The organism is Streptomyces sp. CT34, assembly GCF_000805335.1.
GTDB lineage: Bacteria > Actinomycetota > Actinomycetes > Streptomycetales > Streptomycetaceae > Streptomyces.
Genome location: NZ_KN708638.1, coordinates 2260566 through 2317574 on the forward strand (window position 1 = coordinate 2260566; position 57009 = coordinate 2317574).

The 57009-nt window shown below is 70.4% G+C and carries 52 protein-coding genes, 2 pseudogenes and 1 riboswitch (1 of these 55 cut by a window edge); of the genes and pseudogenes, 33 read left to right on the top strand and 21 right to left on the bottom strand.

Features of this window, described 5'->3' with window-relative positions:
- A partial coding sequence (locus RZ84_RS10055; protein WP_241777641.1) for a hypothetical protein occupies positions 1-1324 on the bottom strand: 1324 nt, incomplete at its 3' end.
- Between the two features lie 217 nt (positions 1325-1541).
- On the opposite strand from RZ84_RS10055, the gene RZ84_RS10060 reads away from it, so the two are divergent.
- The 3 genes from RZ84_RS10060 (at position 1542) to RZ84_RS10070 (ending at position 4595) form a co-directional block, all read left to right on the top strand.
- On the top strand, positions 1542-2060 hold the full coding sequence (locus RZ84_RS10060; RefSeq protein WP_043264034.1) for a DUF4240 domain-containing protein: 519 nt from the start codon (positions 1542-1544) through the stop codon (positions 2058-2060).
- 77 nt (positions 2061-2137) lie between these two features.
- The gene (locus RZ84_RS10065; protein WP_043269504.1) at positions 2138-3031 is read left to right on the top strand and encodes a TIGR01777 family oxidoreductase; all 894 of its coding nucleotides are present in this window, start codon (positions 2138-2140) and stop codon (positions 3029-3031) included.
- A 289-nt stretch (positions 3032-3320) separates the two neighbouring features.
- Positions 3321-4595, top strand: coding sequence for an FAD-dependent oxidoreductase (locus RZ84_RS10070; RefSeq protein ID WP_043264035.1), 1275 nt, complete (start codon positions 3321-3323; stop codon positions 4593-4595).
- 75 nt (positions 4596-4670) lie between these two features.
- Here RZ84_RS10070 and RZ84_RS10075 read toward each other — a convergent pair whose 3' ends face one another.
- Positions 4671-6128, bottom strand: coding sequence for a hypothetical protein (locus tag RZ84_RS10075; protein WP_043264036.1), 1458 nt, complete (start codon positions 6126-6128; stop codon positions 4671-4673).
- 312 nt (positions 6129-6440) lie between these two features.
- Here RZ84_RS10075 and lipB point away from each other — a divergent pair, with 312 nt between their 5' ends.
- The 4 genes from lipB (at position 6441) to RZ84_RS10095 (ending at position 9543) form a co-directional block, all read left to right on the top strand.
- Positions 6441-7265: a lipoyl(octanoyl) transferase LipB gene (gene lipB, locus RZ84_RS10080; RefSeq protein ID WP_052229855.1), complete on the top strand. Its 825-nt coding sequence runs from the start codon at positions 6441-6443 to the stop codon at positions 7263-7265.
- 179 nt (positions 7266-7444) lie between these two features.
- Entirely contained in the window at positions 7445-8389 is a 945-nt protein-coding gene (gene lipA / locus RZ84_RS10085; RefSeq protein ID WP_043264038.1) for a lipoyl synthase, read from the top strand.
- A gap of 223 nt (positions 8390-8612) precedes the next feature.
- A complete protein-coding gene (locus tag RZ84_RS10090; protein ID WP_043264039.1) occupies positions 8613-8828 on the top strand; it encodes an SCO2195 family GlnR-regulated protein in 216 nt (71 codons plus the stop codon).
- A 10-nt stretch (positions 8829-8838) separates the two neighbouring features.
- The gene (locus RZ84_RS10095) at positions 8839-9543 is read left to right on the top strand and encodes a DUF4191 domain-containing protein (protein WP_043264040.1); all 705 of its coding nucleotides are present in this window, start codon (positions 8839-8841) and stop codon (positions 9541-9543) included.
- Positions 9544-10189: 646 nt separating this feature from the next.
- On the opposite strand, the pseudogene RZ84_RS10100 reads toward RZ84_RS10095, so the two are convergent.
- Positions 10190-10393 (bottom strand): annotated as a pseudogene (locus RZ84_RS10100) (hypothetical protein); the annotation flags it as partial.
- A 91-nt stretch (positions 10394-10484) separates the two neighbouring features.
- Between RZ84_RS10100 and RZ84_RS10105 the strand changes: the two are divergent.
- Entirely contained in the window at positions 10485-11255 is a 771-nt protein-coding gene (locus RZ84_RS10105; RefSeq protein ID WP_043264041.1) for a GntR family transcriptional regulator, read from the top strand.
- A gap of 68 nt (positions 11256-11323) precedes the next feature.
- Here RZ84_RS10105 and RZ84_RS10110 read toward each other — a convergent pair whose 3' ends face one another.
- Both RZ84_RS10110 and RZ84_RS34985 read right to left on the bottom strand, forming a co-directional pair.
- Positions 11324-11692 (bottom strand): hypothetical protein, encoded by a 369-nt coding sequence (locus tag RZ84_RS10110; RefSeq protein ID WP_043264042.1) that lies wholly within the window; start codon positions 11690-11692, stop codon positions 11324-11326.
- A gap of 396 nt (positions 11693-12088) precedes the next feature.
- Positions 12089-12457 (bottom strand): STAS domain-containing protein, encoded by a 369-nt coding sequence (locus tag RZ84_RS34985; RefSeq protein ID WP_241778031.1) that lies wholly within the window; start codon positions 12455-12457, stop codon positions 12089-12091.
- A gap of 131 nt (positions 12458-12588) precedes the next feature.
- Positions 12589-12779: riboswitch (cobalamin riboswitch) on the top strand.
- An 823-nt stretch (positions 12780-13602) separates the two neighbouring features.
- Here RZ84_RS34985 and RZ84_RS10120 point away from each other — a divergent pair.
- The 5 genes from RZ84_RS10120 to RZ84_RS10140 all read left to right on the top strand — a co-directional run bounded on the left by RZ84_RS10120 (position 13603) and on the right by RZ84_RS10140 (position 18004).
- Entirely contained in the window at positions 13603-14235 is a 633-nt protein-coding gene (locus RZ84_RS10120; protein WP_043264043.1) for a DUF6230 family protein, read from the top strand.
- Between the two features lie 181 nt (positions 14236-14416).
- Complete coding sequence (locus tag RZ84_RS10125; RefSeq protein WP_052229857.1) at positions 14417-15076, top strand: DUF6230 family protein; 660 nt, start codon at positions 14417-14419, stop codon at positions 15074-15076.
- A gap of 804 nt (positions 15077-15880) precedes the next feature.
- The gene (locus tag RZ84_RS10130; RefSeq protein ID WP_157878793.1) at positions 15881-17251 is read left to right on the top strand and encodes a hypothetical protein; all 1371 of its coding nucleotides are present in this window, start codon (positions 15881-15883) and stop codon (positions 17249-17251) included.
- A 310-nt stretch (positions 17252-17561) separates the two neighbouring features.
- Positions 17562-17795 carry a hypothetical protein gene (locus tag RZ84_RS10135; protein ID WP_043264045.1) on the top strand — a complete coding sequence of 78 codons (234 nt, stop codon included), beginning with the start codon at positions 17562-17564 and terminating at the stop codon, positions 17793-17795.
- On the top strand, positions 17792-18004 hold the full coding sequence (locus RZ84_RS10140; protein WP_043264046.1) for a LexA family protein: 213 nt from the start codon (positions 17792-17794) through the stop codon (positions 18002-18004). The genes RZ84_RS10135 and RZ84_RS10140 overlap by 4 nt, the downstream gene beginning before the upstream one ends.
- A 389-nt stretch (positions 18005-18393) precedes the next feature.
- Here the strand turns inward: RZ84_RS10140 and RZ84_RS10145 are convergent, their stop codons facing one another.
- Positions 18394-18861 (bottom strand): RDD family protein, encoded by a 468-nt coding sequence (locus tag RZ84_RS10145; protein WP_198539965.1) that lies wholly within the window; start codon positions 18859-18861, stop codon positions 18394-18396.
- A 257-nt stretch (positions 18862-19118) separates the two neighbouring features.
- Between RZ84_RS10145 and glnA the strand changes: the two genes are divergently transcribed.
- Positions 19119-20528 (top strand): type I glutamate--ammonia ligase, encoded by a 1410-nt coding sequence (glnA, locus tag RZ84_RS10150; protein ID WP_043264048.1) that lies wholly within the window; start codon positions 19119-19121, stop codon positions 20526-20528.
- An 801-nt stretch (positions 20529-21329) separates the two neighbouring features.
- Here the strand turns inward: glnA and RZ84_RS10155 are convergent.
- From RZ84_RS10155 to RZ84_RS10170, 4 genes are all read right to left on the bottom strand, one after another.
- Positions 21330-23105 carry a P-loop ATPase, Sll1717 family gene (locus tag RZ84_RS10155; protein WP_241777642.1) on the bottom strand — a complete coding sequence of 592 codons (1776 nt, stop codon included), beginning with the start codon at positions 23103-23105 and terminating at the stop codon, positions 21330-21332.
- Positions 23106-23195: 90 nt separating this feature from the next.
- A complete protein-coding gene (locus tag RZ84_RS10160; RefSeq protein ID WP_043264049.1) occupies positions 23196-24038 on the bottom strand; it encodes an IS5 family transposase in 843 nt (280 codons plus the stop codon).
- 101 nt (positions 24039-24139) lie between these two features.
- On the bottom strand, positions 24140-24514 hold the full coding sequence (locus RZ84_RS10165) for a GntR family transcriptional regulator (RefSeq protein ID WP_043264050.1): 375 nt from the start codon (positions 24512-24514) through the stop codon (positions 24140-24142).
- Entirely contained in the window at positions 24511-25290 is a 780-nt protein-coding gene (locus RZ84_RS10170; protein ID WP_043264051.1) for a hypothetical protein, read from the bottom strand. The genes RZ84_RS10165 and RZ84_RS10170 overlap by 4 nt, the downstream gene beginning before the upstream one ends.
- Positions 25291-25851: 561 nt before the next feature.
- Between RZ84_RS10170 and RZ84_RS10175 the strand changes: the two genes are divergently transcribed.
- The gene (locus tag RZ84_RS10175) at positions 25852-27678 is read left to right on the top strand and encodes a hypothetical protein (RefSeq protein WP_043264052.1); all 1827 of its coding nucleotides are present in this window, start codon (positions 25852-25854) and stop codon (positions 27676-27678) included.
- A gap of 1 nt (position 27679) precedes the next feature.
- A complete protein-coding gene (locus RZ84_RS36375; protein WP_277816868.1) occupies positions 27680-28828 on the top strand; it encodes a serine/threonine-protein kinase in 1149 nt (382 codons plus the stop codon).
- 17 nt (positions 28829-28845) lie between these two features.
- On the opposite strand, the gene RZ84_RS10185 is transcribed toward RZ84_RS36375, so the two are convergent.
- Together RZ84_RS10185 and RZ84_RS10190 are read right to left on the bottom strand one after the other, a co-directional pair.
- Complete coding sequence (locus RZ84_RS10185; protein WP_043264054.1) at positions 28846-29379, bottom strand: NUDIX domain-containing protein; 534 nt, start codon at positions 29377-29379, stop codon at positions 28846-28848.
- 1 nt (position 29380) lies between these two features.
- On the bottom strand, positions 29381-30736 hold the full coding sequence (locus RZ84_RS10190; protein ID WP_043264055.1) for a hypothetical protein: 1356 nt from the start codon (positions 30734-30736) through the stop codon (positions 29381-29383).
- 224 nt (positions 30737-30960) lie between these two features.
- Between RZ84_RS10190 and RZ84_RS10195 the strand changes: the two are divergent.
- The 4 genes and pseudogenes from RZ84_RS10195 to RZ84_RS10210 all read left to right on the top strand — a co-directional run bounded on the left by RZ84_RS10195 (position 30961) and on the right by RZ84_RS10210 (position 33986).
- A pseudogene (locus tag RZ84_RS10195) lies at positions 30961-31711 on the top strand (hypothetical protein).
- Positions 31712-31785: 74 nt separating this feature from the next.
- Entirely contained in the window at positions 31786-32697 is a 912-nt protein-coding gene (locus RZ84_RS10200) for a phosphotransferase family protein (protein ID WP_043264056.1), read from the top strand.
- Positions 32698-33390: a class I SAM-dependent methyltransferase gene (locus RZ84_RS10205; protein ID WP_043264057.1), complete on the top strand. Its 693-nt coding sequence runs from the start codon at positions 32698-32700 to the stop codon at positions 33388-33390.
- Positions 33391-33419: 29 nt separating this feature from the next.
- Positions 33420-33986 (top strand): HAD domain-containing protein, encoded by a 567-nt coding sequence (locus RZ84_RS10210; protein WP_052229858.1) that lies wholly within the window; start codon positions 33420-33422, stop codon positions 33984-33986.
- A gap of 385 nt (positions 33987-34371) precedes the next feature.
- On the opposite strand, the gene RZ84_RS10215 is transcribed toward RZ84_RS10210, so the two are convergent.
- Together RZ84_RS10215 and RZ84_RS36380 are read right to left on the bottom strand one after the other, a co-directional pair.
- Positions 34372-35505, bottom strand: a complete 1134-nt coding sequence (locus RZ84_RS10215; RefSeq protein ID WP_241778032.1) for a DUF3631 domain-containing protein — start codon at positions 35503-35505, stop codon at positions 34372-34374.
- Between the two features lie 324 nt (positions 35506-35829).
- Complete coding sequence (locus RZ84_RS36380) at positions 35830-36051, bottom strand: helix-turn-helix transcriptional regulator (protein WP_078893664.1); 222 nt, start codon at positions 36049-36051, stop codon at positions 35830-35832.
- 458 nt (positions 36052-36509) lie between these two features.
- Here RZ84_RS36380 and RZ84_RS10225 point away from each other — a divergent pair, with 458 nt between their 5' ends.
- Positions 36510-36788 (top strand): helix-turn-helix domain-containing protein, encoded by a 279-nt coding sequence (locus RZ84_RS10225; protein WP_043264059.1) that lies wholly within the window; start codon positions 36510-36512, stop codon positions 36786-36788.
- Positions 36781-38058: a tyrosine-type recombinase/integrase gene (locus RZ84_RS10230; protein ID WP_043264060.1), complete on the top strand. Its 1278-nt coding sequence runs from the start codon at positions 36781-36783 to the stop codon at positions 38056-38058. Before RZ84_RS10225 ends, RZ84_RS10230 begins: the two co-directional genes overlap by 8 nt.
- A gap of 88 nt (positions 38059-38146) precedes the next feature.
- Here the strand turns inward: RZ84_RS10230 and RZ84_RS40880 are convergent, their stop codons facing one another.
- Positions 38147-38947 (bottom strand): HNH endonuclease, encoded by an 801-nt coding sequence (locus RZ84_RS40880; protein ID WP_241777643.1) that lies wholly within the window; start codon positions 38945-38947, stop codon positions 38147-38149.
- Positions 38948-39464: 517 nt separating this feature from the next.
- Here RZ84_RS40880 and RZ84_RS38845 point away from each other — a divergent pair.
- Positions 39465-40256, top strand: coding sequence for a hypothetical protein (locus RZ84_RS38845; RefSeq protein ID WP_157878794.1), 792 nt, complete (start codon positions 39465-39467; stop codon positions 40254-40256).
- Between the two features lie 245 nt (positions 40257-40501).
- On the opposite strand, the gene RZ84_RS10240 is transcribed toward RZ84_RS38845, so the two are convergent.
- On the bottom strand, positions 40502-40774 hold the full coding sequence (locus RZ84_RS10240) for a hypothetical protein (RefSeq protein WP_043264061.1): 273 nt from the start codon (positions 40772-40774) through the stop codon (positions 40502-40504).
- Positions 40775-40900: 126 nt separating this feature from the next.
- The gene (locus RZ84_RS10245) at positions 40901-42526 is read right to left on the bottom strand and encodes an AMP-binding protein (protein WP_043264062.1); all 1626 of its coding nucleotides are present in this window, start codon (positions 42524-42526) and stop codon (positions 40901-40903) included.
- Positions 42527-42960: 434 nt separating this feature from the next.
- On the opposite strand from RZ84_RS10245, the gene glnII reads away from it, so the two are divergent.
- From glnII to RZ84_RS39615, 4 genes are all read left to right on the top strand, one after another.
- Positions 42961-43980: a glutamine synthetase gene (glnII, locus tag RZ84_RS10250; protein ID WP_043264063.1), complete on the top strand. Its 1020-nt coding sequence runs from the start codon at positions 42961-42963 to the stop codon at positions 43978-43980.
- 142 nt (positions 43981-44122) lie between these two features.
- Entirely contained in the window at positions 44123-45028 is a 906-nt protein-coding gene (locus RZ84_RS10255) for a DUF6891 domain-containing protein (RefSeq protein WP_043264064.1), read from the top strand.
- A gap of 20 nt (positions 45029-45048) precedes the next feature.
- Entirely contained in the window at positions 45049-45795 is a 747-nt protein-coding gene (locus tag RZ84_RS10260; protein WP_241777644.1) for a rhomboid-like protein, read from the top strand.
- Between the two features lie 247 nt (positions 45796-46042).
- Complete coding sequence (locus RZ84_RS39615) at positions 46043-46672, top strand: winged helix-turn-helix domain-containing protein (protein ID WP_043264065.1); 630 nt, start codon at positions 46043-46045, stop codon at positions 46670-46672.
- Positions 46673-46933: 261 nt separating this feature from the next.
- On the opposite strand, the gene RZ84_RS10270 is transcribed toward RZ84_RS39615, so the two are convergent.
- Genes RZ84_RS10270 through RZ84_RS10280 form a run of 3 tightly spaced genes read right to left on the bottom strand, consistent with a single transcriptional unit; the run spans position 46934 to position 49285 of the window.
- Positions 46934-47608, bottom strand: a complete 675-nt coding sequence (locus tag RZ84_RS10270; protein WP_078894595.1) for a DedA family protein — start codon at positions 47606-47608, stop codon at positions 46934-46936.
- Positions 47601-48488, bottom strand: a complete 888-nt coding sequence (locus RZ84_RS10275) for a lysophospholipid acyltransferase family protein (RefSeq protein ID WP_052229859.1) — start codon at positions 48486-48488, stop codon at positions 47601-47603. Before RZ84_RS10275 ends, RZ84_RS10270 begins: the two co-directional genes overlap by 8 nt.
- Positions 48485-49285, bottom strand: coding sequence for a GNAT family N-acetyltransferase (locus tag RZ84_RS10280; RefSeq protein ID WP_043264066.1), 801 nt, complete (start codon positions 49283-49285; stop codon positions 48485-48487). The genes RZ84_RS10275 and RZ84_RS10280 overlap by 4 nt, the downstream gene beginning before the upstream one ends.
- 363 nt (positions 49286-49648) lie before the next feature.
- Between RZ84_RS10280 and RZ84_RS10285 the strand changes: the two genes are divergently transcribed.
- The 6 genes from RZ84_RS10285 to RZ84_RS10310 all read left to right on the top strand — a co-directional run bounded on the left by RZ84_RS10285 (position 49649) and on the right by RZ84_RS10310 (position 56273).
- Entirely contained in the window at positions 49649-49885 is a 237-nt protein-coding gene (locus RZ84_RS10285) for a DUF397 domain-containing protein (RefSeq protein WP_043269525.1), read from the top strand.
- A 171-nt stretch (positions 49886-50056) separates the two neighbouring features.
- Positions 50057-52051, top strand: a complete 1995-nt coding sequence (locus RZ84_RS10290) for an RNA polymerase sigma factor (RefSeq protein WP_043264067.1) — start codon at positions 50057-50059, stop codon at positions 52049-52051.
- A gap of 89 nt (positions 52052-52140) precedes the next feature.
- Positions 52141-53052 (top strand): metal-dependent hydrolase, encoded by a 912-nt coding sequence (locus RZ84_RS10295; protein ID WP_043264068.1) that lies wholly within the window; start codon positions 52141-52143, stop codon positions 53050-53052.
- A gap of 1 nt (position 53053) precedes the next feature.
- Entirely contained in the window at positions 53054-54361 is a 1308-nt protein-coding gene (locus RZ84_RS10300; protein WP_078893665.1) for a PDR/VanB family oxidoreductase, read from the top strand.
- A 406-nt stretch (positions 54362-54767) separates the two neighbouring features.
- Positions 54768-55463 carry a TetR/AcrR family transcriptional regulator gene (locus RZ84_RS10305; protein ID WP_078893666.1) on the top strand — a complete coding sequence of 232 codons (696 nt, stop codon included), beginning with the start codon at positions 54768-54770 and terminating at the stop codon, positions 55461-55463.
- A 300-nt stretch (positions 55464-55763) separates the two neighbouring features.
- The gene (locus RZ84_RS10310) at positions 55764-56273 is read left to right on the top strand and encodes a GNAT family N-acetyltransferase (RefSeq protein WP_043264070.1); all 510 of its coding nucleotides are present in this window, start codon (positions 55764-55766) and stop codon (positions 56271-56273) included.
- Positions 56274-56383: 110 nt separating this feature from the next.
- Here RZ84_RS10310 and pulA read toward each other — a convergent pair whose 3' ends face one another.
- Positions 56384-57009, bottom strand: the 3' portion of a protein-coding gene (gene pulA / locus RZ84_RS10315; RefSeq protein WP_078893667.1) for a pullulanase-type alpha-1,6-glucosidase. Its footprint extends 2074 nt past the window's final position; 626 of the gene's 2700 nt are visible here — the last part of the coding sequence; its start codon lies beyond the right edge, outside the window; it ends in the stop codon at positions 56384-56386.

Sequence of the window (57009 nt, forward strand, 5' to 3'; positions counted from 1 at the left end):
CCAGGAAGGAGCGGTTGTCGTCGATCCGCGGCGACGAGTGGAACTCGGCCACCGGCCAGTGCCCGCATGTCCCGCCCTCCTCGGGCGGGGTCGGGATGCGGTCGGTGACCCCGTCCGGGGCCAGGTGCAGCCCGTGCGGCGCGGCGTCCGGGGTGAGCAGGTCCCGCGTCGCGACCTCGGAGACCCACGGGGCGATCAGATAGCGCATCCAGCCGTTGCCGCGGCCGATCACCAGCCCGGCGCCGGAGGTGAGATCCGCGTTGTCGACCCGGGCGAAGTGCAGGGTGGGGGTGGCGCCTTCGGGCTCGGCGTAGCGCACCAGCCGCTCGCCGTCGTGGAAGACGACCACCATGACGTTGTCGATCAGCCCCGCGTAGAGCAGCCGCGGCGGCTCGGCGGGCGGCCGGGTGGAGGTGCCGGGGGTCGTGGTGATCCGGGCGTCGGCGGGCGGCGCGGCCCACACCCGCAGCGCCCGCGCCAGCAGTTCCCTGTTGCCCGCCTCGCGGCCCCGCGGCGGCCAGGCGGTGAAGTCCACCCGCGCGGTCCTCGCCCACTGCTCGTTGGGGGTGCGCAGCAGCCGACCGGGGTCCAGGGCCTGCCGGGCGGAGGGCGCGGCCCGGTCTCCCCCGGCGCCGAGGGGGAGCGCCACCGCGACCGTGCCCATCGCCAGGGCGGCCACCATCACGGCCGCCGCGCGCACCCGCTGGCGGCGGCGCAGCAGGTCCGTCGGCCGGGCCTGCACCGTGCAGGGGTCGAACTCCCCGGAGTTCAGCAGCGCCGCGGCCCGCGCCCCGGTCTGCCGGTCCAGTTGCCCGGCCGCCCGCTGCGCCGCGTCCGGGTCCGCGACCCCGGCCCGCTCCAGTACGACGCGCGCCGCCGCCGCGTCCAGCCCCTCCAGATGCCACAGTCCCAGGGCGGCCCGCACGGGCGCCGGGACGGCCGACAGCGCCTGGTCCAGGGCGAGTTCGTCGGCGCCGCCGGCGCGCGGGAAGAGCCGCAGCCCCCAGACGAACGGCACCGGCGGCAGCAGCACGGCGAGCCCCTGGCGGTTCTCGTACGCCAGCGCCAGCTCCAGGGTCCGCCGGCGGACCAGGTCGTAGCCGGACCCGGCGTCGGCGCCGCGCTGGGCGGGCAGCGCACCGGCCGGGCGGCGCAGTCCGGGCCGCGGCAGCGCCCGCTGCACCAGCCCGTGCGCGGTCAGCACCTTGCGGTGGCGGCCCATTGACGGCGGCAGCACGAGATAGGCGAGGCGGACGAGCCGTGGGTAGTGCTCGACGATGGCCGCCTCGGCGCGTTCGACGTCGGCCCGGGTTCGTTCGTCCATGGGCATGGCTGAAAAGCGCCCTTCGCGAAATGGGGAGTGCGGTGGGGGAACTGGAGGATCTGCCGGCGTTGCAAGCCGCACAACGAGGGAAGCTTGGCACGGTCACCCGGCCGATCCCCGCTCCCGACACCACGGTTCACCGGACCGGGCAACGCCCCGCAGCATCCGGGGGACTCCGCGTGCGGGCCGGGTCGGCAGGGCGGATCCTGGAGCGGTGATGGACGAGACGGAGTTCTGGGAACTGGTCGACGGTTCCCGCGAGGTCGCCGGGGGCGACCCCGAGGACCAGGCCGACGCCCTGGTCGACAAGCTGCTCGGGCTCGGCCCGGACGACGTCGTGGACTTCGCCCGCCACTTCGAGGCCCGCTACAACCGGGCGTACGCCTGGGACCTGTGGGCCGCCGCCGCGCTGCTGCTGGACGGCGCGAGCGACGACGCCTTCGACTCCTTCCGCTGCTGGCTGATCGGCCAGGGCCGGCACGTCTTCGAGGGCGCGCTGCACGACCCGGACCAGCTCGCCGGTCTGCTGGACGACTTCGACGAGGAGGTGGACGGCGACGCCGAGGATCTGGGCTATGCGGCCGACGAGGCGTACGAGCAGCTGACCGGCGCCGAGATGCCCGATCTGGGCCTGCCCCCGGCGCCGCCCGAACCCCTCGGCACCTACGTGGACTTCGAGGACGACGCGGCGCTGGCCGAGCGCTTCCCCCGCCTCTGGGAACGCTTCCGGGAGTAGGGACCGTCCGCCGGGCCGTGGCCCGGTCGGCCATCTCACCGCGCGCGTCGGCCGCCGACTGCGGGCAGTATGGCCCCATGCGCATCGCGATCACCGGCTCGACCGGTCTCATCGGCACGGCCCTCGTACGGTCCCTGCGCACGGACGGCCACGACGTCGTCCGGCTCGTCCGCCGGGCGCCGCGGGCGGCCGGCGAGGTGCGCTGGGACCCCGAGGGGCAGCAGGTCGACACCGCCGGGCTGGCCGGCTGCGAGGCGGTGGTCCACCTCGCCGGCGCGGGCGTCGCCGACCACCGCTGGACCGCCGCGTACAAGCAGCGGATCCGCGACAGCCGGGTGCACGGCACCCGCACCCTGGCCACCGCGCTGGCCTCGATGGACACCCCGCCGCGGGTCTTCGTCTCCGGCAGCGCGATCGGCTACTACGGCGACACCGGCGACCGGCGCACGGACGAGAGCGGGCCGGCCGGCCACGGCTTCCTGCCGGAGGTCTGCGTGGACTGGGAGGAAGCCGCCCGGCCCGCCCCGGACGCCGGCATCCGGACGGTCTTCGCCCGTACCGGACTCGTCGTGGCGCGCTCGGGCGGGGCCTGGGGGCGGCTGTTCCCGATCTTCCGGATGGGGCTGGGCGGCCGGCTCGGCGACGGCAGCCAGTACTGGAGCTTCATCTCCCTCCAGGACCACATCGCGGCACTGCGCCACCTCGTCACCACCGAGGAGCTGTCCGGCCCGGTCAACCTCACCGCGCCGGAGCCGGTCACCAACCGCGAGGTGACGGCGGTGATGGGCCATGTCCTGCACCGCCCCACGCTCTTCACCGTCCCGGCGCCGGTGCTGCGGCTGGTACTGGGCGAGTTCGCCGAGGACGTGCTGGGCAGTCAGCGGATCGTCCCGCGGCGGCTGCTGGACTCCGGTTTCGGCTTCGCGCACCCGCGGATCATCGACGCCGTGCGGGCCGCACAGCAGTCGTAGGCCCTGTCGTCAAACTCCCGTCGTCCGCCCGAAGGGCGGGCCGGGCGGCGTCCGGTGCGTGCTCTCGGCGTGCCGGGCGTCGGCGGGCAGGCGGGAGTTCGACGACAGGACCCAGCAGCGCCCGTACGGACCTCGTGGCGCAGGGCGCGCCGGTGCGCCCCCGGGGCGCCCCTGTCGGCCGCGCCGCCGGCTCCCTACGGTCCTCGGACAGACCGCTCGGCATCCCCGGCGGCAGTACCGGGCAGGAAAACGGGTGCGCCGCCGCTGGGACCGACATCGGGAGGGGCATGTGCTGCGCACCGCATCGGCCGTGGACGTCGTCATCGTGGGAGCCGGCCCGGCCGGTCTCGCCGCGGCCCGCCATCTGACCGGGGCCGGAGTCTCGGTCACCGTCCTGGAGGCCGGGCCGCGGATCGGCGGCCGGTCCGCCACCGACGAGCTCGACGGCTTCCGGCTGGACCGCTGCGGCCGTCCACTGGCCGTCTCCCCGGCGGCGCTGCGCCGTACGCCGGGACTGGGCGAGCTGTCGCTGCGCCCGTTCGCGTCCGGGCTGACCCTCCACAACGGCCAGCGGTCGCAGCGGATCAGCCCGCTGCGGTGCACAAGGGGCGCACTGTCCGCAGCACGCGCCCTCTCGCGCGCCGACCGCCGTACGGACCGGGCCGCCGCCGCTGCCCCGTCCGCCGACCGCTCCGTCTGCGACGCGCTGGCCGGCCGCCCGGCCTTCCCGCCGCGCACCCACGACACGTTCCTGCGACCGCTGCTGGGCGCGCTGCTCTGCGATCCGCGGCTGCGGGTCTCCAGCCGGGGCGCCGCCCAGGTGCTGCGCGCCTTCGCGGAGGGGCGGCTCGCGCTGCCCGCCGGCGGCGCCTCGGCCATCCCGGAGCTGCTGGCGGCCGGTCTGCCGCCCGGTACGGTCCGGACGTCGGTCCAGGTCACCTCCGTCGCCACCAACGGCGTCAGCACCCGCGAGCACGGCCGGATACCCTGCCGGGCGGTGCTGGTGGCGACCGGCGCACGCGACGCCGCCGAACTGCTGCCGGGGCTGCGGCTGCCCGCCTTCCACCCGGTGACCGTGCTGCACCACACCGCGGGTGTCCCCGCCGGGACCCGCGGCGCGCCCTGCCGGGACACCGCGCTGATCCTGCCGGCGGACGGCCCCGTCGGCTTCAGCTACCTCGCCGGCGCCATCGACCCGTCCCGTACGCCGCCGGGCCGGACGCTGATCACCACCGCCGTGCTGGGCCCCGCCGCCGGGCTGCCGGTCTCCGTCCTCGACAAGACCGTACGGCCGCAGCTCGACCGGATCCACGGCGCGCGGACCGACGACTGGCAACTACTGACGGCCCATCACAATCCGTACGCGGTACCGGCGATGCCCGCACCGCACGATCCGCAGCGCACCGTGCGGCTGCTCGCCGGACTCTACGTCTGCGGCGACCACCGCGACACCAGCACCCTCCAGGGCGCCCTCCGCTCCGGCCGTCGGGCCGCCCGCGCACTGCTCCAGGACCTCGGCCTCCCCGCCCACCCGGCACCGGACCCCGTCCGGGCGGCGGCGTAGGGCCCCGCGCCCCGGTCCGCCGTCCCGGCCCGCGCCCGGCCGTTCGCGACGGCGTGGTCAGCCTGTCAGCGTGGTTCAGCCCAGTGCCGCCACCCGGTCCCGGTACCCGCGCACCGCCGCCGCGTCCCGGTACGGCTCCAAGCGGCGCTCGAAGTCCCGCACGTACTCATGGGCCCGCACGGAGCGCATCTCGGACGCCTGGAGGGCCGCCTCGGCACCCAGGGTGCACGCCTGCTCCAGCTCGCCCAGGCCCAGCCGCGCGGTGGCCAGCACCACCCGGCAGAAGAGCCGGCTGCGGGCGAAGCCGGCGGCGCGCAGCTGGAGGGAGCGCTCGGCGTGCTGGGAGGCGGCGCGGTACTGCTGGAGATCGCGGTGGCAGTGCGCCAGCTCGTCGGCGAGCTGGGCCTCGTCGAAGAACCGCGCCCAGTACGGGGTCTCGTCGCCGGGGCGGGCGCTCTCCAGCGCGCGTTCGGCGCGGGCCAGCGCGGCGGTGCAGGCCCGGACCTCGTTCAGGATGCCGTGGCCGCGCGCCTCGGCGGCGTGCAGCAGCGCCTGGACGGTGGGCGGGGCACTGCCGCCGATACCCTGCTGGGCGACCCGCGCCAGCTGGACGGCCTCCCTGCCGTGGCCCAGATAGACGGCCTGCCGGCTCATCGTCACCAGGACGTAGGATCCGTACGCCCGGTCGCCGGCGGCCTGGGAGAGCCGCAGGGCCTGGACGAAGTACCGCTGCGCCAGCCCGTGCGCGGCGATGTCGTACGAGGTCCAGCCGGCCAGCCGGGTCAGATCGGCGGCGGCGGCGAACAGCCGCCGGCCGGTGGCCTCCCCGTACGTGCCGCGGAGCATCGGCTCGGCCTCGTGCTCCAGATACCGCACCAGGGCCTGCCGGGCGTGGCCGCCGCCGTAGGCGTGGTCGAGGGCGCGGAACAGTTCGCCGACCGAGCGCAGCGCCGCGATGTCCCCGGAGGAGACCCGGCCGCCCTGGGCGCGGTCGACGCGGTCGGTCCCCCGCTGCCGGGGCACCGAGATCCGGCCGCCCTGGAGGGGCACCCGCTCCACGGCGTCGGCGGCCGGCTCCCCATGCGCGACGCGCTCGTCGGGGCGGCCGATCAGCCAGTCCCGGCTGGGCACCACCAGCCCGGCCGGGGTGAAGGCGATCTTGCGGAGCTCGGCGTGGCTGCCGGAGTCCTTGCGCCACAGCCCGCTGACGATGTCCACCGCCTCGCTGGGGGTCGAGGCGAATTCGAGCCCGGCGTACACCGGCGCGCAGGCGTCCAGGCCGAGGTCCTGCGCGGACAGCCGGCGCCCCAGCCGGCGGGTGAACACCTCCGCGATCAGTGCCGGGGTGGTTCCTCTCGGCTGCTGGCCGCGCAGCCAGCGGGTCACCGAGGTCTTGTCGTAGCGCAGGTCGAGGCCGTGCTCGATACCGAGCTGATCAACCCGTCTGGCCAGCCCTGCGTTGGAGAAGCCCGCCTCGGCGATGAGCGCGGCCAGCTGGCGGTTGGGCGTGTGGTGCGGGGGTCGTTCCGTCATCAGCTTTACCGGTCTCCTGCCTTCCGGGCCGGGCCGCCGGGCTCGACTGACCCTGTCCGGCATGCTCTTCGCCCTTGTGGAACGGCGTGAATGTAACGGCCTTCGGCGCCGTTCTCGCGGCCTGCGCCCCGCGTTCATCCGATCGTGTGAGCAGGGCACGGGCGCGTCGAGGGACCGGGCGGCGCACCGGCCGCCTGCGGGGGGCGCATACGGCGGCCGTACAGTGGCAGGGGCGCGGGAGACACCGGAAGTGCATCAGAAGTGGCATCAACGTCGCAGTGAACTGCGACAGAGGTTCGAAGAGGAGCTGCCGTGACTGCGATCTCTCGGGGGGAGACCCCCGCACCCGAGGGGCTGCGCTTTGTGCACCTGGGCTTCGGGGCGGACGCCGTCGAGTACGAGTCGGCGTGGCAGGAGCAGCGGCGGATCCACGCCGCCCGGTTCGCCGACGAGGTCCCCGACACCTGTCTCCTCCTGGAGCACCAGGCCGTCTACACGGCGGGCCGGCGCACCTCCGACGACGAGCGCCCGTTGGACGGCACCCCGGTCGTCGACGTGGACCGCGGCGGGAAGATCACCTGGCACGGCCCCGGCCAGCTGGTGGGCTACCCCATCCAGAAGCTGCCGCGCCCGGTCGACGTGGTCGCACACGTCCGCCGCCTGGAGGAGGCGCTGATCCGGGTCTGCGCCGAGTTCGGCGTCGAGGCCACCCGGGTCGAGGGGCGCAGCGGGGTATGGGTCCTGGGCGACGCCATCGCCGCGGCCGGGGAGCGGGCCGCGCCGGGCGGCCTCCAGCTGGACTTCGCCCCGCGCACCGCCGACGAGCTCTTCGACCCGCGGCTGAACGGCCCCGAGTACGCGCCGTCCAACGCCGGCCAGCGCCGCGAGGACCGCAAGCTCGCCGCGATCGGCATCCGCGTCGCCAAGGGCGTCACCATGCACGGCTTCGCGCTGAACGTGAACCCGGACAACACCTCGTTCGACAAGATCGTGCCGTGCGGCATCCGGGACGCCGGGGTCGCCTCGCTCGCCGGCGAGCTGGGCCGCCAGATCACCATCGCCGAGGTCCTGCCGGTCGCCGAGAAGCACCTGCGGGACGTCCTGGAGAACGCCGAGCTCCTCCCCCGCGCGGTCTGAGCCCGCCGCCCTCACCCCGCGGTCACCACCGCGGGAATGCCGTCCTCCCGTCCGAGGTTGGCCCTGCACCACCCGCACGTGGATTTGCGTGCGAATTGACGGGCGTACCCTGGTGTACGCCGAAGAATCGAAGTTGTTAGGGAGCCGACGTGTCCGCAGTCGCACCCGACGGTCAGTCAATGCCGAAGCCCGACGGCCGGCGATTGCTGCGCCTTGAGGTCCGCAACAGCCAGACCCCCATCGAGCGCAAGCCCGAGTGGATCAAGACCCGGGCGAAGATGGGTCCCGAGTACAACCACCTCCAGGGCCTGGTCAAGAGCGAGGGGCTGCACACGGTCTGCCAGGAGGCGGGCTGTCCCAACATCTTCGAGTGCTGGGAGGACCGCGAGGCGACCTTCCTCATCGGTGGTGACCAGTGCACCCGCCGCTGCGACTTCTGCCAGATCGACACCGGCAAGCCGCAGGCACTGGACCGCGACGAGCCCCGCCGGGTCGCCGAGTCCGTGCAGACCATGGGCCTGAAGTACGCCACGATCACCGGCGTCGCCCGCGACGACCTGGAGGACGGCGGCGCCTGGCTCTACGCCGAGACCGTCCGGCAGATCCACGCCGCGATGCCCGACACCGGCGTCGAGCTGCTGATCCCCGACTTCAACGCGGTCCCCGAGCAGCTCGCCGAGGTCTTCTCCTCCCGCCCGGAGGTGCTGGCCCACAACGTCGAGACGGTCCCGCGGATCTTCAAGCGGATCCGCCCCGGCTTCCGCTACGAGCGGTCGCTGGAGGTCATCACCAAGTCCCGCGAGGCCGGCCTGGTCACCAAGTCCAACCTGATCCTGGGCATGGGCGAGACCCGCGAGGAGATCAGCCAGGCGCTCCAGGACCTCCACGACGCGGGCTGCGAGCTGATCACGATCACCCAGTACCTCCGCCCGTCGGTGCGCCACCACCCCATCGAGCGCTGGGTCAAGCCCGCCGAGTTCGTGGAGCTCAAGGAGGAGGCCGAGGAGATCGGCTACGCCGGTGTCATGTCCGGCCCGCTGGTCCGCTCCTCGTACCGCGCCGGCCGCCTTTACCAGCAGGCCATCGAGCGGCGCGAGGTCGAGGCGTCCAGTCAGGCGGTTTGAGGCGCTCAGCGCGCCATCTTGTGAATCGTGGCACATGCTGAGAGGACGCGGCCCGCACTCCCCCAGGCTGGAGGGCGTGGGGGCCGCGTCAACGTTTCATAGGTGTTTGACCGGCAGGTCATCCGTTGGTAACACCCTTCGGTGACGATGGATGCACGCACCGCTAGACACCTCCCACGCGTACCGCCCCTGCCTGTCCGATCGTCAGAGGGAGACCATCACCATGGAGGCCGCGCAGCTCCGCGCCACCGCCCGCCCCATCCCCTCCGTCACCGGTGCACTGCGTGCCGTCGAGGCCGTCCTGCTGGCCGGCGGCCAGCGGACCGCCCGCCGCAACGCCTGGACGTCGGTCCTGGAGGACCGCCGCCGCGCCAAGGACCGGAACGACGCCCAGTACGTACTGGAGGCCGCGGCGACCAGCCGTCCGCACGCCACGTAAACTTCGCTGTATGGCGAGGAAGGCAAACTCAGACGGCGCTGCCGGCGCTGAGAACCCCGGGCGACTGAAGCAGATCGCCCTGACCTACAAGATGACCCGTCGGGTCGACTCCAAGGTCGGTCTAATCGTCGCTGGCGTGGGCATCGTCGTATTCGGCGTTCTCCTCGCCATCGGCTTCGCGATCGGCCACCCCATCTACGCGGGCGTCCTGGGCTTCGTCCTGGCCTTCCTCGCGATGGCGATCGTCTTCGGGCGGCGCGCCGAGCGGGCGGCCTTCGGGCAGATGGAAGGCCAGCCCGGCGCGGCGGCGGCGGTCCTGGAGAACGTCGGCCGCGGCTGGACGATCACCCCGGCGGTCGCGATGAACCGCAGCCAGGACGTGGTCCACCGGGCCGTCGGCAAGGCCGGCATCGTGCTGGTCGGCGAGGGCAACCCGAACCGGCTGCGCGGCCTGCTGGCCGCCGAGAAGAAGCGGATGGCGCGCACCGTCGCCGACGCCCCGGTGCACGACGTCATCGTCGGCGACGGCGAGGGCCAGGTCCCGCTCAAGAAGCTGCGGACCCACCTGCTGAAGCTGCCGCGCGTGCTGCCCGGCGCCCAGGTGACCGCGGTCAACGACCGGCTGCGCGCGCTGGGCGACCTGATGAGCAACATGCCGGTGCCGAAGGGCCCGATTCCCGGACGTGGCCTTCGCGGTCGCTCGCCGCGAGGATGACGCCCGGCCTCACCTCCCCGCTCACCTCCATGGGCGGCGGGGGGTGAGGCTCATCCGGAGGGATGCCCTCGCATCCCTTCAAGGCCTCCATCAGCTCTTCCCAGAGACCCGACGCAGTCCAGCGCCGCCTGTGCCCGCGCAGCCCCGTAGAGCCGTACTTCACGTCGAGCTCGGGCCAGCGGGCACCGGTCCGCGCTTTCTCCAGGAACGCCTCCAGCACGGCGCGCGGCGCGCGCCCACCTTTCTGGCGAGGTGTGAGACTTCCGCCCGGAAAGCGCCCCGTCCGCACGACCCGATCCCAGGCCGCGTCCGTGAGGTCCAGGACCAGGCGTTCGTTCTTCCGGAACCACTCCGCCACCGAGCAGACAAGCCCCTTACGCATCGGCGGAGGGGGACCGGTCACCTCGATGCGGATGTTGCGGAGTTCCATGAACTCCTGCTGCTGTTCGTCGGACAGCTCCTCCAGGCGGTGGTGTGCCATCTCCGCGAGGGCCTGAAGGTTCTTAGCACGCTCTTCCCCCATGGCCACCTCAGCCTGCCGAGCGGCGACCTCTCCGCGCGTCTTCTCCAGTTGCGCGGCTCATTGCCGAGACCAGCAACCAGATCACCAGCGCGAGAACGCAGGTGAACAGGAGCATCATCCCCATCAGGCACCGCAGCCCCTACCGGCAGTCGGAGCAGGCGCGGCGGGTACGGGCGTGATGGCGGCGGCGCGGAAGCTGATCCCGTGCCGGTCACCCATCGCCCACGCGAACGCTTCCAGCCCGATCACCCGTACTTCCGCGCCTTCCACGACGCCCTTGGGCTCGCCGGGAACGGCGATCTCGATGACCGAGCCCCGCCGCCCTTCGTGGGGCTCCGTCACACCGACGATGGCTCATGCTTACGAGTGACGTCATGTAACGTCATGACTGTCGACGACAGGTGATGAGGAGCCCCCCATGGGAGACATCCAGCGCCCCGGCGCGCTCTACCAGCAGATTGCCGCCGAGATCCGCAACGGCATCGCCCAAGGCCGGTACAAACCCGGGAGCCCCCTCCCCTCGGAGGCCGACCTCATCGAGCAGTACGGCGTCAGCCGCCCCACCGTGCGCAAGGCCATCGCCGCACTCCGCGCCGAAGGACTCATCGAGGTCACCCACGGCAAGCGCAGCTACGTCCGCGCCCTCCCCGCCCCCGCAGTGATCATCGAGCGGACCGTCACCCGCACCGGCAACACCTTCCGCATCGGTCACCACGACTGGCAGCAGGTCGAAGACCCCACCGTCTACCGCACCACGACCACGGCGACCACGGCCCCGCTACTCGAACTCGCCGAAGGAGAAGCGCTGTTCGCCGTCGACCGGCTGCTGTCCGACCCGCACACCGACACCCGCGCCCTGCACCGCGTACTCATCCCGTTCGTCACCGCCGACCAGACCGAGCGGCTCGCCGAAGCCCCGGACACCGAACCCGAGGAGATCTACGCCCTGCTGACCGCCGCCGGGCACCAGCTGACCTGGGACGAGACCGTCAGCGCCCGCATGCCCCTGCCCGACGAGCGCGCCGCCCTCCAGGTCCCCGACGCAACGCCGATCCTGCACGCCTCACGCCTGACCCTCAACGCCGACCAACACCCCCTGATCCTCGAAGAGGTACGCACCGGCGCGGACCGCGCCCAACTCGCCTACCGCATCACCGCCGACAGCCCCCGCACACCCCACGCCGTCTGACCCACGCTCCGGCGAAACCGCCATACGGGGCCGGGGCGTTGTGGCCGGGACCGGCGGTCGCGGAGACGTTAGGCAGCCACCACGGGGCGAACCTCCAAGAACAGGGGGCCGATCGGGCCATTGCGGGCAGGCCAGGAGCCAGCCCGATCACGGCCAGCGTCAGGCCCCCTCGACATGGCGGGCTTGATCCCGAACTTCTCCGCGATCTCGTCATGCGTCATGCCGTCGGCACGCAGCCGTTCGAACTCCGCCACCGCCTCACCCGACGCCGAGTTACGGCGCGCTGTGCCCCGCAGCGGAACACGATGACGCCCCAGCAGGCCGTAGAGCGCCCACGCCGAGATCTCGAACCGCTCCCGCAACCGCTCCACAGACAGACCTTCTGTGTACAGCGCGATGTTTTCCGCCGCCCGCTCCTCGAACTTGTCAGCAGCCATCAACGAGGCCCCTCTACGAGCGAAGCCCGGAAGAACGTGGTGACCACGCACCGGAAGCCGGTGTGCCCCGTACGCCCCGCATGCCGCAGGCACCACACGTCCGGCCACCCAGGCCATCAACCTCGCCCGCGCCGCCATCGAGGGCGCCAAGGGCACGCGCCCCCGCGCGCGATCAACCGGCACACGCCCATGGGTGACCAATCCGACGCCGCCGGACACGACAACGACCGTATCGGGGGAAGCCTGCTGAGAACGAGGGGATGTGTGGCTCAAGAGCAGTCGGAGAGCGGCGACAGCAACGCATCACGAACTCAGGACACCAGGGCAGGGGGTGTCCGAGTCCGCGGATGCCCGGCCCAAACCACCCGGCAGGCGCGAGCTCCCTCGATCAGGGATTCACCCCCGCCTGTAAAGCGAAGGTCGTCGGTTCGAATCCGACAGGGGGCTCCGTGTGCTCGGCTGCTCGATCGTGAAGGCGCTCCGGGTGCGGGAGAGCCGCAGCACCCGGGCCAAGGTGTGCGGGACCGCGCACAGCCGCAGCTCTGCCCCGGCGGCGTCCGCTGCGCGGGCGGCGGCCAGCAGCACGCCGAGGCCGTAGCAGTCGCAGAAGCAGAGCTGCCCGCAGTCCACATCCACCCGCTGGTGAGAGCTCACTGCGTCACGGAGGGTGTCACGGACGGCGGGGGCGGTGCACACGTCCAGGTCCCCCACCAGGGTCACCCGGCAGTTGCCGGGCCCTGTGGCCTGGAGATCGACCTGCATCATGTCGTACACCGACGCCCCTGTGACCTGCAATGTCGCATCGCGAAACGGCCGTACCTTCACCGTACGCCCGCCCCGCCGAGAAGGACATCAGCGCATCAGCGCGGCCCAGCAACGGATCGTGGACTTCACCGACCTTCCCGTCGGGGGCTGGTTGGCTACGGTGGCCGCCGACGATCGCGACGGGAACCAGGAAGCCGGTGAGCATCCGGCAGGTCCCGCCACCGTGACCGGGGAGCACGGAGGGCCATGGCCGCAAGGCTGGAAGGTCGGGGTGAATGACAATCCGGGAGTCAGGACACTGACCTGTCGCGGACACCGTCCACGGGGCATGGCCGCCAGGAGGCGTGGCTGCGGCCTGCCACAGCGGTAGGTGCGCGGACTCGTTCGGGTGCTTGGCGTGCGCTGCTCGTGCCGCAGCGGGTCGCGGCCGGAGTGCGCCGTCCCGGCTGTCGTGCCCCGGCGGCCCGTTACCCGGATGCGAGAGGGGACCCGCAAGCCGGTGCGCGCCGTGCCGTGCCCGGAGAAACGCCCTGAGAGGCAGGAGCGCCCGGACGCTTCGTGTCGTCGGCTCGTTGGCGGCGTGCTGGCCGCGGTCGCCCTGCCCGTCCTCGGTACGGCCTGTGGGTCGGCCGAGCGCGCAGGCGGTACCGGCAGGAGCCTGGTTGTCACGGACCTGACCGGACGGAGGATCGAACGGCCGTACGTGGCCCACAAGGCCGTGACGATCTTGATGCCGGGATCAGCAATGATGCGTCGGCGGGCACCGTTGAGGTCACGGGGCGTCGAGAACTCCATGATCTCGAAAGCCCGTGCCGGCGGCGTCCCAGGGCGCCGAAGCCTGGGCTGATCAACCAATGCCGTGAACCGGACACCGCGCTGCTTTGTCGAAGCCGCCCCGCAAACGGTCCGCCCGGGGCGACATTTGCGTCGTGTCCACGTCATCTGCTGCGTTGCCCGGGGCCGGTTGTGTGGTGGTCCGGCGGGCCACTCCGGCGCGTGCGCGTGCCGCAGGGGCGCCCCGCACGAGCTCCGGTTGCCGACCGTCAGGCCACGGGGTGCAATGAGCCTGCGGCCCGTTGGCCGCAGCCGGCGGCTTTGGTGTTGTCCCGCCCCCGCTCGGCCCCGCTTGAGCCGGGGAGGCAGTGATGACGTTTCCTGATCCCGGTGCCCGCCCCGCGGGGCACACCCGGTGGACCCGGCTCGGCCTGGTGCTGGTGCCGACGCTGCTGATGTCCGCGGTACTCCTGGTGGCGATCGGCATGGGTATCCTCCCTGTCTCGCTCGCGGTCTCGGCGCAGCCTCTGGTGCTTTCGGGTCAGAACCTCAAGATCTCCGCCGACCGGCTGCAGGGCACCGGGTTCACCCAGTACGTCGGGGTGGACCGGGCGAAGACCAAGGCGTACCCGGAAGCGGTCGCCGGCATCGAGTCGGCCGACCTGTACAACCTGTGCCAGTCGGTGGCCGTCCACCTCCCCGTCGTCGGCGAGGTCACGCTGCGGATCGGCGCGGGCGGGGGCGGCAAGCCCGCGCACGCGGACCATCTCGTCGTCCATACCGACGACCTCGCCGGCGACGCGGTGTTCCGCAACATCATCATCGGGCAGGATGCCTCGACTTTCAGAGGCGGCCCTGGTGCCCCGGCGGGGGCCTTCGGGCAGCGTGCCGACGCCGTACGCATCGATCATCTGCGGCAGACGACCCGAGAGGTGAGTGCGGCGACCTTCCGGCTCACGGGCCTGCACCTGAGCGTGAAGGCCGGAGACCAGCCCTGCTACTGAACTGCCCTCCCCCCTGTGGTGCAAGCGGGTGAAAGTGTCCGTCCATCGGGGTCCCCGGGTGATTCTCGGAGTCACCAGCCTGCCCCGCCGGAGTTGGGGATGCCGTACCGCCCGAGGCTCGGGTATCGGGGCTGCTCGGCTCACTGATGGGCCGGCCCCCGCTTGTCTGACGGGGAGAGGGATGACGAGCAACGTCGACAGTGCCACCCAGATCACCGTGAGCGCACGTCTCACGGGCCACACCCGATGGAGGCGCCTGGCTCTGGTCATGGTGCCGACCCTGCTGGCGTCCGCAGCGCTGTGCGCAGCGATGGCGAGCGGTGCCCTGGCCGCGTCCTTCGGAGTGTCAGCCAACTCGTTCGCGGTTTCCGGCAGGAGCTTCGAGATCGGAGCCAGCACGCTCGATGGGCGCGGGTTCGTTCAGTTCGGTGTGCTGGACCACAGCGCTCATGCCTCGTACCCGGAAGCGCTGTCCGGCGTCGAGTCAGCGGACCTGTACAACCTGTGCCAGTCCGTCGTGCAGCACGTGCCCGTCCTCGGGCCCGTCACTCTGCGGCTGACCTCCGGCAGCAGCAGGGTTCCCGCGCACGCGGACCGGCTCGTCGCGGACACTCACGACCTGCGAGGCGACGCGCTCTTCCACAACGTCAACATCGGCCAGGACGCCGCAACCGTGAAGGGTGTGCCCGGCGTGCACGGCGCGCCCGGCGGCTTCGGCGAGCAGGCCGACACCGTACGCATCGATGAGCTGCAGCAGCAGACGCGATCGGTGAGTGCGGCAACGTTCCGGCTGCCGGGACTCCACCTGAGCGTGAAGCTCGGCCCCCACCCATGTTTCTGATGCTGTGTCACATGAACCACCACACTCGGGGAGCTCGACGTGAGTAGTGCGCGGCTGCGCGCGGGAGGTAAGAGGAAGGCAGATGCTGACGGGCGGCGGTCGGGATGGTGGAAGTCCTTCCGCGACTGGCGGCGCAGCCGCCCGTTCTGGGCAGGGGTGTGGACGCTGCTGGCCGGGGTCGAGATCCTCTCCATCCCGATCGCGCCGTTGCCGATCATGGTGCATGAAGGCATCGCCGGCGTGGCGGGGTCTCTTATGGGGATCTTCATGGTGGTCCTCGCGCTCAGCATGTGGCTGGCGCCCGGGTACCGGGTGTTCGCGGGCATCGCGACGCTGGTGTTCGCTGTCGCCTCACTCGTGCTCTCCAACTTCGGCGGCTTCCTGCTCGGTTTCCTGCTGGGCATCACCGGCGGCGCGATGGCAGTGATCTGGGTGCCGTATGAGCGGCCGCCGGCCCGGCTGCGGATCTGGCCGGACTGGGGTCGCGGGAACGGCTCAGGCCGCCCCGGAGGATCGGACAGTCCGGGAGGATCAGGCGGTCCGGGAGGATCAGGCGGCTCGGGTGGCTCTGGCGGTTCGAGTGGCTCTGGTGGTTCGAGTGGTCCCGGTGGGGCCGATGGCCCTGGTGACCCCGGGAGTTCCGGTGGGCCGGGCGGCAGGGGAGGCGGCGCCGGAGGTCATGCGGTCGGCGGTCGACAAGCCCGCAGCAGCTCGCGCACAAACCGTATGCGGGCGCTCGGTGTGCTTCCGGTCGGGGCTCTGCTTGCCGGCGGGCTGCAATCAGCCCCGTCGCACCTTCCCCGGATGGTGCCGAGCTCCGCCGATCCACCCAACGTGCTCGGGGGCACGGCCGACGGCAGCATCCCCCCGCACCTGACCGTCTGCTCTCTGCTCGACGGACTGCTGACCGGGGCGGGACCCACCGCGCGCGGCACCGGAAACCGCATCTCGGTGGGCGCCGAGGTGGGCCACGCCTCGGACTCCGAGCCCGGGCCCGATCAGCACCCCACGAGCTCAGGCATCTCAGTGGACGGGCCGCTGGGCCTGCACGCGTCCCTGGGCCCTCGTCTGCCGAACCCACGTAAAGAGGCACACGACGAACACAGGCCCAGACACGGACCCGACTCCGCCGAGCCTGCGCCCGCTCCCACGCACTCACCCGGAGCGGGCCTTCTCGGCTCGGTCGCCAGTCTGCTCGGCCTGCACGGTTCACACGACGCACCCGACGCACACGACGCACGTGACAAACACGACGAACACGGCAACCGCCCGGCTCCCCAGCACGACCATGCGACGCCGCGCCCGACCCGCCCCGCCGGCCCGCCGCAGCGCAGCCAGTCCGACCACGCCGCCGGGCCGGGCGCGTCGGACCAGCAGTCGAGTCGAGCCGGAGTCGCCGCCGGCAACACCGTCTCGCCGTCCGTCCTGCGCCTGAACCTCCCACCATTGCCCGCCGACAGGCGGATGGACGGGCCGTTGTCGCTGCTCCCCCTGCACATCAAACTGGGGGACCCCTCCAGCCAGGACAAGCACTCGCACTGGTGCCTTCCGCAACCCACGATCTCTCTCGGCCTCGGTGTCGACGCCGCCGCGTACCGCGTACGCACCGCCGCCCAGCCATTCCGAGTCCGCACACCACTGCTGGTGCTCACCGGCCTGACCTATCACGGCATCACCGAGGCGCCGACGGCGTCCGGCCCCCAGCGGGTGCTGGTCTTCACCGCGTTCCAGGCGGACATCGCGAGCCTTCGCCAGACCTCGCCTCTCCTTTCCCCCCGGTGTGGCCGTAACCAGCCCCCGCCGCCCGCCCCGCCCTTCCACGGCCTGCCCGGACTCCGGCTTCCCCTGCTCGACATGGGCATTCCCGGTATCGGTCGCGTGGACCCGTTCGCCCCCGGCCCCTGGTACCCCTGCCAAAGCAGATTGGAGACGGACGGCACCCCCGGCGGCACGTCGGTTGCCACCGGTCATCCCGTGGTCCTGCTGACCAAGGTCCTCAGCGGCAACCTCCTCGGCCTGCTCCCCGTCACGTTCACCCCGAGCATGCCGCCCCCACTTCCGCCGGGGCTCACCCTTCCCATCCCGATCTTCTTCACGAACGTCACCGCGTACAACCAGTCTCTCAGCGCTGACGAATTGGACATCCCCGGTCTCCACCAGACGGTGTCCCGCTGACTCCGTTGAACCATGGAACCGATGACCCCGCTGTCCCCGCCCCGAAGCCAGCGGTCGAAGAGGCGAATCGCCCCTCGACCGGCACCTCCAGGGGCAGCCGCCGGCGTGCGCCGTACAGGCCCCGCCGCAGCACACCGAACGCGCGCAATCCCAGGCGGGTTGCTGACGCTCGGACTGATTCGCCCCAGGCCGCACTCAACTGGCCAGGTACAACGCTCACTGGCCAACCAGGCCGCTCAGCCACAGGGGCCCACCATGTCACCCGTGTGAGTGCTGCGCCATAAATCGAACATGTGATGCAATCTGGTGCGTGGCTGACTACGACATCCCCAAACGCCTGGTCCAGGCCCAGGCCGCCTGGTACGCCGTCTACCAACGGCTCGCCGCCGCGGACAACGCCTCCGAGACAACGGTTCTCCGCCGCCAACTCCAGCGGCTGTCCGTCCAGATCGCGACCGATCCCTACTGGGCCACCATCCCCGGCCATGCCCCGGCGGCCCGGATGGCGCTGAAGCAGATGGCCTGGCAGGACGAGGGACGATGACCACCGAGTGGAGCGAAGCGCCGGACCGGGTAGAGCGCGCCCTGCGAGAGCTGACCGCGGAGACCGGACGTCCACCGACGGTGCGCGAGATCGCAGCCGCAGCCGGCCGGTCCGTCTCGACAGTCGCCTACCACCTGCGCGCCTTGGAGCAGCTCGGCATAGTCAGCCACACCCCGCACCACAGCCGCTCCTATCGTCTGGCCTGGTAGCCAGTGGACAGCCGGTGCACGTCGGCCCCCGCCATCGACACAAGTCGAGACGGGAGCCGACGTGCGTTGACCTCCCTGGCCACTCCCCCAGGTCAGGGGCTAGACGCGCAGAGTGGACGGAAAAACAGAGTGAACGGAAAAGCCATCTGGGAGAACGCTGCCGAAGGTCCGATGCCGAAGGGCATGCGGATGCCCAAGGGCGGCGGCAAGATGGCGAATGGATATCGCGAAGCCCCGGAGTCAGGCTCCGGGGCTTCGCGATGTTTGCCATGTTTGCCGCGGCGGCCCGCCACTCCCGCGGCTGCCGTGACCCGTTCCGTAATCCGTCCCGTAACCCGCGGATTCGACCCGCACCGATCGGAAACCGATCGGAATCAGATCGGAACCGATCAGATCCGCACCTGCACGGAACGGCTCAGCCGGTCGTGCAGCCCCCGTCCGTCCCGATCCCAGACCACGGCCGGGATGACGACGACGAGCAGCAGCGTGCGCAGCAGCACCCGCGGCAGCGAGATCCGGCCGCCGCCCTCGGCGACCACCCGCAGGCCCAGCAGCCGCTTGCCCGGTGTGAAGCCGACCGTGCCGACGGTGAGCACGCTCAGCACGGCGAACACCAGCAGCGCCCAGTTGCTCGCCGACTGCGCCTTGCCGCCGCTGAGCAGCCCGTACGCGATGAGCAGGCACAGCGCCCAGTCGATGAAGAGCGCGCCGAAGCGGCGGCCGACCCGCGCGATCGAGCCCGGCCCCTCCTCGGGCAGTCCGAGGCGCTGTCCGCGGTAGCCGAAGTCGACGCCCATGTCCTCGGCTGCCGCGCGGGGCCCGGAGATCCACGATCCGATTGCTTGCCTGTTGTCCACCCGTCCACGGTACTGCGACCGCATACGTTCCCTTCGCCGAGGGCCGTCGCGGGCCGAACGCACCGGCTCACCGGGGCTCCGAGGGCGCACACTGGGAGACGGGGGCGACAGCGTGCCGGTTAACCTCGGCGAAACAAATGGGTCATGCTTGAGAAATCCCGCCTGCCTATGGTCGGGCAAGCGCGCCACCGCACATGGACGCGCTCCGAGTAGCAACCCCGGGTCGCCGGCCGGCTGACCGGGCTAGGAGGAGTTGGATGTTCCAGAACGCCGACGACGCGAAGAAGTTCATCGCGGATGAGGACGTGAAGTTCGTCGACGTCCGTTTCTGCGACCTGCCGGGCGTGATGCAGCACTTCACGATCCCCGCTGCGGCGTTCGACCCGGACGAGGAGCTGGCGTTCGACGGTTCGTCGATCCGCGGCTTCCAGGCGATCCACGAGTCGGACATGGCGCTGCGCCCGGACCTGTCGACGGCCCGCCTGGACCCGTTCCGCCAGGAGAAGCACCTCAACATCAACTTCTTCATCCACGACCCGATCACGGGCGAGCAGTACAGCCGCGACCCGCGCAACATCGCCAAGAAGGCCGAGGCGTACCTCGCCTCCACCGGCATCGCGGACACCGCGTACTTCGGCCCGGAGGCGGAGTTCTACGTCTTCGACTCGGTCCGCTTCGAGACCTCCGCGAACCAGGGCTTCTACCACATCGACTCCGAGGCCGGCGCCTGGAACACCGGCGCGCTCGAGGACAACCGCGGCTACAAGGTCCGCTACAAGGGCGGCTACTTCCCCGCCCCGCCGGTCGACCACTTCGCCGACCTCCGCGCCGAGATCACCCTGGAGCTGGAGAAGTCCGGCCTCCAGGTCGAGCGCCAGCACCACGAGGTCGGCACCGCCGGCCAGGCGGAGATCAACTACAAGTTCAACACCCTGCTCGCCGCCGCCGACGACCTGATGCTGTTCAAGTACATCGTCAAGAACGTCGCCTGGCGCAACGGCAAGACCGCCACCTTCATGCCCAAGCCGATCTTCGGCGACAACGGCTCCGGCATGCACGTCCACCAGTCCCTGTGGCAGGGCGGCGCGCCCCTCTTCTACGACGAGCAGGGCTACGCGGGCCTCTCGGACACCGCCCGCTACTACATCGGCGGCATCCTCAAGCACGCCCCCTCGCTCCTGGCCTTCACCAACCCGACGGTGAACTCCTACCACCGCCTGGTCCCCGGCTTCGAGGCCCCGGTCAACCTGGTCTACTCGCAGCGCAACCGCTCCGCCGCCATGCGCATCCCGATCACGGGCTCCAACCCCAAGGCCAAGCGCGTCGAGTTCCGCGCCCCGGACCCGTCCTCGAACCCGTACCTCGCGTTCTCGGCCCTCCTCCTGGCCGGCCTCGACGGCGTGCGGAACAAGATCGAGCCCGCCGAGCCGATCGACAAGGACCTCTACGAGCTCGCCCCCGAAGAGCACGCGGGCGTCCCCCAGGTCCCGACCTCCCTCCCCGCCGTCCTCGACGCCCTCGAGGCCGACAACGAGTACCTCCAGCAGGGCGGCGTCTTCACCTCCGACCTGATCGAGACCTGGATCGACTACAAGCGCACCAACGAGATCGCCCCGATCCAGCTCCGCCCGCACCCGCACGAGTTCGAGCTGTACTTCGACATCTAAGAGGCGGGGTCGGGTGACCTTGGCGTAAGCCTGAAAAACCAGCTGTGACCTGCGAAAACTCTTCTCGTGAGTTCTCGTAGGTCACAGCTGTTTTCCGCCCCCTTGTGCACCGTGTGTGCACCGGCCGGCCTGTTCCCTGAGGCGGTGTCAGGCTTAACCTGAGCGCCGCCACCCGTGCAGGTGGCGGCGCTCACCGCTGACTCGGATCCGAATCGCGGCTGCTGGCCAGGCGGCCAACAGAGCTGGATGCCGACAGACGCCCTCAGAAGTGCCTCGTGAGAACACGGCCCCGTGCCGTCAGGAACCCTTCTGCCTGCGGGGAGTCTTCCTATCGGCTACGCCATCGCATCAGGTGAGGCCGCGAGTTCCGGTCAGCTGAACGCTAGATGCATGGCCCTTCGGAAACGGGGACTTGCATGTGGAGCGAGACACGAACATGGTTCTGGCCCGGGCGTCTTCCGCTGAGTTGTCGAACGAATCTGGGCGTCGCTGGCCTTGCCGTACGCGGACACCTGGCTCTTCTGGCAGCACGTCTCCTGCCTGCCCCGTGCCCCCGCTCGGCATTGCGTCACGCCCCACGCGAGCGCGGTGGGGCCGTTCTCGGTGTACTCCAGATACCAATTGAGGTAGTAAAAATTTTCGTCTGCACCGTCGGCCAAACCGGAGCCTCGGAAGGACACGACGACCTCGATAACGCGTGAACCGGAGGCTAAAGAAAGCGAGCCACCGTCAAGGCGCTCGTCACCTACCTGAAGGACATACGCACCGCACCGCCGAACCTCCAGATGGAGGACTGTCAGGTCATGGTGCCGAGTCCGAACCACTTCCGCCGCCTGCCGCACCACCCAACGATCGGATCAAAGCCCTGGCCTCGTCCTCAAGACGACGAGTGACAGGTCGGTCGCGGAAACCGTGAGTACTGAGCTGCGCGGCAAGTCTGTCGAAGTAGCCAGAGGCGGCCAAGACGTGGTCCTGTATGTCCGGCGAATACCTTCCTCCAAGCTGGGCTCGGGCCTCGCCGGCCGCCGCCACAACGCGTCCGATCTGCAACTGCACCTCTTCGCGTGTGACCTCCGGCAGTCCTGATCGCACCAGCTGGCGTAACAGCCGCTCACAGGCCCCGACTACCTCGCCCAGCAGTCGGACGTCTCGGTTGATCGACAGTCCGACATCGGAACCCGTGGTGTAGTTCACGAGACCAGCCTGGCTCACGACGGCATTTCGCCTCTGACCAGGCAGAAAGGTGGGGAGCTCCACAGATTCAAGGCTGTTGAGCGCGGGCCGGAAGCAGGGATGCACATGGAATTCGTCCTCGCCGGGCAGCGGAGGCGCCTGGGTGCCGCCCGTATAAACAACGTCACTCCCGCGCCGCACACCAAGAAAACTCGCCCCATACAGTACGTCGATCACCCCTTGCGGAGTCAGGCTCTCCGTGTAGGCGGGAAACTCTCGGTGCAGCACGTCCCGTCGAGTCTCAAATCGGGCCTCCAGCGCCGACTGCATGACCACGTATCCGGTGTTCTCGAACAACGGGAACAACGACCGGAGAAATGGCAGGTTGACCAGATACTCCTTGGCCAGGTCCTGGAGTTTCCAGCGAGAGAAGCGTTCTGTGGCCGTCAGAACGTCGTCCTCTGTGATCGTGGGGCCGCCCCGCTCGTCAGCCACGCTCCGGCAGGCGTTGAGGAGCTGGATCGCGTCTCTTGGACGCGGCAGTGCACGCTTGAAGAGGTACTCAGTGGTCGGCTCTCCTCGGACGCTCGGCGGGAACAGCCGCCCCCACAGCTCGTCGCTGGTCAGATCGGCCCCAAGGGAGGCACAGGCTCGTGCCAGAGCGACATCCTTGAGCCCCTCGTGTGTCCACGCGATTCGAATCTCGTCGCTGTGGAACTTGTCGCCGTCGCCGAAATTGAGGGTGTCATAGATGTCGGCACGGATGAACAACGCAGTCCGTACCACGCTGCCGTAGTGGCCTGTCACGTGTTTGGCTGCCAACAAGAGCCCAGTGACAAGCGCATGACTGTCCGCATCGACGGTCCAGACCTGTTCAAGCTGGTCAACGAGGAAGAGCAGCGGAGGATGACTACTCGCGCAGCCGAGGTCAGCGAAGGCAGTGGCCACACCGTCTTCGAGTACCTCCAGCTGCCGACTGGCCGTGGCTCCTTCAGAAGCGCCGTTGACGCCGAGGGCTGCCTCAACCCCGAAGGCCTTGAGAGACAGAGTGGCCGACTGGAGCCCACTCGCCCCACGCCGAAGCCTGTCGTACAGGCGATCGTCATCTGACTCGCCGTTCGCACGCAAAAAGGCGCGCAGGGCGCGAACAGAGGAGGGTATACGCCGACCGTGCGCGATACGCGCGTGGGTAGCCAGGTGACGTGCCGCGTGTACCGCGAAAGCGTACCGCCAGATCAGGGCCTTGGCGGTGTCAGCTGTGACGCCTTGGAGTTCGAAACGCCGGATTTCTTCACCGGCGGCATCATCTGGTGTGATCAAGATCGAGGCACCCTGGTGACCGTTCGGAGTCGCCAGTTGCTGGCAGATGGCACTCTTCCCCGAACCCTTGCGGCCGATGATCAAGGATTTTCGTCCGGAAAGCGCCTCCCTGTAAGCATAGTTCGGCCGAAACACAGCGCCTCGTAGTAAGAGGTCGCGCAGATAGGCGTCCGGTCATGGGCGGCGTCGAGGACGCGTGTCCCAGCGGTGGGTGGTCCAGGCTCGGCGGATCAGGCTACGGACGGTGATGATCGTGTCGGCGAGGTCAAAGAAGGCTTCGATGACGCTTCCTCGTCGTTCGTAGCAGCGTGCGAGTCGGTGGAAGGCGTTCTGCCAGGCGTGGGTGCGTTCGATATGCCATCGCCGGGTGGCCTGGACGGGTGCCTTGGTCCCCTTGTGGGCAATCCGGCCGTGCAGTCCCCGCTCGCCGAGCAGGGTGCGCGACTTGGCCGAGTCATAGCCGGCATCGAGGTGCACGGTTACCTCGTCGGGTAGTGGCTCAAATTCGCCCAAGAGATCGAGTGTTGGGGCCAGAAGCGGTGAGTCGTGGCAGTTGGCGCCGGCCAGGACGCGACCGAGGGGGATGCCGTAGCCGTCGGTCATGCCTGAACGCTTCATGCCCTGCTTGCCCCGGTCGACCGGTGACCGTCCGGCTGCTTCCCCGCCGCCAGGGGCCTTGGTGATGGCTCCGTCCACGGCGATCTGATCGAGGACGAGACCGACGATGCGGTCATAGGCGTCGAGCGCCATCTGCTTCAGCCGGGCGAACAGCCCCAGATGTATCCACTCGTCCCGGCGGTTGCGGATCGAGGTGGCCGAGCAGGTGGAGTCCGCGATCGCTTCATAGGAGCAGCCGAAGCGAAGGACTTGCAGCAGCTTGTCGAACACGATCCTGTCGCTGATCCGGCGTCGGTGGCAGCCCAATGGGTGGGCCGGATCGAACTCGGGCCGCTGGGGCAAGAGGGCAGCGAATTGGTCCCACAGTGGTTCGGTCAGCCATGACGGTAGCGCAGGCACAGGTCTCCCGTGATCACAGAGCGTCGCAACTTCATGTTCACGGAACCTGTGCCTGTCTCTTCTGGTAGCTGGCCCCACCCGTTGACTGTCTGCGCGGCCTCTCAGTCCAGAGCCTTGCGGACGGCGGTCAGGATGGCTTGGGTGTCGGCGCCGAGAGCGCGAGCCGCTGATGTGAAGTTCCGTGCCAGCATGGCGAGTTGCTCTGCGTTGGGGTGCATTCGTTCGGACGGGAGTGCCGCGACCCGAGTGCCTGCGCCACGGCGGGTGCGGATCAGCTCGGCGGCCTCCAGTTCGCGGTAGGCGCGAGCCACGGTGCCTGGTGCCAGGCCCAGGTCGGCAGCGAGCTGACGCACGGTGGGCAGGCGTTCGTCCTCGGTCAGTTGGCCGGTGACGATCAGGGCTGCGAGTTGGGTGCGGATCTGCTCGTACGGCGGAACCGGGCTGGCTGTGTCGACGCGGACGGAAGGGCCGGTCATCGTCGGACTGCTCGGGGCGCCACCAGAGTGAACAGGGACCATGCCAGGGTGACCAGGGCCAGCAGGCCCGTGGGGTAGATCACCAGGGCCGTGACGGTGCCCAGTGTTCCCTCGCAGCTCGTGTTCGTTAGGAAGCTGGCAATCATCAACAGGACGGCCAGCAGCTGGCCCGAGGCCAGCATCCCCCAGCCTGCGGTGATGGCCCGTGAGCGGTTGCGGCGCTGCTGGTCGTCGCCCGGGCGGTGGGCGATGCGGCGCAGGGCCCAGGCGCAGGCGGTGGTTCCGATGGCGAGAGAGACAAGGATCTGGTTGCCGTAAAACATGCCGGGCCAAAGGCTGACAGGTGCTTTGGGTACACCGTCGCAAGCAGCGTTGTGAGTGGCGACAGCGACAGCCCGGTGTATGGCGTCGGGGGAGGCTTTCGCAGCCCCGATCCCCACCAGCAAGACGAGGAGTACCGCCTCAAGGAGGAGCAGGACGGTGATGCGGGGTGGCACGAGGTCTTTGACCCGGCGCGGGGTGAGGCCGGCCGTGCGTACCGCTTCCTGGGGACGAGGGGTGAGGGCGTCGCCGAGCAGGACGCCGCCCACCGCGCACAGACCGAAAGCCATGACGGCGCTTACCAAGGGCACGTCGAAGCCGTAATCGTTGCCGAATCTGCTGATGTCCGTGGTGGCCCACAGTGGTGCGGCTATGGCGCCCACGGCCAGACCGGCCCAGCGGGCGTAGCGGTCGGCGAGGTGACGGGGGGCGGGCGGGGATACGGTGTCGGGCATACGGGGACCTCAGCGAGTGGTGATGGCCGGGTGGCTTGTGCTCAGTGGTAGCGGGCGCTGCTGCGCAAGCCGCTTTGTAGCAAGCAGTAAGCACAAGATGCCGCCATCAGAGGCTTGTGTCAACTGCTCGATACAAGCTGAGGTGAGCGGCCATGGTCAGCACCTTCGCAACACGCTTGGACCGAACCGGCCAGACAGATGAGACGGAAGCCGAGTCATACCCAGTAAGGCGTGGATCCCGTTCTGGCCGTTACCCAGCGCGCGTCCCCAACATGCCACGTGTGCAACAGCAGTCAGACACCTGTCACCGGGACACACGCCCTCGACGCCGACCATGACTGGGCGCCTATCTGCGCGACCTCTAAGCCATCCTTGAGATCGTTCTCCGCGTCGTCCCGACCGAAGAACAACTGGCTTACCGGACCTGCACCCTCCCCCACGATCCCCCCTGAACGCTCACTAGCCATCTTGGCCCAGAGTAAGGCTCTCCGGGCCGCGCTGTCCGGATAATAGGAGCGGTCTGAGTAGACGGAGTGGCACGCAGGCACTTCAGGGGGATTCATGCATGAACCAGCTCACCTGGACGGGCAGTTGGGGGAGCTCAGCGACACGGTGAGGAAGCTGGAGGACGAGGTCGCGAGACTTCGCACAGCTCAAGATCGCCACAGTGAAAACCTTGAGCACGGGCTCACGGGCATGCAGGCAGCCATCGGTCAACTGACCGGGAAGGTGGCCAATTTTTCGGCCAACCTGTCGCAGACACAAGCTGCGGTGAAGGCAGTGAGGACGACCACCGAGGACACCCACCGTGTTCTCAACTCCTTCGTGGAGCGTTACGGCAGGGATCAGATTGTGGCCAACGCTCAGGCAGAGTTGTCGCGGCTCACCACGGAATGGGGAGCAAGGTTCGCCGAGCGGCGGCGGATCCGCGCCCTAGCCCGGGGGCTGGCACATGCACTGACCGAAGACGCCGTGGCACGAGGAGTTGTGGACACCAGCACGATCGAAGCGTGCAGCCAGGAGCAGCTGCTCTTGGAGCCCACTTTCTGGCTCGCCCCCGCTGTCGTGGCGGTCGCCGCTGGGTACAGCCGCGACACTGAACGCACCACCCGAGCCCGCGGGCACGCCCTGACCCTCGACCAGGCCAAGGCGACGCTCTTTTTTGCGCTGACCTGTTCGCGCCAGAAACGGCAGAGTGAGGCAGCCCGCTGGATGGACCGCTATCTGACCGGGCTCGACCCCTCAGACTTGGGCCAAGAGTTCAGCGTCGTCCTCGATGCAGTCGCCGGCGCCGAGCTGGGAATCGAGGCGCTGACCTACGCCCGTCAGGCAATGACCCGGTGGGACCGAGAGGGAAGCGCCCGGCCCTTCAGTCTCTCCCCCTCGGACAGTGCCTTGGCGGACCTGACCCGCTGGCAGCCCTGGATGCTGGACCAGGGCGCGGACAGCTCCGGGCAATTCGACGCCCTACGGAAACTGTGTGGGACGCAGTGGGCAGAGGCAGAAGAGGGGTGGCATACGGCAACAGCGGTTAAGGGCACCCTCGACTATCTGCGCGCGCAGTACTCCGACAGCCCGCCGACCACAAACGGGAGTCATGGCACGGATATCGCTCTCAACCACCTCATAAGCCAGCTCGACCCCGATGAGAGCCGGATGCATGAGCAGATGGAGCGATTGCGCGCAATCATCGAGCACGGAGGTGACACCGAGGCGGCCGCTGCAGATTTCAAAGCAGCCAAGGAGCCAGAGACGATCGACTTCCAGGCCCTCCTCGAACGAGCCGTCTTCGAACCCGGAACAGTACGCCTCGGCTACCCCGCCAGACTCCTGGCCTTGCACAGTGCCATGCCGAGCCTTCGTCCGGCAGTCACCGCCATGAAAGAACAGTCCGAGTCACTGTTTCCCGAGCACCTCACCCTCACTGTGGACGGTTGGTCCTGCCAGGTGCCAACGGCGCCAACGGCGCCTGATTCCAGGCAACAAGCGGTCAACGACCTCCGAAAGCATCTGGAGCGACGGACCATCGCGGTCATCGGCTCTGTCGCACCAATGTGGCCACGGGTTCTCACGTGCTTCACCATGGCCGCAGCCTGTGCCGTGCTGGCGGTCTTCCTTCACGGAGCGGCAGGCAGCCTCACCAAGGTTCTCACCGTCCTACTGCTCACCTATGCAGTGTGGGGAGTGGCTCACGTGCCATTCCGCCAGCACCAACTGAGAGAGGATGGAACCCGCCGACGGGCCGAGAGTACGGCGGAGTTGAAAAAGGCACTTGGGCAGCACACTCGGCTCTTCCAGCAGTGGCGGGCCGGTCTCACTGCAGCTACCCACTGGAACGATTGGTCTCCAGCAGCTGGAGACCAGCTGAACTCACAGCCGGAAGAGTGACGTGGACAGGAAACGCATCGCAAACCGGTATCGACTTGAACACCGCCTTGGGAGTGGCGGTATGGGCGACGTCTGGCTAGCCCACGACAGCCAGCTGGACCGCCCAGTAGCCATCAAATTTCTTGCTCTGGACCGGCTACGCCGCCATGCCAGCAACCAGGTCAACCTCACCGAGCAGATGACCCGGAAGTTCCTGCAGGAAGCACGCGCGATGGCTCGGGTCAGCAGCCCCTATGTGGTCACCGTGCACGACCAGGGTGAAGAAGATGACAGGTTTCATCTGGTCATGGAACTCGTCGACGGGCGCCCCTTGACCAGTTACATGGGTGCGGGAAACGCCTTAACGCTGGAGCAGACGGCGCGCTGGAGTGCCCAGGCGTGCGAGGGATTGGCGGACGCGCACGAGGCCGAAGTCGTCCACAGAGACATCAAACCGGACAACATCATGATCACTGAGCGGGGTGACGTGAAACTCGTAGACTTCGGGCTTGCCCGGCTCCTCGACGTGACTGTCACCCATGGTGTGGGACTCACATGGCTGTACGCCTCACCTGAGCGCTGTCTGGGCCGACCAGGTGACCACCTCAGCGACTTGTACTCCCTAGGTTGCGTTCTGTACGAGATGTTGACCGGCCGCCCGCCCTTTGGAAGCAGCGAAACCGCTCCATACGTCATCGCCGATATGCACGTACGCAACACACCATCGGCCCCTCAAGATGTTCGCCCTGGAATTCCCGAAGAACTAAACGATCTGACATTGCGGCTACTTGCCAAAGAACCCGACCAAAGACCCCCGGATGCGCTAACTGTTGCCCGCCTTATCCATCAGGTTGAATACATCCCCGAGACGCATGACGGCGCACTGGTTCTCTCCGGCACTCCTCACGTAAACCCGGACTACGTGGATCGAATTCGGAGGCTGGAACGACATATCAGGAAACTCCAGATGTCCAACGGTTATACCGATCCGGCCGTTGTAGATTCCCGGATGAATCTTGCAGAGCTAACAGGCGAGTCGGGTGATGCACGCGGAGCAGTAGCCCTCTACGAAGAGCTCGGCGACGACTGCCGCGATGACTTCGGACCGTACGACACTCGCACACTGAACGCCTATGAAGCGATGGCTCGCTGGATCGCTTCCTCCGTCTGACGACAGCTTCGCGCCTGCTATTCCCAACCGTCAAGGGAAACTTCCGGACCTCCCCGCAAATATCGGTGAAGGGCGCTGGCTGTGGTGTCGACGAAGTTCTCGGGAATGGCATCGGTGTCGACCCAGCAGACCTGGGCGTGCTTGCGTGGTTCGCGGTTTTCGGGTTCGCCGGTCCACTCGTGAGTGGCGAAGACGACGGTGAGGAAGCCGTTGGGAGCTTCCACGCCCCAAGCACCGTGGATGACATGGGCTATTTTCAAAGACTCGGCCTTCACGATCAGGCCGGTCTCTTCGTACAGCTCACGCATGGCGGTTTCGGTGATTGGCTCACCGGGCTCGCTCTTCCCGACGGGGAGGTCCCACATGCCCTGGGCGAATTTTGCACTCCGGCTGCGCTGGAGGAGGACGACGCGATTGGTGGCCTTGTCGTGGACGATGACGGCGGCTACCAGCAGGGTCATGGATTCGAGCGCGGGCTTGAGGGCTTTGGGCTGGTCGTCGGTTGTCGGCTGAGCCACGGTGGTCCCTTCGTCGGCCGGGTTGGTGGGCATGTTAGGCGAGCGCCTCGCATGCGCGGCGGGCGAGTTCGGCGGCTCCGGGTACTTTGCGCCGCTGGTAGATGGCAAGGGTCGATCTCAGTGAAGTGATGGCCTTGCGGGTGCGGTCCGAGGTCATGCCCTCCATGAGGGTCAGAGCCTGGGACCAAGCGGCGACCGCCTCGTCGGCGCGAGCCTGGGCGGCGAGGCTGTCGCCGAGGTCGGCGTAGGTGAGGGCGTGGACGCGCTTGTACCTTTCGGGGTCCCAGCGGACGAGGGCGTCGCGGTGCTGCTGTTCGGTGCCGATGTGGTCGGCGAGATCAGTCAGAGTGCGGGCGGTATGGCTTGCGACCGTGCCGGCGGCCGGGCCGCTGACGCGGGAGAAGCTGGGCTGGGGGCGGTCATCGCGGAGCAGGGCGTCTTCGGCGGCCAGTAGGGCTCGGGCTGCGGAATTTTTCTCGCCGACAGCGGCGTAGGCGCGGGCGTGGGTGATGTGGAGGAGCGCTTCGGTCTGGCCGTCGACGTGGCCGAGACCGCGGGCGAGAGCACCTTCGACGAGGTCGACACAGTGGTGGGGCTGTTTGAGGCTGAGGGCCTGGTGGGCGAGGGCGCGCATCATCCAGGCGGCGTGACCGTGGGGGTCGGCTTCGCAGGCGAGTTGGTAGCCGACCTGGTAGTAGCGCTGGGCGGCGCCTTCCTGGCCGAGGTCGTGGTGCTTCCAGCCTGCCAGGTAGGCGAGTTCGGCGACCGCGCTGAAGGCAGCGCGGCGTAAGGCTTCGCTGGGGAAGCGTCCGCGGAGCATGGGTGCGGCGGTGTCGGCGAGGTAGGCGGTGACAGTGGTCAGTCCGTGACCGCCACCGAGGCGTTCGTCGGCTGCGCTGAAGGCTGCGGTGATCTGGCGTACGACGTCCACGTCCTCCACGCCGGCAATGGCCTTGCCTGTACGGGTGCGGAGCATACGAGCGGTGGCCTCGTGGTCGTATGCGAGCGGCATGGCGACGCCGGCGGTGGTGAAGGCAGCCACAGCGAGGAAGCGGCGGCGTTCGACGTCGGCGCGGCCCAGGTCGGTGGCGGCGAGAACAGGGTCCGGCTCGTCCGTCGCCTCTGTCACAGGCGCCCGCAGGCCGATTTCGGTCTGGGTGATGGTGCGGCCCGCTCGGCGGGAGAGTGCCTCGGCGAGGTACTGGCCGGTACGGCCGGTGGGCTGGCGGGTGCCATTCACCCAGTGGGAGACGGCCGACTTGTTGGTCTGAAGGATCTCGCCGTTTTCCGCGGCGACGCGACGGACATCTTTCGCCAGCGCCTCATACGTGCACCTGGTCGCATCGATTGTCTCGCGCAGACGGGAGTTGGGTTCTCTCTGCGCTGCCAAGACCGCCTCCGCCCCGGGGCTGTAAACCGCGTATACCGCTCCGACTGCCTCTCACCGTACCCACTGCGCGTAACGACAGGTTCACTGAACATCAGCCGCCCGGAACGGCCCGACCGTAATCCAGGCTTCCCCCTTGGTCCGGGTGGCTTCCCGAAGTTCCGTACGCCTACACCGGGTTCGGGCATACCTATGCCTGATTCCGGCCGATCAGAGACGGAGACACGGTGACCACCATCGACATCACGGCCATTGCGGTCGAGCTGCCCGAAGCATTCGACGAGCGCTGGAGCCGCCTGCCTGGCATCCAGGTCGACGGCCGACGCATCACCATCGACCCGGCCGAGTACTTCTTCCGCTTCGAGTCGCACACCTGGCTCGTCGCCGACTGGGAGCTGGTCAAGTCCCAGCTCCTGGACATTCAGGAGACGACTGAGAGCGCGGTCGAGCAGCTTGCGCTGGACTTCATCAAGGCCCACAGCGAGTCCACCTCTGACGCAGCCCGGGTTCTGGCCACCGCGTACGAGGTGTACGCGTGCCTGTTCCGCGAGGAGCACCTCGCCGGCCTCGGCCTGCCGCAGATCACCGCTGAACATCTGCGGATGCTGCGTGAGGCGGCCACGCTGATGGCGCTGAACAAGGTCGAGCTGGACGGACACATCTCCAACGTCGGCCCCTGCTGGTTCTTCCCTGCCGCCACCTCGGTTGTCTTCGACCTGAACGACGAGTATGGGCGGGCTGCTCGACGAGGTCTACCACGGCGGCTGGTTCAACGAGCACCGCCGCATCGAGTCCATCAAGGCCCACGCCGCCCTCGGCGGACGGCTCGTGCACGGCTGCCAGTCCGTGCCGGACCAGTCCGGCGGCGTCGTGGCGCCCTACGGTGCCTCGATGGCCACCTTCCGCGACGACCTCGCGGCCTTCAAGGCCGGATGGATCGAGCAGATCTACGCCCACCGAGCGACCGATCCCGCATAACCCCATACGACCAGGCTCCGGGGCGGGCCGGCTCTCGCGCCCGCCCCGGACGCCTCCACAGCACTGGAGCTCCTATGGACGCGAACCTCAACGCCGCACTCCTGGACGACCTGCTCACCATCACCGGCCAGACACAGCCCGAACGGACCGAGGTCCGGGTGTGGTCGATGTCCGGCGTCGAGCGGCTCTCCTTCCCTGACGGCACCACGCGCATCTTCAAGTACGCTAAGAGGCCGTTCGACAGTGAGGACCAGGTCCTCCGACTGGCACACACGCTTGGTGTTCCTGTGCCCATCGTGCACGCCTCCGCGGTCATGGGCGACTGGCTCGGGATGCTGCTGGAAGACCTCGGCAGTCCCATCCGTGAAGCCGACGACCTCGACGGAGCCGCCGCAGCGGTGGTCCTTCACCGCACTCCGACCGCACCCGCCCTGCCCGTCCTCGGCGGGGAGGCTCTGCGGGCACTGCCGAACCGAGCCTTGGACCATCTAGACCGGCTTCGCAAGGAAGAGCGCTGGCAGGACACCGACGACATCGAGCACTCCCTCGACCAGCTTGCCCAGGCCGCCGAGGCCCGATCGGCCGGAGCCACACTCGCCCCGTTCGGCTGGGTGCACTCCGAGTTCCACCCCACCAGCCTCCACATCGGCCAGCGCGGCTGGCGGCTGCTCGACTTCGCCCGCGCCTTCACCGGCCCCGGCCTGCTCGACCTGGCCAGCTACCACGGCACCCTCGATGACCCCGACCCCGTACGCCTGCGCATCTTTCTGGAGGCATACGTCACCGAAGGCGGAACCCCCGAAGCCCTCGCCGAGCGCGGTGGGCTTCCGGCTGAACAATGGGCGCTGGGCTGGCACCGCATGTGGGCCGTCGAGTGGTTCATGGAGCAGTCCATCCGCTGGATCAACTGCCCCGTCCACGACCCCGCGTACATCAGGACCGTACGCCGTCACCTGACCGACGTCCTCCATCTCCTGGCGGTCTAGGTGCTCGCCCAGGCTTCTCCGTGGTACGCCCACGCGCTGCAACGCACCGCGGCCGAGCCTGCCGAGCCGCTGGCCGTGCCCGCGCGGGTGGAGTGGACCACACGGCGTGGCAACGGCCCCGGCGCTGAGATCCTCGGCCCCGACCTGCGCCGCAAGTGTGTGGTGGAACTCGGTTGCGGGCCTGGTCACAACGCCGCGTGTCTCGCCACCCGCCACGGTGCCCGTGTCACCGGCGTCGACCTCGTCGGCCTTCAGATTCGCCGAGCCCGCTCGCACTACGGACGACTGGACAACCTCACCTTCGTCGCCGGACACGCGCTTCACTACTTGCAGGCGTCCGACGAGCAGTTCGATGCGATCTACTCGGTCTTCGGCGCCATCGGCCTCTTCGCCCCCGAGCTCCTGCTGCCGGCCATCGCGCAGCGCCTCAAGCCCGGCTGCACCCTCGCCTTCTCCATTCCGCATCCCCAGCGCGGCGGAAGCAGCCCCTCCAGCGGCGACCGGCCTCGCCGCGACTTCGTCACCCTCCCCGACCGCACCCGGCTCCCGATCGCCCGCTGGGACTTCGACGCCGAACGCTGGGACAAGCACCTCATTCGGGCGGGCCTCTGGCCCACCTCGGCCCAGGAGTTCCACGACGCCCGCAACGGCCGTCGGCCCACCACCTTGCTGATCAGCGCGCGCAAACTCTGACCCCGCCCCGGCTCCCTACGGAGGAACCGATGCGCCTGCCCTACCTGCTCCTCGACATCGATGGCGTCTTCATACCCTTCCCCACCGCTGACGGGACCACCCCGCCGACTCACGCCCGCCACGACGTCGTCCCCGCTGGCCGTAGCGCCGACGACTCGGTCACGGTCTGGCTCAACCCTGCCCATGACCCCCTGCTCATGGACGTGATCCGGAGCGGCCTGGTCACCCCGGTCTGGTGCACCAGCTGGCGCCAGGACGCCACCACCCTGATCGGCCCGCTCCTCGGCCTCCCGCCCCTGCCGTACGTCGACCTGCCGCGTCCGCAGATCACCACCAGCCATCCCAACGGCTACCTGTGGAAACGCGACCACGTCGATGCCTGGCTCGCGGACGCGGCGGTCGCCTGGATCGACGACGACTTCACGGACCTCGACCAGGAATGGGCGGTGGAACGCGATGCCGGCGGCATCCCTACCTTGCTCGTCCAGCCGGATCCGTACATCGGGCTGCTGCCAGAGCACTTGGCCACGGTGCGGAAGTGGGCGATGGGGAAGCCGTTCCGCGATGCAGCGACCGCAGCCACGGCGAGATGCTGAGCAGTGCCCTCCTCGCTGCGATCCGCCCCGGGTCGCTGCCTCCACGTCCGGCGCCCCCTGGTGCCAGGCTTCCCCTCCCCTCCCGGGCGGGGCATGCGCTTCCGAAACTCCTCCGCGGCCACGGGCTGCGGAGGAGTTTCGGAAGCTACAGCTTGCTGCGTGGGTTGGGGGCGTGGCGGTCGCGTCGCTTTCCGTGCCGGGCGGCCTTGCACCCGTCCCACCCGTTGCATACCTGGTCAGGGCGCGGAGGGTCGCATCCGGTGGTACGAGTCGACTCGTATCGGCGCACGATCGGTCCGATACGCGGGACGGGTGGACTCGTCCCACGCAGAGAGTCGTCCCCGCGCTGACCTGCACGGGGACGAGTGGGACGAGTGAGGCCGGGTTACGGGGCAGTGCGCGCTGGTAGAGGGCAGTAGCGTATCCAGGCGTCGGTGAACTGGCTGCGCGAGAAGCCCTTGCGCTGACCGATGTCTCCGAAGCGGTGGTTGGCGGACCTTATCTGGTAGTCGGCCAGCAGGAGTTGCAGGCCGCGTGCGCTCAGCCCGCCGTTGCCGTACTCGGCCCAAGGCCCTTCCGTGTCGGCTCGCAGGGCGGCGAGCAGGCTCTCGGTTGGCAGCGCGTCGGGGTTGCCGTAGGAGGCGAAGACCTGCCGGATGTCCGTGAGGATACGGATCTTCAGCCCACCGTGGTCCTCCTCCTGGCCCTGCTCGTACGCGGTCATCGTCTGGCAGGCGGTACGGGCCCAAGCGGGCCAGGGGCCTCCCGCCAGATCGGCGACGACGATCAGCGGCTCCCAGGTATCAGCCGCGCGGTCCTCGACCGGCATGACCGGCTCGGAGTCAGCAGCTTCCTCCAGGTGCGGGCCCAGCCAGGCCGCCAGCCGCTGCCGCAAGGCGTTGAGGGCAGGGGTGTCGCGGCGTGAGCGGTAGGGCCGCACGCTCTCCCCCGGTGCACGGCGGCGCATGCGGATGACCACCGACCGGTCCATGATCGTGTCGGGCAGGTCACCGATACCAGCAAGGGCAGCCATCGCGAAGGTGCGGAATTTGGTGGGCTGGTGGTCATTTCCCGCGACCCGGGTGGTCGGCCGGTTGCGGTGGTGACCGGAGTTGAGCAGACCGCGCATCTCCTCGTTCTTCTCCGCCACCTTCGGGCTGCCGAAGATGGTGTCCGCCTCGTCCACCAGGAGAGTGGGCGGGTTGGCGGTGATGGAGCGGAAGATGGCCGCCGGAGTCGAGTTGACCGTGATGAACGGGTCGTGGACGGTCTCGTGCAGCACGTCCAGCAGCCTCGACTTGCCGCACCGCTTCGCCGGGCCCACCACCGCCAGTCGCGGGGCGTGCTGCCAGGCTGGCTGCAGGTGCGTTGCAGCCACCCACAAGGTGACCGCGTCCAGAGCCTGCCGGTGAGGCAGGACTACGAACGTCTCGATTGCTGACCGCAGTTCACCCAGCAGGTCAGCGCCCTCGGTCAGTGGGCCAACGAACGGGGTGACTGGACAGTCGGCGTTCTCCATTGACCGGTTCTCGGTCAGGGTGTCGTCGGTGTCCGAGACGCTCATTGCACTGCCCGGTGGGGTCGGCGAATCCCGGTCACCGGTGGGCCCTGTAGCGCGGTGGGCACCGACCTGACCGGGGATCGCGACCGGTGGCCACGTGGATTGGTGGGATGCGGCGGCGGGGTGCGCCGTCATAGGGTGGTTCAAGGACGTTCCTCACCCGGTGGTACGAAGCATGGAGGCATCGCACCACCGTCGTCATCGTTCAGGTACGGGCGGGTGGTTGGGGACTCTTCGGCCCTCGGCGTTGACGCGCCGGGGGCCTCTTCGTCGTCCGGAGGTTCAGGCGACCAGATCCAGGGACTGGGTCTGGAGCCATGCGTCGACCTCCGTCCACCGGTAGCGCAGATGCTTGCCGACCTTGTGGACCTTCGGGCCGGTGCTCCGGTACTTCCACTGGTACAGCGTCCGCACCGGGATGCCGAGGTAGTCGGAGATCTCCTGCGGACTCGCCAGCGCGCGACGGTCCTTGGCGGCATCCTGGCGAGACTCGGTGTGCTTCATTCGCGTTCCCTTCGTTGAATTGGGCGGGCGGCGTGGCCAACATAGCCACGCATCTTCCGCAACATCCAGCGCCATCTTGCAGAGAATTCACGGCCGTACCAAACGGCGTCCACACAGGACATCGAAAGCCGCGGAGCCGAACCGCCAATCAGGAGAGCGAGCCATATTCCACGTAGCCGAGAGCGACCAGGCCACTTCGTCATGTCAGCTTCGTTACACCCTGCTGGTGAGCTCCGCCTATCACCGGATCCTGCCTGAAGTGCCAGGCCATGGAGGTGTGACGAGTCACCGGAAGCCCCATTCGGGCACAGGGCGCGGGAACATAGCACAGAACCCGGCCGTCAATTCCGTAACCATCCAGACGCACAGCGACAGCACTCACGCGACGCGAAGGGCGCCTCCTTATACAGCGGAAATCCGGTTTCCCCAAACCCGGGAACACGAGCTACAACACCGCCATGTCGAAACGCCCCGTCGAAATCGGCCCCACCGGAATCCAAACCGCCGACAACATCGAAAGTCTCCGCCTCGCTCGCGGCGTCAGCCAACGCCAGCTCGCCGCCCTCGTCGCCGAGCTAGACCGCCCGCTGTCCCATACCGCGATCTCTCGAATCGAGCGGATCCGCCGACGCTGCGACGTCGACGACCTCGTCACCATCGCAGCGGCCTTTGGTATCTCTCCCATGACTCTGTTGGTGCCATCAGGTGCCGCCCAGGAAACGGGTCACCGTGGCTGAGCCTTACGACCGCTGGCACAAAAAGCGGCCGAAGCCGGGCGAGGAAAAGTGCAGGGCCCATGGCAAGGTGCCATCCCGCGAGCATGGGCGCGGAAAACGCTGGCTGGCACGCTGGCGTGACCCCGATGGGCAGCAGCAGAGCGAGAGTTTCGAACGGTATGAGGATGCCCGGCAGCACCTGACGCGGATGCTGGGGACTGTCGACGACGGTACGTACATAGCACCGAAGAAGGGCGACACGCTACTCAAGGCGGTGGCCAAGCAGTGGCTGGAGAACCAGACGTTCGACAACCCGCGCACGTACCACCAGTACGAGTCCCGTGTCCGCAACCACATGATCGAGCCACTGGGAGACCTCAAGCTGCGGCAGATCAAGCCCTCCACCATCCAGACCTGGATCAAGCGCCGGCTTCAGGTGCTCGACGAGACCACCGTCGGCCTGATCTTCACCCACCTCTCGTCGATCCTCGCCATGGCAGTGGACGACGACCTGATCCCGAAGAACCCGTGCGAGACCGGGTCGGTCAAGCGCGTGAAGCCCAGGCGGTCGAAGAAGTCAGCCAAGGACGTGCCGCTCTCCTGGGAGCAGACGGACGCTCTGCGCAAGCACCTGCCTGACCGGTATCAAGCCACGGTCGACTGCGGGCGTGGACTCGGGATGCGGCAGGGCGAAATATTCGGCTTCAGCCCGGACGACGTGGACTGGTCGGAGGACGACAAGACCGTCCACATATGCCGACAGATCACGCACCACCGCGGCACGCTCGTCTTCGCCCCTCCCAAGGGCGGCACCAAGAACGATACGAAAGACCGCTACGTCCCGCTCGACGAGGACTTAGCGACACTGCTGCGCGAGCACATGCGGGAGTTCCCTCCGGTTAAGGTCACGCTGCCGTGGCTGGAGAAAGACGGCGAACTAGTCACCGTGCGGCTCATGTTCACAACGCGCGAGCACAAGGCGCTCAACAAGAACTACTTCAACTACCTCTGGAAGGCGGCCCTTGAGGCAATTGGCGCTATCGAGGCTGTAAACGAGAAGCCGACCGGCAAACGCCGCAGGTGGGAGCCCTGCCGGGACAAGATGATGCACGCCCTCCGGCACCTCTTCGCCTCGGAGGCGATCAACGAGGGCGTGGACGTCTACACGCTCGCCGACCTGCTCGGCCACGAGGATCCGGCGTTCACGTTGCGCCGCTACGTGCATCGCGTCAAGGGCGCGGTGGAGAAAGCCCGCAAGGCGATCGGGCAGCGCTACCGGCTGGCAGCGTGAATCCGGCGATGCCGACTACGACGAGAGGCTGGTCTGAGCTGCTGCTCAGACCAGCCTCTCGTCGATAGCCCTGGAGATTATGTGCCGTCTACGGACTGTCCTCTGCGGGTTCCGGCGCTCCCGAAAGAGCGCGCCCTACGAACTCCCGGTAGCGCTCTACCTCCGCATAGAACTCGGAGTTGTCTACGTCCAGGATTTTGGACCTGCCAGGTAGCCCCGCAAGCTCACGTAGAGATGGCTCGAAGTCCGGATCCAGGCCCTTGTGACACGTACCGCAGAGCGTGACCAGGTTTTCCTCTGCTGTGGGCCCGTGCATCCGCCATGGGACGAGGTGGTGCACATGGATCTCTAGATCAGTGTGATCGGTAGCTCTGCGGCCACACACCACACAGCGGTAGTTGTCCCGCTTGAGTACCTGCATCCGGAGCTTCCGGGTAGGCGCACGGCGCTTCACGGCTTCGTCGGGTAGCTTCCCTGTTCCGACGAAACCGAACCCACCGACCTCAACTGCACCGTCGCGCATGCACTCTCGGGGCGCGATTGCCTCGGGGAGGCGGGACTCGGCCAAGCCCTTCTCAACAAGTGCGTTCCCGCCGATCCTTAGATACATGGCCAAGCTGGTGTCGTCATGGACCGATACCCAGCCCTGCCCCATTTCGGTCCATGCCCTTGCCATGCCCGCAGGATCTATCAAGCTGGCAGCACGTATCTCCCAGCCGGGATGCCGTTCAGACCAAGCCACCCAATGGGTCTGCGCCGACCAGAAGGGGCGCCCTCGTCGGTTGACCCCGAGCGTAAGCGCGAAGTAGTCACCGTCGGGTGCGTAGCGCTTCATCTGTTGCAGCGTCTGCGTCAGTCCGGTCTCGTCAGTGGACCACTTCTCACCCATGGGCTGACTGTCGCACAGGGCACTGACAAATGAGGTCGCTTCTGAATCATCCGTACAACCTGGGGAAGAGGCAGGAAGCCGAGTGCTAGGACCGAGCACATGCGCCGCTGCGAACAGCAGGTTGCAGCATTGGCGCTGCAGCACCACATCAATCCCCTCGGTGGCTTACCTTCCCTGCGGTGTGCACCCGATGTGCACCCGCCTTCCCACCGAGGGCCAGTCTGCGCAGGTCAGGACCGTTTCTCGCCTCTACTTCGACATCTAAGATCGCCGCAGGTCAGAGCGGTTTTCCGCTCCCCTGGGCCGTCTGTGGGCCGTCGGGCGTGCTCTTCCCTCGGAGGAAGGGCACGCCCGACGGCCCTTCTTCGCTGATGCGCAGTGGTGCCGCCCTGCCCGCATGCGTCCGGAGTGTTGACACCTCCTCGCTCGTTTCGCTGCATGCTCGCCCCCTCGCCTGCGAGAATCGCAGGACGCTGTCGGCCGCTTCGTGGGCGTACCCACTCCGGGGAGTTGGGAAGTGAAGGCACAAGCCATTCTCGCCGTCATCTCTTCATTGGCACTTGTCATCTCGCTGGCCACTCTCTGGCAAAGCCATTTGGCGAAATTCAAGACCGTGGCCGTCGCAGGCCCCCTGCAGCTCCGGATCTCACAGATCAAATCGTCCGATACCAGCTGGTACATACCTCAGGTTGATTGCCGAGTGACGATATCGAACACTGGAGCACGAGTGGGCAAGGTGCTTGGGATTCGAATGGTCGCTCGCTATCCGCTACTGCCGATCCCCGGTGCTCACGAAATATTCTCGGCCCATTCCGAAGTCGACTCTGTTCTCTACCGGAAGCACGGAGCCGACCGATTCACCTGGATCGACAAGGCCAGCCTGGGCGACGCTGCGCCGTTCGTGCTCCTGCCACGGTCCAGCACCAGTAAACACGTCGTGTTCGATACCCGCTGGGACGACCCGGTGATTCAGGACGAGATCGAGTTCACTCTCGAAATTCTCACCGATAGGGTGGCGAAGTGGATCGCAGTGGAGAAGTGGACACATTCGATCCGCGGCATCGAATGGTCCGAGCTCACCGAAGTCGGAACTGCGTTTACGGTGCATCCAGCAAGCGCAGGTTCTCGCAGACCTTTCACCACCGTGCCCTCCGACCTTCATGAATACACCAGAGGGAAGAAGGAGATTCCCGCCGGTGGATTCACGAGGCACGATTCCCGCCTGGTCACTTCGGCACGTTCCGCGAAAGCAAACGGGAAGCAGCAAAAAGAGGCTCCGGGCGCGACCAACGACCAACGAGAGCAGTAGCTGACGCGTGAAGCGCGGTGGCGGTACCTCCGAGCGAGGCATCGTCACCGCGCTTCGGTGTGTGCCCCGGCGGCCGGGCCGTACGGAGCGAGATCTTCCTTGTGGACGCCGCGGCAGGGGGAGTTGACGATTACCCGCGCCCGCGGGGCAACCGTCCCTGTGGTCGTTGACCGATTCCGCGCTCCGCGCGCACGGCGCGGCCGGCCCGAGCGCGTGGGGTCCCGGGCCGGCTGCGATCGGCAGGGTCAGCAGTTGTCGTAGATCAGGGCGCGGACCAGGCGGCAGGTGGTGTCGGAGGGGTAGTGGACGCCGATGGCGAGGGCGGTGGAGCGGATCTTGCCGTTGGTGGCGTGCTCGGGGCGGTAGACGCCGGTGTCGAGCAGGGCTATCGCCAGGCGCATCGCCTTCAGGCGGCGGTTGTGGGATTCGTACCGCTCGCGGGGCCATCCGGCGGGGAGCGGTTTCCTGGGCAGCGGGTGGGTCGGGAGAGGCTTCGTCATGAGTGCGGCTGCGGCCATCCGGCGGACCTCCTGGAGCGTTGAGAACCCTCACTGACTGGTTCCCATTTTACCGCCGGGCACTGACAAAAGCCCCTGGCCAGGGGGGGATTTGAGGGGCGCGGGCGCGGCCCGTGGGAGCGGGTTTCAGGGGGTGGTAGCGGCCGTCGCGCGCAGCCGCTTCTTGTCGGGCTTGCCGACCGGGGTGAGGGGGATGGTGTCGAGGACGTGGACGGCGGCGGGGGCGTAGAGGGCTCCCTTGTGCGCGGTGACGTAGGCGCGGAGGGCGGACAGCGAGACCTCGTCGGTCAGGTGGCCGGGGGCGGGGACGACCGCGACGTGTACCTCCTCGGTGTCGTCGGGGGTGCGAACTCCGTAGACGGCGCAGTGGGCGACCGCGGGGTGGGTGTGGAGGAGGTCCTCGATCTCCGTGGGGTGGACGTGGCCGCCCACGACGATGATGACGTCCTTGAGGCGGTCGACGAGGTAGAGGCGGCCGTCGACGTCCAGGTGGCCGACGTCGCCGGTGCGCACCCAGCCGTCGCGCAGGACCTGCGCGGTGAGTTCGGGCTGCTTCCAGTAGCCGGACATCACGCCGGCGGAGCGTACGTGGATCTCGCCCGGATCCCCCGGCGGCAGGTCCCGGCCGTCGGCGTCGCGGATGGCGAGGGTGACGCCGGGCAGCGGGCGGCCGACGGTCATCGGGCCGTCGGTGGCGAGGTCGGTGTGGTCGCCGGGGCCCGCCTCGGTGATGGACATCGCCTCGGACTGGCCGTACCACCCGTAGAGGACGGGGCCGAAGACCTCTGCCGCGCGGCGCATCCGGGACGGGGAGGCGACGCAGCCCCCGTAGGTGATGCGGGTGAGGGAACTGAGGTCGGTGGTGGGGAGGGTGGGGTCGTCGAGGAGGCGGTAGAGGAGCGGGGGCAGCAGCCAGAGGTGGGTGATGCGCTCGCGGGCGAGGGCGGCCAGGACGGCGGTGGGGTCGAAGCTGCGGTGCAGGACGACGCTGCCGCCGTCCACGAGGGTGAGGTCGGCCATGATGCCCGCCAGGTGGGCGAGCGAGGTGCAGGCCAGGAGGCGGGGCGGATCGCCGGCGCCCTCCAGGCGGAGGCTGCCGAGCAGCCCGACGAACGGGGCGTGCGCCATCCGGACTCCCTTGGGGATACCGGTCGTTCCGCCGGTGTGGCGGATGCACCAGTCGTCCTCGGGGCGGGCGGCGCCGGCCACGGTGGGGGTGGCGGGGAGCGCGGCGCAGGCGGCGAGGAGGTCGGGGCCGAGGGGCGCCCGGCCGTCCGGCGTACCGGGGTCCGCGCCCGGATCCGGCTCCCCTGAGGGGCCGGGCACCGGGCCGAGGGTCATGATCTGCGGGCGGCGGCCGGTGAGATGGCCGAGCAGCTCGTACGCGGCCCCGCACAGCGCCGGGTCGACCACCAGCAGCGCGGTCTCCACGCTCTCGGCGATACGGGCCAGGGTCTCCGCGGCCATGCCGTCGTAGAGGAACACCACCCGTGCGCCGATGAGGTTGGCGGCGTACCGGGCGGCGAGCACCTCCGGGAGGTTGCCGCTGAGGAGGGAGACGGTGTCGCCGCGGCCGATCCCCTGAGCGGCGAGGACGGCGGCCATGCGGTGCACGGTGGCGTGTAAGGCGCCGGCGGTGACGTCGGGGCGGCCGTCGGCGGGGGTGAGGACGGCGCGGGCCGGGTCGCGGGCGAGGGCGGCCAGGACGGTGTCGACGTAGCTGGTGAAGGCGGGGGCGGGGGCGTCGGCCATGGCGGGGCTCCTTCGGTGCGGACGGTGCGGTGCGGGTTCGGGCGGGACGGCCAGGTACGGGCGGCCTCCGGCACCTCCGACGGTAGGCCGGTTCGTTCATGCCTTCCATGACCAATATCGGCATGTGGTGATGACCGGTGACGCATGAGCACGGGACGGCCCACGGGCCTGTCCGGCGGCACACCACCCCCTCCGGGCCGGGGTACATACGGGCGTGTGCCGCGCCGCAGGCGGCGGCCGGGTGCCAATTCGGCACCGGTGTACGGGAGTTCGGAAATGGCCGTGCGATATATGGTGAATTGTCGCAGAATCAGGGGATGTCCGACTGGGTAACCTGTGGTTCACATACGGGCAATGGACGGGAAACGGCCTGTTGCCAGAGTGCAGCGGTACGCCCGCACGCGTACCCGCACCGACCCGTATAAGAGGACCCCGTGACCATCAAGGCCGAGTACATCTGGATCGACGGCACCCAGCCGACCGCCAAGCTCCGCTCCAAGACCAAGATCCTGACGGACGGCGGCAAGCTCCCCCGCTGGGGGTTCGACGGGTCCAGCACCAACCAGGCCGAAGGCCACTCCTCGGACCTGGTGCTGGAGCCGGTGTTCAGCTGCCCGGACCCGATCCGCGGCGGTGACCACCTGCTGGTGCTGTGCGAGGTGCTGAACACCGACCTCACGCCGCACTCCTCCAACACCCGGGCCCTGCTGCGCCCGGTGGCAGAGCGGTTCGCCGCGCAGGAGCCGATCTTCGGCATCGAGCAGGAGTACACCTTCCTCAAGGGCGAGCGCCCGCTGGGCTTCCCCGAGGGCGGCTTCCCGGCCCCGCAGGGCGGCTACTACTGCGGTGTCGGCGCCGGCGAGATCTTCGGCCGGGAGATCGTCGAGAAGCACCTCGACCGGTGCCTGGCGGCCGGTCTCGGCCTGTCCGGCATCAACGCCGAGGTCATGCCCGGCCAGTGGGAGTTCCAGGTGGGCGCGCTGCCGCCGCTGGAGGTCGCGGACCACATGTGGGTGGCGCGCTGGCTGCTGCACCGTACGGCCGAGGAGTTCGGCGTCAGCGCGTCGCTGGACGCCAAGCCGGCCCGCGGCGACTGGAACGGCGCGGGCGCGCACACCAACTTCTCCACCCGTGCGATGCGCCAGGGCTACGACGCGATCATCACCGCCTGCGAGGCGCTGGGCGCGGACGGCAAGCCGCTGGAGCACGTGCGCCAGTACGGCACCGGTATCGAGGAGCGGCTGACCGGCGCCCACGAGACCGCCCCCTGGGACGAGTTCTCCTACGGCCCCTCCGACCGCGGTGCCTCGGTGCGCATCCCGTGGCAGGTCGAGGCCGAGAAGAAGGGCTACATCGAGGACCGGCGGCCGAACGCCAATGTGGACCCCTACGTGGTGACGCGGCTGATCGTGGACACCTGCTGCACGGAACTGGAGCGCCGCGAGCAGGTGTGACGCCGGCGCCCGGAGTGCGGTGGCACAGTCGCGAGGTGGGGCCGGACCGGCGGGTCCGGCCCCTTTCGCATGGCCGCGACCGGCGGCCGGCGGGTGCGGGCGCGCGGGGCCGGCTGTCAGTGGCGGGTGGCACGCTGGGGTCATGCTTGCGATCACCGCCAAGACCGAGAGCGGGCCGGCCGTCGCGCGGCCGACCGCGGACCAACTGACCGCCCTGCTGCGGCGGATCGGCGCCGAGGGCGACCACTTCGTCGTCGTCGAGCGGCTGCCCGCCGAGGACCAGAGGTTCGTGCAGACCTGGCGGGAGGGCGACGGGCCGTACGCCGTGGAGTTCCGCGACGGCGGGCCGGAGCGGCATTTCACGGCCGCCACCGCCGACGCCGATGAGGTCATAGCGGTCTTCCTGGCGTGGGCGCGCGGTGCCGGGACCTGGCGCACGGCGCTCGACTGGCGGCCGGCGGACCTGTATTCCACGCCCGGTCTGGCCCCGGAGACCCGTGAGCAGGCCGAGGAGCGGGCCCTTGAGGACATCCGGTCCGGCTTCCGGCCGTTCGAGGACGTCGTGCAGGGCGTGTGCGACGCGTTCGATCCCGAGGAGACGCCGGTGACCCGGGACGAGGCGCGACGGATCGTCGCGGGCCTGTGGGAGCGGCGGCTGGCCGAGCAGGCGGAGTGGCCCGAGGTGACGGACGCCGACCGGGTCGAGCGGGCGTTCACCGCGCTGGACGCGCAGGGGCTCACCGCCCGGATGCACTTCACCTGCTGCGGCACCTGCGCGCTCGGCGAGATCGGCGCCGAGCGCGCCGCGGCCGACCGCGGTTTCGTCTTCTTCCACCACCAGGACACCGCCGCGGCGGCCGGGGGATACGGTCTTGCGGTGCGGTACGGCGCGTACGAGGACTCCGGGGCGGACCGCGCCGAGGTCGGGCGGACGGTGGCGGCTGCGCTGACCGGCGCCGGTCTGGCGGTGGCGTGGGACGGCGATCCGGACACGGTCATCGAGATCACCCCGCTGGACTGGCGCAGGCGGCTGCCGGCGGGGAACTGAGCGGAGCGGAGGGACCGGGCGTGCGGACGCGGGGGCGGGCGGTGCGGTACGGGGCGCTGCCGTGGGCGGCACCGCTGTATGTGGGGGTGGTGCAGCTCGGGGCGTATGCCACCGGCCGGCTGCCGGGGCGGCGGCGTGCGGAGCTGCTGCGCGCGCACTCCACCAATGTCGCCAATCTGCGGGGCGGCCGGTGGGGCACCCTCGCCACCAGCGCGGCGTTCGTGGAGAAGCCGCTGCCGGTGGCGTACGGCGCGGCGCTGCTGGCCACCCTCGGTACGGCCGAGGCCCGTTGGGGTGCCGGGCGCGCCGCGGGGGTGTTCGCGGCCGGGCACATCGGCGCCGGTCTGCTGGTGTACGCGGGCCTGCGCGCCCGGCCGGGCGGCTGTCCCGACGGCACCGCGCGGGCCGTCGACGTCGGGGCGAGCTACGGCTTCTGCGCCACGCTCGGCGCCCTCGCGGCGACGGTCCCGCACCGGGGCGTGCGGCGGGCGGCGGTCGGCGGGCTGCTGGTGTCGCTCGCCGTGCCGGTGGTCCGCCGCGGCCGGACGTTCACGGACGCGGGGCATCTGGCGGCGCTGGCGCTCGGGGTGGTGATGGGCGCCACAGGGGCCACCGGGGCGGGTTTCGGCCGGCGCGTGCGGCGCCGCGGGGCGGGCCTGACGGTCAACTCCGGTGCGGGGAAGGGCAGTCGCCGGCGCGACCTGGCCGGTCCCGCGGGTGGTGCGGCCGGCGTGCGTCAGGATCGCGTCACTGCGGAGGTGGTGTGAAGGACAGAACAACGGCTGTCTGGTTCAATGGGGTCATGGCCAGCCTTACCGACACCGCGACGGGTCGCAGCGACCTCGAGCCTTTCTGGCCGTCCCGGCAGGCGCACGCCTTCGACCGGCTGTGTTGCCGCGCGCACTGAGCGCGGGCCCGCACCATTCCTCCCGACACCGCCGACCGGTGTCCCCAGCCCTGCCCGCGCGCACGACGTCCCCCGACGATCCCCTTGCGCGAAAGAGCTGACTTGCGATGACGAACCTCCGTACCGTTCCCGCCGGTTCCACCACGGCCGCCGTTCCGCACCCGCCGCAGCAGCGCCACCGGTTGCGCGCGGTGCCCTCCGACGAAGCGACCGCCGCCGTCCGGGACGCCCGTCCCGTCGCCGCCCCGGGCGGCACGGCGCCGCGCCACAGTGCGCAGCAGGTCGCCGAGCTGCTGAACTCCGGCGCCACCTGGCTCCCGGCGCCACAGCACAGCCTGCCCGCACTGCCCGGTCAGCCGCCGATGGTCGGCTACCTCGTCCTCGTCCCGGCCGAGGCGGCCCCCGCCGCGCAGCCGCCCGCCGACCCCGCACCGCCGGGCCGGACCGGCGACGAGACCGTGCGGATCGACCCCGAGCAGCGGACCGTGCAGGTCCGGGGCCGGCAACTGGACCTGACGTACCTCGAATTCGAGCTGCTGGCCCATCTGGTCGCGCATCCGCACCGGGTGCACACCCGCGACCAGCTGGTGACCACGGTGTGGGGGTACGGGCATGTCGGCGACGGGCGCACCGTGGACGTCCATGTCGCCCGGCTGCGGCGGAAGCTGGGCGCCGAGCACCGGTCGTCGATCGTGACAGTGCGGCGGGTCGGCTACAAGTACGTGCCGAGCACCTAGGCCCTGTCATCGAACTCCCGCCTGCCGGGCGACGCCCTGCACGTGCCCCCGGCCCGAACCGGCTTCGCACGGCTCGTGCCGGGGGACCCCCTTCGCCGCACCGGGCAACGACCCCAGTACCCCACCCAGTACAGGGGCCGTCGCCCGGCACGCCGAGAGCACGCACCGGACGCCGCCCGGCCGCCCTTCGGGCGGACGACGGGAGTCTGCGGACGACGGGAGTCTGACGACAGGACCTCGCGCGGCGGCGGGTGAGGGCGCTCAGGCCCCTTGCCCGCCGCCGCGCAGGAGCGGGCAGCGGCGGTGCAGCGCACTCGCCCCGGCGGCCACCAGCAGTCCGGCGCCGGAGGCCAGCAGCAGGCCCCTGACCGGGGAGTCGGTGAGCGCCGCGCCGCCGAGGCCGCCGAGCGCCGAGGCGAACAGCGCCCAGATGCCCGCGCCCACCGCATCCAGGGCGACGAAGCGGCGCAGCGGGTAGCGGACGCTGCCGGTGGCGAGGGTGGCGACCACCCGTCCGCCGGGGAGGAAGCGGCCGGCGATGATCAGCACGGCGGCGTGCCGTTCGACCAGGGCGCGGGCGCGCAGATGACGGGCCCGGCCGCGTTCGCCGCGCAGCAGCAGGGCGGTCGCGTGCGGGCCCGCGTGGCGGCCCACGGCGTAGCCGAGGCAGTCGCCGGCCAGTGCCCCGACCGCCGCGACGCCCGCGAGCAGGGCGAGCGGCGGCAGGTCGGGGCCGATGAGCACGGCGACCAGGACGACGGTGGTCTCGCTCGGCATGAACGGGAGCAGGGCGTCCAGCCCGGCGATCAGCAACACCGCGAGCCAGAGCCAGGGGGAGCCGAGCAGCGCGTGCAACGGGTCGGTGAGGCGGTCCAGTTGGTCGAGGAGGCCGAGGGCAAGCGGGGTCGCCGGGCCGGGGGCGAGCTGGTCAGGCATGCTGGCGGACCGGCGGGCCGGCGGTCGGCGGCGGGGCCTCGGGCGCGGTCCGCGGCGGCCGGATCGCCGCCGGAGCCGGCCGTACGGGGCCGCCACGGAGGACGATGTGCTCGGCGCGGGCCGCCAGTTCCCTGCGGTCCAGGGCGGTGCCCGCGGTCGGCAGCGCCGGGTGGGCGGTGAGGCGTACGGTCAGTGCGCGGGCGGTCAGGACGCGGCCCAGGGAGGCCGCCAAGGTGTCGTCACCGCAGAACGCGGCCACAGTGCTGGGCCGGCCCTGCTGGGTGTAGCTGACGGTCAGCGGGCGGATGGGTGCGCCGGCGTCCAGGGCGGCCTGGAAGGTGGCGCGGCGGAAGGCGCCCCGGTCGGCGGTGCACCAGGTGGTGGCCTGGGGGAAGACCGCCACCGAGCGGCCGGCGGCGAGCAGCTCGGACAACTCCCGTACGGTGCGCGGGAGCCTGCGGGGGCTGGTGCGGTCGATGAAGTGTGTGCCGGCCCGGCGCGCCAGGCCGCCGACGACCGGCCAGCGGCCCACCTCGCGCTTGGCGAGCAGGGTCGTCGGCTCGGCGGCGAGCAGCGTGACGATGTCGAGCCAGGAGATGTGGTTGAGGACGGTGAGGGTGCCGGGGCCGCCGGCTCCCGCCCCGGCGGCCGGCAGCGCGTCGATTCCCTCCGCCTGGATACCCAGCGCCGAAAGCAGCGTCCGGGCGTGCGCCCGCAGCCGTACCGGGTCCGCCAGGCGGTCGCCGTCGGTCAGGACGCGGCGCACCGCGGCGGCGAACGCGGCGGTGCGGCGGGCGGTTTCGCGGGCCGGGACGCGCGGGACGACGTGGCCGGCGCAGTGCGGGGTGCAGACGGACCGGACGTCCCAGGGGCCGTTCACCGGTCCCCCAGGAAGAAGCGGCGGTAGCGGTCGCCGAGGCGCTCCATGTCCAGGACGACGAAGAAGTCGGCGGTGCCGAACGCCGGGTCGTGGGCGGGGGCGCCGCCGATCCACGCGCCGATCCGGAGGTAGCCGCGCAGCAGCGGCGGGAGCTGGGCGAGGGCGGGGCGCTCGGGCAGCGGGCCGGTGGGGCGCCAGGGGCGGTGCGGGGTGACCCGGAGCCCGGCCGGGGCGGGGTAACGGGTCAGGGCCAGCGCCCAGGCGTGGGCGGCGGCGGTGCCCCCGTCGGCGAGCGGGACGGAGGCGCAGCCGGCGAGGTAGCGGTGGCCGGAGAGCAGGGTGTAGCGGGCGAGCGCGGCCCACATCTGGTTGATGACGGCGCCGCTGCGGTGGTCGGGGTGGACGCAGGAGCGGCCGGCCTCGATGAGGGAGGGGCGCATCCGGTCGAGGGCGGACAGGTTGAACTCGCCGTCGGAGTAGAGGCGTTGGCTGCGTCCCGGGGGCAGCAGCCGGTAGGTGCCGACGACGGCGCCGGTGGGGGTGTGGGTGACGATCAGGTGGTCGGCGAGGTCGTCGACGGCGTCGATGTCGTGGCCGGGGAGGGGGGTGTCGAGGGCGGCGCCCATCTCCTCGCCGAAGACCTGGTGGCGGAGGCGCTGGGCGGCACGGATCCGGTCGGGGGTGTCGGCGATCTCGGCGGTGTAGTCGGCGGCGGGGGCGGTGTCGGTGGCGGCTGCGTCCGCGACGGGAGAGGTGAGTCCGGGGCGGCCGGCGGACGCGGTGGGTGCCATGCTCATCAGAGCCTCCGTAGGTGGTGCTGGGTACACCCCCCGTCGGGGTGCACAACCCAATGACCTGGCGTTCTCCTACGCGGCAGACTCTTCCCGCGTCCGGCGGCCGGAAGCGTGAAGCCCAGGGAGCGCGCGGATGAGGCTCCGCGGAACACTGGTCGCCGCGGGCCGGAGGTCAGGGCAGGTCCGACGGACCGGGGGCCGGGTGAGCGGGGAGTCCTGGAGGTGGGATCGGCCCGGTCCGCGACCGCCACCGTTCCCGCCAACTCCGGTGGCGGGCACCGCGGTACGGCCCGGTTCCGCGGCTGGCAGGTCGTCCGGGCGCCGCGTACGCTGACCGGCACGTTCACGAGTAAGGGGAGCAACGACATGGGCACCGCAGCCGACAAGGAATGGCTCTACGGCCTCGACATCTCCGACGCCACCTGGCAGCGCCCGCCCGGCGAGGCCCCCGACGCGGAGGCGGTGGAGATCGCCTTCCTGGAGCGCGGCGCGGTCGCGATGCGCAACTCCACGGACCCCGATGTGGTGCTGCGCTTCACCGAGGCGGAGTGGCGGGCGTTCGTCCTGGGCGCCCGGGACGGGGAGTTCGATCTGACGCGATGACGCCGTAGGCGGGCGGTGCCGCCCCGGTGGCCGGGGTCGCCGGGTACCGCCCGCCGGACCCGGGCCGGGGTACCGCCGGGCCCGGGTGGCCGGGGGCGGGCGCGGCGGTCACCCGTCCGGGGCGGCCCGGCGCCCCGGTGACCATCACAGGATTCACTCGTTCCACGGAACGTGGAGCAGCAGCAGGCGGTAACCCCGCGTCCGGACCGCACCTCCCCCGGCAGCCCGGCGGAGGCCGGTGAGGCCATCGACGTCGAGCAGGCCGAGGCGGCGCTGGTCGAGCACTACCCCCGGCTGGCCCGGCTGGCGTATCTGGTCCTGCCGCCGGGCCCGAGCCGCGGCCGGCGGGTGCTGGCCGCGCACGCGGTGGTGCAGCGGGCCCTGCCGCGGCGGCCCGGCCCCGGGGCCGCTCCCGCTCTGCCCGCCCAGCGCGGCGGCGCGGCGGCGGCCGTCGACCCCGGTTACGCGCTCATGCGGCTGCGGGTGCTGCGCACCGCACTCGCCGTCGGGCGGCGCCGCCGGCTGCCGGCACCGCTCCCCCAGGTCTGGGGCCTCCGTCTCTTCCCCCGCTCCGGCGGCGCCGATGAACTCGCCCTGGACCAGGCGCTGTCCGCGCTCTCCGCACCGGGCCGGGCGGCGTTCGTGCTGCGCGACCTGGAGCGGCTGTCGGCGCACGAGGCGCGTCGGGTGCTGGAGGCCGCGGGGGTCGCGGACGCCCGGGCGGCACTGGCGGAGGCCGACGGGGCGGCGGTGCCGGCCGGGAGCCGGGACCGGGCGCTGCTGGAGTCGGTGGAGTTCGACCCGTGCGCCCTCCAGGCCCGGCCCACCGATCTGATCCGGCGACGGCAGCACGGCCGGGCGGCGCTGGCCGCGGGCGCGGCGGTGCTGGTGTGCGGGGCGCTGCTGGGGATGCCGGGCGACGGCTGGGGCCCGGACGGCGCCGCGGCCCCGGCGTACGCGGGCAATCCCGCGTCAGAAGCCGCCCTCGAACCGGGCAGGTTGGCGCTCACCCCGGCGAACGCCTGGAGGACCGCGGCGCGCCAGGACTTCGCCGCCTGGCCGGCCCGTGGCGACCGGATCGGCGACCGGGCGCTGCTCCGGCGGGCGCTGGTGGTATGGGCGCGGCCCGGGGCCGGCGTACCGGTCACGGCGACGCCCGGCACCCCGACGGGGCCCGCGGCCGGGCCGCCGCAGCTGCTGTTCGCGGGTGTGGTGGACCACGCCGTGGTGGTGATCTTCCACGACGGCCTGCGGGCGGTGCGGTACACCGAGGCGGCGGACGGCCAGGGGCGGGACGAGGGCTCCGGTGCGACGCTGGACTTCGCGCGGACGGACGGTGCGGCGGCGGACTCGGCACTCGCCCTGGTGGCGGGGCCCACCCAGGGCAACGTCCGCTATCTGACGGCCCCTTGGGTGCGGTCCGTACGGCTGGTCGATCTGCTGAAGCCGGACGTGGCGGGCCAGCCGATCCCGATCGGCTCGGACGGCCTGACCGAGCCGGTACCGACGCCGCGCGACGATTCCGCCTGCACCACGTGGCCGGCGCTGCGGACGGTCGGCAGGACGGACGGACAGCAGGGCGGCCCGGCGGCCGGGGCGTTGCTCACCGACCTCGGGGAGCTGACGCCGGCCCGGCTCACGTACGGGCGGCCCACGTCGCCGGGCGATGTGTCCGGCCCGGAGGCCCGTACGGCCTGGGCGCGTACCGCCTGCCGGCTGCCCGGGGTGCGTTCGCAGGGCGTACAGGCCGTGAACACCTGGAAGTTCGCGCGGCAGCCGCTGCCCGGGGGTGCGGGCGAGGCGGCCTGGCTGTGCACCCGGGCGGAGACCTGGCGCGGGGCGGGCGGCCGGACGATGGCGCAGTTCCAGCCGCCCGCGCCGGCCGACCGGCGGTACGCGCCGGGGGCGGTGACGGCGCGGGCCGAGGGCGGTACGGCCTGCGGGCCACGGGAGCCGCAGGTGCTGGCCGGGGTGCTGTGGAAGACCAAGGGGGGCGCGTGGTGGCTGCTGGCGGCGGGCAGCGACCGGATCACGTCGATCACCGCGCGCGGCGGGGCGCGGGGGCATGCGGCGGGGCGGCTGCTGGCAGTCCCGGCGAAGCCGGATGCCCGGACGGACCTGAAGGGCGGGCTGGCGGGCGGCGGCCAGGTGGGGACGCTGCGGTGAGGTGAGCGGTGGCAGGGCGCGGGCCGCCGCTCCGAGCTTTCCGTGTCCAGGGGGTATCGGCATTCCTTACCCGCCAGTACATTGACGCCATGTCTAATACGGCCCCGCTGCGGCCCCAGCCGGTCGCGTCTGAGCACACCCCGCTGAAGGCCCGGAACGTGGCCTTCGACTGGGCGGACACCCCCCTGCACTGGATACCCGGCGATCCGTCCAGCACCCACACCATCAACGTCCTGCACCTGCTGCTGCCGGCCGGCGAGCGCTGGTTCGTGCACGTCTACAAGCAGGTGCTGCCCCGCATCCGGGACGAGCGGCTCCGGGCGGACGTGATCGGGTTCATCGGCCAGGAGGCGATGCACTCGCAGGCGCACGACGACGTCCTGCCGCACCTCAAGGCGCTGGGCCTGGACCCGGCCCCGTACACCGCGCAGGTCGACTGGCTCTTCGAGAAGCTGCTCGGCGACCGGACGCTGCCGCCGGGCAGGGCCCGTCAGTGGTGGCTGATGGAGCGGGTCGCCATGATCGCCGCCATCGAGCACTACACCGCCTTCCTGGGCGACTGGGTGCTCAACGCCGAGGCGCTGGACGCCAAGGGGGCCGATCCGACGATGCTCGACCTGCTGCGCTGGCACGGCGCGGAGGAGGTCGAGCACCGCTCGGTGGCCTTCGACCTCTTCGTGCACCTGGACGGCGGCTACCGGCGGCGGGTGCGTACCTGGGCAACGGCCTTCAGCGCCCTGGTGTTCCTGTGGCAGCGCGGCACCCGGTTCTTCATGGAGAACGACCCCACACTGATCGACGGCAGGGCCGCCGTGAAGGACTTCCTCCGGGGCGGACGGCAGGGCGTGCTGCCGACCACCGGGGCGATGCTCCGCTCCATCCCCCAGTACCTGAGCCGGACATACCACCCCTCACAGCACGGCAGCACCGAGCAGGCGATCGCCTATCTCGACCGCTCGCCCGCCGCGACCGCCGCTGCCGCTGCCCCCGGAGGAGCCTGACATGCCCGCCCGTTCCGCGACGTCGGCGTCCGCACCGATTCGTACGTCCCCGCCTCTGCGTACGCGCGCCGTCCCCCGCCTGCGGACCGTGCTGCTGGTCGCCGGGGCCGCGGTGGTCGTCCGGCGGGCGCTGCGGCGGCGGATCCGGCAGTCCCCGCTGTGGCCGCTGCCCGCCCTGGAGCAGCCGATATCGGGCCGGGGCCGGGAACGGGGCCGGGCGGCACCGCTGCGGCTGCGGGTGGCCGAACGGACGGCGGCGGCCGACGGGGTGGTGGCCCTCCGCCTGGAGGGCGAGCGGCTGCCCAGCTGGGAACCGGGTGCGCACATCGACCTCGTACTCCCGTCCGGAACCGTGCGCCAGTACTCGCTGTGCGGCGAACCGGCCGACGCCGTAGGGGCGGACGGCGGTGCGTACACCATCGCGACCCGGCTCATCGAGGACGGCCGGGGCGGTTCGCGCGAGGTGCACGAGGCGCTCCACGAGGGCACGACGGTCGAGGTCCGCGGACCCCGCAACCGCTTCCCCCTGGACGAGTGCCACGCCTACCTCTTCGTCGCGGGCGGTATCGGCATCACCCCGATCCTCCCGATGGTGCGGCAGGCCGAGGCGGCGGGGATTCCGTGGCGCCTGGTGTACGCGGGACGGTCGCGGGCGTCGATGCCCTTCCTGGACGAGCTGGAAAAGCTGGCGGGGGCCGGGGAGTTGGGCGGGGACGGGGCCCGGCACGCCGGGGACGGGACCAGGCACGGGGCCCGGCACGCAGGGGAGCACGGGGGTGCGGCCGGGGCCGGTGGCGGGCGGCTGACGGTGGCCGCGGAGGACGAGGCGGGGCGGCCGGACCTGGCCGCGGCACTCGCCGACGCTCCCCCGCACGCCGCCGTGTACTGCTGCGGCCCCGAGCCCCTGATGGACGCGGTGGCCGACCTGCTCCCCCACGGCCCCGAGGGACTGACCCTCCACATCGAACGCTTCGCACCACGGAGGGGCCCGGGGTCCGGTCCGGGGTCCGGGGGCGGCTCGGGTGAAGGCGAGGGTGAAGACGTCGCGTTCGAGGTGGAGTTGCGCCGCACCGGCCGTACGGTCACGGTCCCGGCGGACACCAGCGTGCTGCGCGCCCTCCGCGAACAGGCCCTCCCGGACCTGCCGTACTCCTGCGAGCAGGGCTTCTGCGGCACCTGCCGACAGCGGGTGCTGGGCGGAGAGGTGGACCACCGCGACGAACTCCTGACGGACGCGGAACGCGCGGACTCGCTGCTGGTCTGCGTCTCGCGGTCGGCCCGGGGGGAGGGGCTGGTGCTGGACTTGTAGGGATGGGGGGCTGGTGCTGGGGCTGGTGCTGGTGCCGACGGTCGTCCTCTGTTCCCCGCCGCCCACCCGTACCTCTTGTTTTTCCCCGCCGCCCACCCCCCTTCGGGGGGTGGGCGGGTGTGGTGGGGCCGTGAGCCATCACGTCCCCGCCCCCGTAAACACGTCCCCGTCCCCGTAGCAGACCGCACACAACCCCCCGCAGGCACAAGTCCCCACAGGCACAAGTCCGCACCGGAACAAGTCCCCACCGGCACAACCGCACCGGAACAAGTCCGCACAGAAATAAGTCCGCACAGGAATAAGTCCGCGTCGTGCGGCGATACCGCAACTGGCCCGCCCGGTGGCGCGGTCCGGGGCCGGTTCGGTGTGCTGGTGCGGCTCGGGGGCGGGTCGTTAGGGTGGGCGCATGACGACCGGGGCACGCCGCAGGATGGGCGTCGAGGAGCGGCGGGAGCAGCTGATCGCCGTCGCGCTCGACCTGTTCAGCCACCGCTCCCCCGAGGATGTGTCGATCGACGAGATCGCCGAAGCGGCCGGGATATCCCGGCCGTTGGTCTATCACTACTTCCCTGGCAAGCAGCAGCTCTACGAGGCCGCGCTGCGGCGCGCCGCCGAGGAGCTGTCCGCCCGGTTCGTCGAGCCGCACGAAGGGCCCCTCGGCGCCCGGCTGTTGCGCGTCATGGAGCGGTTCTTCGACTTCGTGGACGAGCACGGCCCCGGTTTCTCGGCGCTGATGCGCGGCGGCCCGGCGATCGGCTCGACCCGTACCAGCGCGCTGATCGACGGTGTGCGCCAGGCCGCCTACGAGCAGATCCTCGCCCATCTCGACGTCCGGGACGCGCCCCCGCGGCTGGAGTTGGTGATCCGCTCCTGGGTCTCGCTGGCCGAGACCACCGCGCTGCTGTGGCTGGACGGGCGGTGCGTTCCGCGCGCCGAGCTGGAGCGGCAGCTGGTGCACGACTTCGCCGCACTGGCGGCGGTGAGCGCGGCGTACGACGAGCGGATGGCGCAGGTGGTCCGCCGGATGCTGGCGGACGAGCCGCCGGACGGGATGTTCGCGGAGCTGGTGGGACGGCTGATGGAGCTGCCGCAGCCGGTCTGACCTGCGACGGAGCGGGTGCCCACGGTCGGCGGAGGGCGATTGTCAGACCCTCGCCGTAACGTCGTTGGCATGACGGCGAATTCATCTGATTCCGATACGCGGACCGCTGATCCCGTTGCACGGACCGCTGATCCCGTTGCGCGGGCCGCGCATCCGCCGCCTGCGCTCGCGGTCCGTGCGGAGCCGAGCGGGGGCGGCCGAGCGGGGCGGTGCCGGGTCGGGAGCAGGCCCCGTGAGGCGGGGGCGCCCGCCCGCAGTCGCGGGCGAGGGCCGGCGGGGCGGGTGCGACACAATCCGGCTATGGATGAGATCACTTACCGGACGGCCGAGGCGGAGCACGACCCTTCCGTACTGGTCGCGCTCTACGACGGGGCCGCGCACTGGATGCTGGAGAACGGCATCGACCAGTGGAAGCCGGGTGACAAGGACGAGGCGCATTTCCGGGGGCGAATAGCCGACGGGGAGGTCTGGCTGGCGGAGGCGGCGGGGCGGGTCGTCGGCGGCTTCGAGCTGTGGTGGCGGGACGAGCCCGCGTGGGGCGCGCAGCCGCCGGTGGCGGGGTATGTGCACCGGCTGATGGTGGACCGCGCCCACGCACCGGCCGGAACCGGGCGGGAGTTGCTGACGTGGGCCGAGCGGCGGATCGCGGAGGCCGGGCGGGCGCGGTCACGGCTGGACTGCGTGTCGAGCAATCCGCGGCTGCGGACGTATTACGAGGGGGCGGGCTACGAGGTCGTCGGGGAGCAGCCGTTCAAGGAGGGGAAAGGGGGGAGCAAGTACGGCGTGACGCTGTTGGAGAAGCGCTTGTGAAGCGGGGACCGGGGCGGGCATACCGCCCCTACCCGCGCCGGTTCCCGTGGACCACCGGACCGCCGGCTTCTCGGTAGCGCCCGGTCGGCCCTGGCGGAAGACGGCGCCGGTCACCCCCGCCGGAAGACGGCGACCGTGCGGGCCGGGACGGTGAAGGTGCCCGAGGCGGGGGTGTAGGACGCGGTGGCGGCGACGGGGTCGGCGCCGTGGGACTGGAGGGGGTGCAGGGCGTACGGCCGGCCCCTGAGGCCGGGGAGGGTCTGGCTCTGGCGGTGGGGGGTGGCGTTGAAGACGATCACGAGGTTGGCGAGGCGCATGGTGATGACGCCGGGGGTCTCGCCGGTGCCGGAGAGGGGGAAGGAGAGGGCGGATTGGACGCGGGCGGTGGTCGCGAGGTCGAAGGCGGGTTCGGTGGCGTGGATGCGGAGCAGGTCGCGATAGGCGGCGGAGGTCGCGGTGATGGTGGCGCAGTCGGGACGTAGCGCCGGGTCGGCCAACAGGGGCTTGGCGTAGGGCCACTTGTCCTTGTTGTCGGTGGCCGGGGGCAGGCCGCGGCCGAAGCCGTTGGTCGATACGTCGCCGCGGACGTCACCGGGGCAGGTCCAGTGGATGGCGTTGAACCAGTCGCCGCTGTTGAAGGAGTTGCGGTCCAGGGACTTGGAGCGGAGCAGGTCGGAGCCGGCCTGGGAGAGCGCCGGGCCCTGGGAGAGTGCGGCGGTGGCCATCGCGACGACCT

Bases quoted from the DNA above. Each gene is read 5' to 3' on its own strand.
- RZ84_RS10060 (WP_043264034.1), top strand. From the start codon at position 1,542: ATGGACGAGACGGAGTTCTGGGAACTGGTCGACGGTTCCCGCGAGGTC.
- RZ84_RS10065 (WP_043269504.1), top strand. From the start codon at position 2,138: ATGCGCATCGCGATCACCGGCTCGACCGGTCTCATCGGCACGGCCCTC.
- RZ84_RS10075 (WP_043264036.1), bottom strand. From the start codon at position 6,128: ATGACGGAACGACCCCCGCACCACACGCCCAACCGCCAGCTGGCCGCG.
- lipA (WP_043264038.1), top strand. From the start codon at position 7,445: ATGCCGAAGCCCGACGGCCGGCGATTGCTGCGCCTTGAGGTCCGCAAC.
- RZ84_RS10090 (WP_043264039.1), top strand. From the start codon at position 8,613: ATGGAGGCCGCGCAGCTCCGCGCCACCGCCCGCCCCATCCCCTCCGTC.
- RZ84_RS10095 (WP_043264040.1), top strand. From the start codon at position 8,839: ATGGCGAGGAAGGCAAACTCAGACGGCGCTGCCGGCGCTGAGAACCCC.
- RZ84_RS10105 (WP_043264041.1), top strand. From the start codon at position 10,485: ATGGGAGACATCCAGCGCCCCGGCGCGCTCTACCAGCAGATTGCCGCC.
- RZ84_RS10110 (WP_043264042.1), bottom strand. From the start codon at position 11,692: ATGGCTGCTGACAAGTTCGAGGAGCGGGCGGCGGAAAACATCGCGCTG.
- RZ84_RS34985 (WP_241778031.1), bottom strand. From the start codon at position 12,457: ATGATGCAGGTCGATCTCCAGGCCACAGGGCCCGGCAACTGCCGGGTG.
- RZ84_RS10120 (WP_043264043.1), top strand. From the start codon at position 13,603: ATGACGTTTCCTGATCCCGGTGCCCGCCCCGCGGGGCACACCCGGTGG.
- RZ84_RS10125 (WP_052229857.1), top strand. From the start codon at position 14,417: ATGACGAGCAACGTCGACAGTGCCACCCAGATCACCGTGAGCGCACGT.
- RZ84_RS10130 (WP_157878793.1), top strand. From the start codon at position 15,881: ATGGTGCCGAGCTCCGCCGATCCACCCAACGTGCTCGGGGGCACGGCC.
- RZ84_RS10140 (WP_043264046.1), top strand. From the start codon at position 17,792: ATGACCACCGAGTGGAGCGAAGCGCCGGACCGGGTAGAGCGCGCCCTG.
- glnA (WP_043264048.1), top strand. From the start codon at position 19,119: ATGTTCCAGAACGCCGACGACGCGAAGAAGTTCATCGCGGATGAGGAC.
- RZ84_RS10165 (WP_043264050.1), bottom strand. From the start codon at position 24,514: ATGACCGGCCCTTCCGTCCGCGTCGACACAGCCAGCCCGGTTCCGCCG.
- RZ84_RS10170 (WP_043264051.1), bottom strand. From the start codon at position 25,290: ATGCCCGACACCGTATCCCCGCCCGCCCCCCGTCACCTCGCCGACCGC.
- RZ84_RS10175 (WP_043264052.1), top strand. From the start codon at position 25,852: ATGCATGAACCAGCTCACCTGGACGGGCAGTTGGGGGAGCTCAGCGAC.
- RZ84_RS10185 (WP_043264054.1), bottom strand. From the start codon at position 29,379: ATGCCCACCAACCCGGCCGACGAAGGGACCACCGTGGCTCAGCCGACA.
- RZ84_RS10200 (WP_043264056.1), top strand. From the start codon at position 31,786: ATGGACGCGAACCTCAACGCCGCACTCCTGGACGACCTGCTCACCATC.
- RZ84_RS10210 (WP_052229858.1), top strand. From the start codon at position 33,420: ATGCGCCTGCCCTACCTGCTCCTCGACATCGATGGCGTCTTCATACCC.
- RZ84_RS10215 (WP_241778032.1), bottom strand. From the start codon at position 35,505: ATGGAGAACGCCGACTGTCCAGTCACCCCGTTCGTTGGCCCACTGACC.
- RZ84_RS36380 (WP_078893664.1), bottom strand. From the start codon at position 36,051: ATGAAGCACACCGAGTCTCGCCAGGATGCCGCCAAGGACCGTCGCGCG.
- RZ84_RS10225 (WP_043264059.1), top strand. From the start codon at position 36,510: ATGTCGAAACGCCCCGTCGAAATCGGCCCCACCGGAATCCAAACCGCC.
- RZ84_RS40880 (WP_241777643.1), bottom strand. From the start codon at position 38,947: ATGGGTGAGAAGTGGTCCACTGACGAGACCGGACTGACGCAGACGCTG.
- RZ84_RS10240 (WP_043264061.1), bottom strand. From the start codon at position 40,774: ATGGCCGCAGCCGCACTCATGACGAAGCCTCTCCCGACCCACCCGCTG.
- RZ84_RS10245 (WP_043264062.1), bottom strand. From the start codon at position 42,526: ATGGCCGACGCCCCCGCCCCCGCCTTCACCAGCTACGTCGACACCGTC.
- RZ84_RS10255 (WP_043264064.1), top strand. From the start codon at position 44,123: ATGCTTGCGATCACCGCCAAGACCGAGAGCGGGCCGGCCGTCGCGCGG.
- RZ84_RS39615 (WP_043264065.1), top strand. From the start codon at position 46,043: ATGACGAACCTCCGTACCGTTCCCGCCGGTTCCACCACGGCCGCCGTT.
- RZ84_RS10270 (WP_078894595.1), bottom strand. From the start codon at position 47,608: ATGCCTGACCAGCTCGCCCCCGGCCCGGCGACCCCGCTTGCCCTCGGC.
- RZ84_RS10280 (WP_043264066.1), bottom strand. From the start codon at position 49,285: ATGAGCATGGCACCCACCGCGTCCGCCGGCCGCCCCGGACTCACCTCT.
- RZ84_RS10285 (WP_043269525.1), top strand. From the start codon at position 49,649: ATGGGCACCGCAGCCGACAAGGAATGGCTCTACGGCCTCGACATCTCC.
- RZ84_RS10295 (WP_043264068.1), top strand. From the start codon at position 52,141: ATGTCTAATACGGCCCCGCTGCGGCCCCAGCCGGTCGCGTCTGAGCAC.
- RZ84_RS10300 (WP_078893665.1), top strand. From the start codon at position 53,054: ATGCCCGCCCGTTCCGCGACGTCGGCGTCCGCACCGATTCGTACGTCC.
- RZ84_RS10305 (WP_078893666.1), top strand. From the start codon at position 54,768: ATGACGACCGGGGCACGCCGCAGGATGGGCGTCGAGGAGCGGCGGGAG.
- RZ84_RS10310 (WP_043264070.1), top strand. From the start codon at position 55,764: ATGGATGAGATCACTTACCGGACGGCCGAGGCGGAGCACGACCCTTCC.